Below are 57671 nucleotides of genomic sequence, written 5' to 3' on the forward strand. Positions count from 1 at the left end.
GCTAGAAGTAATAAGGCTTTTCAATATCGGGAATATTCCCATTCTGAGAAACACATTCAGAATAAGGAAGCCAAGCAAGAGATAGCAGAAAGGGCTGCCCAACTGATAGAAGATGGAGACACGGTATTTTTAGGTCCAGGAACAACAGTGGCCTTTCTGGCTGAGGCCATTAAAAATCCTCGCCTAACAGTTATCACAAACTGTATGCCTGTTTTTACCATCCTATCTCAAAAAAAGACCGAGGAGTTTCAAGTCTTTCTTCTGGGGGGAGAATATCGCCAAGTGACAGAATCTTTTGTAGGAGAAATTACCAATACAAGTTTAGAAAAAATGCGATTCAGCAAGATTTTCTTTTCAGGTAACGGACTTAAGGGAACTGATGTCATGACCTCTACCCTAGCTGAAGCCTATACGCAAAATATTGCCATTAAACATTCTTTAGAAAAATATCTACTGCTAGATGCCTCGAAAATTGGAAAAGATGATTTTACTTCCTTTTGTGATTTGAATGATGTAACTGCTCTAGTGACCGATATGAATGCAAAGGATGAAAATTACCAATTATTAAGTAAGCACATCGAAATTATCACTACAAAATCATAAAGTTATCAAAACCAACAGCGGAATGTTGGTTTTTTGTTTGCATACGAAAAAAACAAACAAAAATAAAACAAAATATGTTGACTTTGTGTTTGTTTGGTTGTATAATTTAAACATAAAAAAGCAAAAACGCTTTTCTAAGTTTTGCAAAACAAAGATTTTCTGCCAAATATGGCTACAACTTTCTATTTTTGTTAGGAGATAGGTTATGACAATCATTATCGGTGCTGATCCAGCGGGCTCAAAACTAAAAGACGTTATTAAAGATTATTTGCTAGAAAAATCATATGACTTTAAAGATGTCAGTGATGGAAGTGATTTTGTTGATACAACTTTGGCAGTAGTTGCAGAAGTTAATCAAGAGGAAGGAAATCTTGGCATTGTGATTGATGCTTATGGTGTTGGTCCATTTATGACCGCAACTAAAGTCAAAGGCATGATCGCTGCAGAAGTTTCAGACGAACGTTCTGCCTATATGACAAGAGGACACAACAATTCGCGTATTATTACAATCGGTAGTGAGATTGTAGGAGAGGGAATTGCTAAAAATATCGTTAAAGGATTTGTTGAAGGTGAGTATGATGGTGGCCGTCACCAAATTCGTGTCGATATGCTAAATAAAATGTGCTAATTGTTGTAAACAAAGGAGAATAAGAGATGAAAATTGCAATCGGTTGTGACCACATTGTAACCTATGAAAAAATCGCTGTGGTAGATTATTTGAAAAATCAAGGATATGAAGTATTGGACTTTGGGACTTATGACAATGTTCGTACTCATTACCCAATCTTTGGTAAAAAAGTTGGTGAAGCTGTTGCAAGCGGACAAGCAGATTTGGGAATTTGTATTTGTGGAACAGGTGTTGGAATCAACAATGCTGTAAACAAGGTACCTGGCGTTCGATCAGCCTTGGTTCGTGATATGACCTCTGCACTCTATGCAAAAGAAGAGTTAAATGCCAACGTCATTGGTTTTGGAGGAAAGATTACAGGTGAGTTGCTCATGTGCGACATCATTGAAGCCTTCATTAAAGCAGAATATAAACCAACTGAAGCAAACAAACGTTTGATTGAAAAGATTGCTGCAGTTGAAACGCTCAATCAAGAGCAGGCTAATCCAGAGTTCTTTACGGAATTTCTTGAAAAGTGGGATCGTGGAGAATACCACGACTAGGAGGCTCACATGATTTTGACAATCACTTTAAATCCGTCGGTTGATATTGCCTATCAATTGGATACCTTTCATTTGGATACGGTCAATCGAGTAGAAAAAGTTCAAAAAACAGCTGGTGGTAAGGGGCTCAATGTTACACGAGTTTTGAAACAAATCGGTGAAGATGTTGTAGCAACAGGCTTTATTGGCGGTGAGATTGGAAGCTATGTCAAGAAACAACTCACTCGAAATGATATTAAAAATTCCTTTGTGGAAATTGGAAATGAAACACGTAATTGCATTGCGGTCCTTCATGATGGCAAACAGACGGAGATTTTAGAACAAGGACCAACTATTCAAGAACATGAAGCCTTGAATTTTATTGAACACCTTGAAATCATTCTGAACAATGTAGATGTTGTTGTTATTTCAGGAAGTTTGCCTAAGGGACTTGCTAGCAATTATTATGTTGAGATTGTAGAACTTTGTAAAAAACGCGGTGTAGCTGTTGTTTTGGATTGTTCTGGTGAAGCGCTGAAAAACGTTTTAGAAAGCCAGCAGAAGCCGACAATTATTAAGCCGAATACAGAAGAGTTATCACAACTGATTGGTAAAGAAGTTACTGATGATATTCAAGAGTTGAAATCAGTTTTGTCCGGTCAACTTTTCCAAGGAATTGATTGGATAGTTGTCTCATTAGGGGCACAGGGGGCTTTTGCCAAGCACAATGACAAGTTCTATCGTGTCAGAATTCCAAAAATCAAAGTCGTCAATCCAGTAGGATCAGGAGATTCAACTGTTGCAGGTATTGCAGCAGGTTTGGTACATGCTTTACCTGAAGCAGAATTATTAAAAAATGCTAATGTTTTAGGCATGTTAAATGCCCAGGAAGAACAGACAGGTTACGTCAATTTAGAAAATGCAGAATCGTTGTATTCTCAAATCGAAGTCGAAGAGGTATAATATGGTAGTAACAGCAGACAAAAGAAAATACATGGAAAAAGTAAGCGATGAAGCAGGTATTATTTCAGCTTTAGCTTTTGACCAACGTGGAGCCCTGAAAAAAATGATGGCAAAACATCAGACAGAAGAACCTACTGTGGAGCAGATGGTAGAACTAAAGAAACTAGTTTCAGAGGAATTAACACAGTTTTCTTCCTCAATTCTGTTAGATCCTGAATTTGGTTTGCCAGCATCACGTGCCCGTGACGAACAGTGCAGTTTGCTTTTGGCTTATGAAAAAACTGGCTATGATACCAGCTCTACTAGTCGCTTACCAGATTGTCTAGTGGAGTGGTCTGTAAAACGACTAAAAGAAGAAGGGGCAGATGCTATCAAGTTCTTACTCTATTATGATGTCGATGGAGACCAATATGTCAACCTTCAAAAACATGCCTATATTGAACGCTTGGGTTCAGAATGTCAGGCTGAAGGTTTACCATTCTTCTTGGAAATTTTGAGCTATGATGAAACGATTGAAGACAATGCCAGTGTGGAATTTGCAAAAGTCAAACCTCGAAAAGTAAATGAAGCCATGAAAGTCTTTTCGGATGAACGCTTTGGAGTGGATGTTCTCAAGGTAGAAGTACCTGTGAATATGAATTTTGTAGAAGGCTTTGGAACAGGGGAAGTCGTTTATACAAAAGAAGAAGCAGCCGAATATTTCCGTCAACAAGAAGCATCAACTGACTTACCTTATATTTATCTAAGTGCAGGTGTTTCTGCAAAACTCTTCCAAGATACTCTAGTGTTTGCACATGAAGCAGGTGCTAAATTTAACGGTGTTCTCTGTGGTCGTGCAACATGGGCAGGTGTTGTGCCAGTTTACATCGAACAAGGTGAAGAAGCAGCACGTGAATGGTTACGAACTGTTGGTCGTGAAAATATTGAAGGACTGGATGCGATTTTGTCTCAAACTGCTACTTCTTGGCTAGAAAAATAATATAAAAAATAACCATTTTCTTAAAAGAAAGGGTTTACATTTTTTGAGAATATGCTATAATAATCTCATCAGTAAGAATAGAGTGGATTGTAACTAATTCGATTAGGCAAGACTACAAATGGATTTGAGAGTAGGATATTCTCGGTTTGTTTGTAGTCTTTTTTTGCTTAAAAATATAGGAGGAATATATGTTTAGGATTATACAGTCACTAAATAATAACGCTGCTCTGGTAAAAAATGAACATGGGGAACAGGCAGTCGTGATGGGCTTAGGTATAACCTTTCAAAAGAAAAAGGGAGATTTAATTGTTAAGGATAAGATAGAAAATATTTTTTCACTGAAAAATGATGAAGCCAAAGAAAATTTTCTAACCTTATTAAAAGATATTCCCTTAGATTTTATTTCGGCAACCTACACGGTTATTAATCATCTGGTAGAAACTTATCATTACCCTGTACAAGAATATCTATATGTGACACTGACAGATCATATCTATTGTGCATATCAGGCGGTTTTAAAGAATACTTATCAAGAAAGTAAGTTACCCAATATTTCAGCCGAATATCCATTAGAATATAAAATGGCGCGTGAAGCCTTAGCTATGTTTCGTGAAAAGTTGCTAAAAGATTTTCCGAATGATGAGATTGGTAGGATTGCACTTCACTTAATCAATGCAAAAGGTGAAACAATTCATCCCACTAGTGAAGAACATGACATCAGTAAGAAAATTATTGCTGAGGTTGAACAAATTTTGATAGAGAATGGGATTAAACGCACAAAAGAAAATAGCAATTTTTATGATCGCTTTATGATTCATTTGTCCTATTTTCTGAATTACTTAGATAGATCCCATCAGTCAAATGAATCGATTGCTAGTTTGGAACAGTACATCAAGCTCCAGAATCCAAGAGCCCATCAGGTTGGAAGTCAGATTTTTGAGATGATTACATCATTGGTTGATGAGCCAGTAAATGATAGTGAAAGGTTCTATATTGTACTACATATTCAACGGTTATTGTAAATCAATTCAATTTTAAAAGGAGGTTCATATTATGAACAGAGAAGAAATTACGTTATTAGGTTTTGAGATTGTTGCATTTGCTGGTGATGCACGTTCTCGGTTGATGGAGGCACTGGCTGCTGCTCAAAAAGGTGATTACGCAAAAGCAGAAGAACTAGTTGAAGCTGCCAATGCTTGTATTGTTGAAGCCCACCATGCTCAGACAAGTTTGTTGCAGAAAGAAGCGGCTGGTGAGGATTTAGCCTTTAGTGTGACGCTCATGCATGGTCAAGACCATCTCATGACGACATTGTTATTGAAAGATATGATGAGTCATATGATTGAACTTTACAAACGAGGTGATAAGTAATGAATAAATTGATTGAATTTATTGAGAAAGGGAAGCCTTTCTTTGAAAAGATTTCGAGAAACCCTTATTTAAGGGCTATCCGTGATGGTTTTATCGCAGCTATGCCAGTTATCTTATTCTCAAGTATCTTCCTATTGGTAGCTTTCGTGCCTAATATTTTTGGATTTACTTGGTCTGATGAAGCAGTTGCGGCTATCATGAAACCTTACGGTTACACAATGGGGATTGTAGCTGTCCTAGTTGCAGGAACGACCGCAAAATCTTTGACAGATGCTTTTAACCGTCAATTGCCAAAAACCAATCAGATTAACTTCATTTCAACCATGATTGCCTCAATTTCAGGTTTCTTATTACTAGCCTCTGATGGTATTGAAGGTGGATTTGCCAATGGTTACATGGGAACTAAGGGACTTTTGACAGCCTTTCTAGCTGCCTTCATTACGGTGAATATCTATAAGACCTGTGTGAAAAACAATGTCACCATTCGTATGCCAGACGAAGTTCCACCGAACGTATCACAGGCGTTTAAAGATGTGATTCCATATGCATTGTCTATCTTTGTCTTGTATGGAATTGATCTTGTGACACGTCAATTCCTTGGAACAAACGTTGCTGAGGCGATTCTGAAATTATTTGAGCCTCTATTTACAGCCGCAGATGGTTATGTTGGTATTACAATTATCTTTGGTGCCTATGCTTTGTTCTGGTTTGTAGGGATTCATGGTCCATCTATTGTGGAACCAGCAATTGCAGCCATTACTTATGCCAATATTGAAACCAACTTCCAGCTTCTACAAGTGGGTCAACATGCGGATAAAATCCTGACTTCAGGTACTCAAATGTTTATCGTGACAATGGGTGGTACAGGTGCTACCTTGGTTGTGCCATTCATGTTTATGTGGTTGACTAAGTCTAAACGAAATAAAGCAATTGGACGTGCTTCAGTTGTTCCAACTTTCTTTGGTGTAAACGAACCGATCTTGTTCGGTGCACCACTTGTACTCAACCCAGTATTCTTTGTTCCATTCATCTTAGCTCCAATTGCTAACGTATGGATTTTCAAATTCTTTGTTGATACGCTAAAAATGAACAGTTTCAGCGTTAACTTGCCATGGACAACTCCAGGACCATTGGGGATTGTAATGGGGACAAACTTTGCTCCACTTGCCTTTGCACTAGCTATCTTGTTGGTATTTGTCGATGTACTTATCTATTATCCATTCTTGAAAGTTTACGATGAGCAAATTCTCGCTGAAGAACAATCAGGGAAAGTTGAAAGTAGCTTGAAAGAGAAAGTGGCGGCTAACTTTAATACTGCCAAAGCGGATGCTATTCTTGAAAAAGTTGCAGTCGATACCGAAATTTCTGAACAAACCAACGTGCTGGTACTTTGTGCAGGGGGTGGTACAAGCGGATTGCTTGCCAACGCTCTAACTAAAGCTGCAAAAGAATATGGTGTTCCAGTTACAGCTACAGCAGGAAGTTATGGGGCGCACCGTGAGATTTTGCCAGAGTATCAATTAGTCATCCTTGCACCTCAAGTAGCATCAAACTACGATGATATGAAACAAGAAACCGATGCATTGGGTATTAAACTTGCCAAAACTGAAGGGGCTCAATACATTAAACTCACTCGTGATGGTCAAGGTGCTCTTGACTTTGTCAAACAACAGTTTTAATCAAAGGGGGTGGGAGTGAAATCTCCAACTCCTACCCCTATATTTATTTTTGATAGAAGAAGGTAGGCATATGGTTAAAACATTACCGAAAGATTTTGTATTTGGTGGAGCAACTGCTGCATATCAAGCCGAGGGTGCTACACAGACGGATGGAAAAGGTCGTGTTGCATGGGATAAGTATCTAGAAGATAATTACTGGTACACTGCGGAACCAGCTTCTGATTTTTATAATCGTTATCCAGTTGATTTAGAACTAAGTGAACAATTTGGGGTAAACGGCATTCGTATTTCAATTGCATGGTCTCGTATTTTCCCAACAGGCTTTGGAGAAGTGAATCCAAAGGGAGTAGAGTACTACCATAAATTATTTGCGGAATGCCATAAACGTCACGTAGAACCATTTGTAACGCTTCACCATTTTGATACACCAGAAACGCTACATTCTAATGGTGACTTTCTAAATCGAGATAACATTGAACACTTTGTCAATTACGCAGCGTTTTGTTTCAAAGAATTCCCTGAAGTTAATTACTGGACAACCTTTAATGAAATCGGCCCAATTGGTGACGGTCAGTATCTTGTTGGGAAGTTCCCACCAGGTATTCAGTATGATTTAGCTAAAGTATTCCAATCTCATCACAATATGATGGTTTCACATGCCAAGGCAGTTAAGCTCTACAAGGATGCTGGTTATAGTGGAGAAATTGGTGTTGTACATGCATTGCCAACGAAATATCCTTATGATCCAACCAATCCAGACGATGTCCGTGCAGCGGAACTTGAAGATATTATTCACAATAAATTTATCCTAGATGCAACATACTTGGGTTACTATTCTGAAAAAACACTTGAAGGTGTTCGCCATATTCTGAAAGTAAATGGTGGGGAATTAGACCTTCGTGATGAAGACTTCGCTGCCTTAGATGCTGCAAAAGATTTGAACGACTTCTTGGGCATCAATTACTATATGAGTGATTGGATGAAAGCTCATGATGGAGAAACTGAAATTATCCATAATGGCAAAGGTGAAAAGGGAAGTTCTAAGTATCAAATCAAAGGAGTTGGTCGTAGAGAGTCTCCAGTTGATATTCCAAAAACGGACTGGGATTGGATTATCTATCCGCAAGGTCTTTATGACCAAATTATGCGTGTGAAAAATGACTATCCAAACTATAAGAAAATCTACATCACTGAAAATGGTCTAGGTTATAAAGATGAATTTGTAGATGGTACAGTCTATGACGATGGTCGAATTGATTATGTGAAAAAGCATTTAGAAGTGATTTCAGATGCTATCTCAGATGGTGCCAATGTTAAAGGGTATTTCATCTGGTCCTTGATGGATGTATTTTCTTGGTCAAATGGATACGAGAAACGATATGGATTGTTCTATGTTGACTTTGAGACCCAAGAACGCTATCCAAAGAAAAGTGCTTATTGGTATAAAAAAGTAGCAGAAACACAGGTTATTGAATAAAAATAATACAAGGATGCCTAGCTCAAGTTAGCATCCTTGTTTTCATATAAGGGAGGCAACTTTTATGCTCGAATTAAAAAATGAGAACTTAACAGTACAATTTTCTGAATTAGGTGGGCAAATTATTTCTATTAAAGACAAGGATGGTATCGAATATCTTTGGCAAGGCGATCCGACCTATTGGAGCGGTCAAGCACCAGTTTTATTTCCGATTTGTGGAAGTTTACGAAATGATTGGGCTATCTATGAACCTGCAGAAAGGCCGACATTTACAGGCACAATTCCAAGGCATGGACTTGTGAGAAAAATGATGTTCAAAAATGTAAATAGTACTGAAAACTCTTTGGAATTTTCCATTTCATCAAATGAGGAAACTGTCAAAAATTACCCTTTTGAATTTGAACTGTCCATTAACTACTCACTACTTGGCAATACAATTCGAACTGAATATCGGGTGAAAAACCTTGAGGGACATAGAAAGCTACCTTACTTTATTGGGGGTCACCCAGGTTTTAATTGTCCCTTGTTGGACGGTGAGAGTTATGAAGACTATTATTTAGAATTTGAAAAAGTAGAATCTTGTACAGTACCTAGAAGTTTTCCAGAAACTGGCTTACTTGATCTGCGAGACCGCCGGCCATTCTTGGAAAATCAAAAGACCTTGGACTTGTCCTATAAACTGTTTGAGCACGATGCCATAACATTGGATCAATTAGTATCACGAAAGGTAACTTTGAAATCCAAAAACCATCAGAAAAAACTTTCGATTGCATTTGATGATTTTCCATATTTAGTGATTTGGTCAACTACAAATCAGAGTCCCTTTATCGCTTTAGAGCCATGGAGCGGACTCTCTACATCACTGGAAGAATCTGACATATTCAATGCCAAACGAAATATTAGTTACGTTGCTCCAAAAGAAGTTGATACAAAACATTTTGATATTATTATTGAGTAAATACCATAGTTAAGTAATTTAAATATTCTACGGAAAACACTCAAAAACCCCACTGGCTGAATAAGTCAGTGGGGTTTATTGCTTAATTTAATATTATGAAAAATTAAATTAAGTGTTGAAGGGGTTCAGCTGTATTTTGAGAAATCTTTATCAATGAATTAATTACAAGATGATAAAGCGATACAAAAATCGTAGTAGATGTATTCCTATGGGGTATGATATACTTAGTGAGAGAGGACATTACATATGCTTGTAATCTCGAAAATATTTTTGAGCAGAATGAATTATCAATTTGAGTAAAAGTAAGAAGATTTATTAAATAGGTGTTAGCTTATGAATGATTGTGATTTCAAAGATTTTGTAGGAAAGAATTTCGCTGATGAATTACCAGATGATGACTCTAAAATAATGATTCATTTTCATACTATGATACTTGAACTTGGATCAATAATTGCTGCACTTGAAATAGTAAAAATTGTAAACGATGAGTGGCATGATAGAGTAGTGCAATCATCTATTAGATATGATATAGTACGAAATGTAACATATGAATCTTTATTTTATAGAGTTGTCTTCGGTATAACTAAAATTTTTGATATCAGAGAAAAAAATGGTATTTTTAAGATTCTATCTAAGTTGAGACATAGTACCAAAGATAGATCTCTTTTATCAATTTTGAGTACCATTCAAGAGGGTATTGATAAAGAACAAAAAATATTGATGAAATCAAATTGCTTCGCGACAAACTCTTGGCTCACTTAGATAAAGAGATGGTCTTTTCAACAGAAAGATTAGGCATTGGTATTCTATACTATTATTTTGAGGCGATAGAAATTAAGTCCATATATACGGCTTGTATCGAGTTATATAATGCTTTATATGGAGATAATCAGCAACAAGTCGAACTTCCTAAAAGAGAAATAATTTTGAAAAGATTTTTTCTTGAAGAATAACTCGTATTGATTAGTTTTTTTGTCTTCTTATATCGATAAATTTATAAAATACTTGACCTATCATTTTGAATTTGATTAATAAATTATCCATCTATAAGATAAAGTAGGTCAAATTAGTTTGACCTACTGATGACTAGTCTATTTTATGGTATTAATTGGTGTCGATTTTATCCAAATCAGAGGATTTTAGTCCATTTTCATGGAAGTTTCATTTTCGTAAATGTTGATATAACGGGATTTGTAAGGGGTGAGAATTCTTCGTTTTCAATAGCGAAATTCTCAAAACGTTAAGAACCAGCTACATTACAGCATTTACAACACTTCATGGTTCACACCATGGAGTGTTTTTTGATGATTTTTTAGCAAAATTCACACCAAATTCACACCATTACTTTTTAAGATTACGGTAGGCGATTTCTCTAACTGCCATTGGAACAACATTTGAAGTGTTGACATAGGTCTTGGTTGTGAGGGTGTCGCTATGCGTGAGAGCCTCTGAAATGGCTTCTAGCGATGTTCCTGCTTGCTTATCAAGAGCAACACCGAAAAGGAGGACGTCCACGCCGTCTAAGTCTGGAAGAGCGGCTCATCATGACCTTGCGCTACTTACGCTATTATCCCACTCAATGCTTGTTGGCATTTGATTTTGATGTAGGCATGGCAACTGTCAATGAGACCATTACATGGGTAGAGGACACCCTTCGTTCTTCAGGTCTCTTTGATTTAGACCACTTGGAAGCACCTAGCGCTACTGTTGCCATTGATGTCACTGAAAGTCCTATTCAACGCCCTAAAAACCAAAGCAAGTATTATTCTGGTAAAAAGAAAAGACATACCATAAAAACTCAAATCATGCTTGATTTGACTAGCCATCATGCTTGTCAATTGGCTTTTTCAGATGGCCATACGCATGATTTTACCCTTTTTAAAGAGAGTATTGGCTATAGTTTGCCCCAAAGTACCCTTGTTTTCGTAGATTTAGGGTATTTAGGCATCTTGAAATTTCACGAAAATACCTTTATTCCTGCTAAGCGTTCTAAACATCCTCCCTTAACCCAAGAGGATAGACGGTTGAATCAAGAGATAGCTAAAATCCGTATTGAAGTTGAACACTTTAATGCCAAATTTAAAACCTTTCAAATCATGGTACAGCCTTATCGTAGAAAACGGTTTGAATTAAGAGCTGAGTTGATTTGTGGTATCATCAACCATGAGATGATGTAGTTACCGAACAAGTCTAATAACTGTTCAGCATAAGTCATTTTTTCTCGGAAGATGCAAGTTTGTATACTGGTGTTAAGTTCTTTTTGGAATAATTGTGTTAAATAAGAAGAACAGGGGATAGCTTGAGCGACTTCTTCTAATGTGATAGGCTGGTGTAGATTTTCTGTAATATAAGTTTGTGCTTTATTGACAAAAGGATGGATGAAAGCTGGTTCGGATGTATTTGATGGGCTTGTTTTCCTCTTTTTTCGCTATGACCATTTGGTTTTCGTTTTCATTTCCAATGGAGGACTTCCTTCTTGAAAATACCACGGTCAGCCAGTCGATAGAGAGTTCTCATAGAACAATAAATCCTATCTGGATAAGTTCCTTTAATGACATCAAGGCTCCAGCTTTGATCTAAATGAGTTTGAATAAAGTCTTTTCTGCTTGCGACAGACTTATTTTCCTTCGACCGTAGCGTTTCTTATTGGCTTTGTAGTGTTCATAATAGTCCGTCTTTGTAGTAAGCCTCTATCATTGCGAGTTCATTTGTGGTTCATGGGTATAGGTCATTTATGTTAGTTCCTTTCAGACAAATGTGGTAATTTATCTGAGCCTAACATAGATGACTTTTTCTGTCTAGTTTAGTGTAACCTATTCAATCTGCTGTGATGGATGCAATAGGATACAGACTGGTGAGATGCCTTACTGCATTATTAATGGTGTGGGACTGTTTGTCTTCTAGCTTAATGCCAGTGCATAGCGTGTCTGGCGTTCTACCAAGGTCAAAACAACTGCTTCAGCTTTGGTTTTCTTGCCAAGAACTAAATCAATCTCCCAATACCCAAATTCAGAACGGTCATTGATACACTCTGGACGTTCTTCGATAGACTTACCTAAAGTCTTCCGATTCGTCTTCGTGACTTTCTTAGAACGTTTTCTGATACTAACCATCTGAGGCAGATCGATTGGTTTAATAGCTAACAGCCCTTCTTTGATATAACGATAAATCGTTACGGATTTTAGCTTTCAAGGCATCTCCTAATTGTTTAATGAACCTAGCGGAGCAATCATTCAACTTGAGATAAGAACACTTTTGGCGATTGGTTTCATAGACACCTTGTCCACCATCAGCGAAATAGGCGTTGAAATAAGTTCGTTTCCCATTCTTATCCTGTACCTGATCTACTGAACCACGTTTGATTTCTCGACAGATTGTGGACCGGTGACGACCCAGAAGCCGAGCGATTTCAATTGGTTTCTTTCCCGTTTTAAGATAAGCAACAATTTCACCACGTTCTGTGGCTGAGAGATGAGAATAGGACGATTTTCTGGTAGAATGAGTGTTGGACATGTTCATCTGCTTTCTATACTGAGTTGGGGAATTCTAGTATATCAGACGAACATGTCTTTTTTTGTTGCACTTCACTTTACAACGCGGGGAACAAATAAAATGGCAAAAAATATTACAGATGCAACGTTTGAGTCAGAAACAAGTGAAGGTCTTGTTTTGGTGGACTTTTGGGCAACATGGTGTGGTGGTGTGGTCCATGTTTGATGCAAGCACCAATCTTGGAGCAATTATCAAATGAATTGAGTGAAGATGAGCTAAAAATCGTAAAAATTGATGTGGATGAAAATCCAGCAACAGCTCAAAAATTCGGCATCATGTCAATCCCAACCCTCCTCTTTAAAAAAGATGGACAAGTGGTCAAACAAGTGGCAGGTGTTCACAATAAACAACAACTTCTTGCTATCGTGGCAGAATTGAGCGCTTAATGTTTATAAGAAAAACCTTAGAAACTGTGAATTCTAAGGTTTTTTTGCTTAATCTAAATTGACTAATCTAGCATTTTCGATTCCCAAGAAGGTTAAAATGACCTTGGCAGCACCACCGTAGAGTGTAGCCATTTCACCTAATTCACTGTTTTCGATGCTAAGGTGCTGAGCAAAAGCACTCGGAACTTCAGCCTTTAGGACAGCAATCAGTTCAGGATTTTTTTGGAAGATGGAACTGTTGATAATGATTAAATCAGGGTCGTAAAGCATTGCTAAATCATTGACACCAATAGATAGTTCCCAGATTTTTTTGTGAACGATATTTCTTACGATAGAATTGTCATGTTTGAGTTCATGAGTGATTAAGTCAGAATCAACGTTTTGAATATCTGTTTCTGCTGAAAAAAGTTCATAAATAGCTTTATTAGAGGCGTATTTTTCTAAGCATCCGCGATTGCCACATGGGCAACGATGCCCGTTAGGATAAAGAATGGAGTGACCGATTTCACCAGCTTGACCATGAGATCCTGTCTGGAGTTCTCCTTTTTGGATAATACCTGCACCAATACCTGAGTGGATACTGATACTAACCATATTTTCTCGACTATTTTTTGAAAAGGTGTATTCACCCAGAGCCGCTAAGTTGGCTTCATTTTCTAAATAAATAGGATATGATATAAACTTCTCGAGTTCTTCCTTTAAATTAATCTTATCCAAATCATAGGATGGTGTGAATTGAATTGCATTCTCAAGAACGATTCCATGGATACCTAGGCAAAGGCCAATAATACCATGTGTAGTCTTTGGCAGGGATAGTGTTGTCAGTTTGTTGATGACATTTAATGTAGCAGAGATGACGTTTTCTGTGCTTATAGGCGCCTTTTCTTTGACCTGATGTATAGAATGCCCATTGAGATAGGAGAGCATGCCATGGACATAATTACTTCCAATGTCTACAGATAGGGCTAGTCCAGCTTCGGGGTTGAATGAAAGATTGATTGGTTTACGTCCGCCACTTGTTCCAGCATCTCCAATACTACTTTCAAAAATAAGCTGTCGCTCGATAAGTGCTGATGTAATAGAAGACACGGTGGCTTTATTTAAGCCAGAGTGGTTAGCAATATTGGCACGCGAAAGTGGTTGATGGTTGATAATGGTTTTTAAAACGAGAGCTTCATTTTGCTCTCGAATGAGGTATTTATCTGCGATCATAAGCAAAGATCTCCTTAATGTTACTATTAGTTTATACCAAAGCTAAAAAAAAAACAAGATTTTTCAATGAAAGCGCTTGACAAAAATAACATGAGGCGTTATACTGCTATTGTAAGTTAGTTCATCGAACAAACAAACTAAATTTAAATAATTTTAATAAAAAGGAGAAACTTTATGACTTATTTTCCAAATGTAGGAAAAGTTCAATTTGAAGGACCTAAAACTACAAATCCCTACGCTTTTCGTCACTACAATCCAGAAGAAGTAGTGGAAGGGAAAACCATGCGTGAGCATTTGCGCTTTGCCCTTGCTTATTGGCATACAATGACTCAAGACGGATCTGATCCATTCGGCTATCCAGTGAACCAGCGTACATGGTTTGGTGCTACTCCAATGGAAACTGCTCATAATCGTGTTGATGCTTTCTTTGAAATACTTGAAAAATTAGATGTTGATTATTTCTGTTTCCATGATATTGACATCGCACCAGCTGGTGACTCTTTGGAAGAATTCTTTGCTAACCTTGATGAAATCACTGATCACATCAAAGTAAAAATGGAGGAAACAGGCAAAAAATTGCTTTGGAACACTGCAAACATGTTCTCACACCCTCGTTTCAATAACGGTGCTGCTTCTTCAAATAACGCAGAAGTCTTTGCTTACGCAGCTGCTCAAGTTAAAAAAGGTCTTGACCTTTCTAAAAAACTTGGTGGCGAAAACTATGTCTTCTGGGGTGGACGGGAAGGTTATGAAACTCTTCTTAACACAGATATGAAATTTGAACAAGACAATATTGCTCGTCTTTTCAAAATGGCAGTTGCCTATGGTGAGAAAATTGGTCACAAACCACAATTCCTGATTGAGCCAAAACCAAAAGAACCATCAAAACATCAATACGACTTTGATGCTGCAACAACTATGGCTTTCATTCAAAAACATGGTCTTGAAGGTGACTTCAAACTTAACTTAGAAGCAAACCACGCAACACTTGCAGGTCATACATTTGAACATGAGCTTAACGTAGCGCGTGATTATGATGCACTTGGTTCAATTGATGCTAACCAAGGTGATGTTCTTCTTGGATGGGATACAGATGAATTCCCAACAAATATCTATGATACAACATTTGCAATGCTTCAAATCCTTGATAATGGTGGTCTAGCACCTGGTGGTATCAATTTTGATGCTAAGGTTCGTCGTTCTTCGCATGAAATGGATGACCTTCTCTTTGCCCACATTGCAGGTATGGATACTTTTGCACGTGGTTTGAAAGCAGCAGCTAAACTTCGTGAAGATCGTTTCTTTGAAGACCTTAAAGAAAAACGCTACGCTTCTTATAAAGAAGGTGTTGGTGCTCGTATTCTTGCTGATCAAGAAGATCTTGAAAGCTTAACTGCATACGCTCTTGAACATGACAATCCTGTTCTTGAATCTAGCCACATTGAATTAGTGAAATCTCAATTGAACGATTATCTTGTTTAATCTTAATTATTAATGCTGAAGGAGCATGTCGTTGTAAGGTCAGCGATATGCTCTTTTTATGAAAAAAGGAGGAACACATGTCTTACGTATTAGGAATTGATCTTGGCACAAGCTCCTTAAAGGGACTCTTGGTTAATCAATCAGGAAAAGTTGTGGCTTCAGCGTCTGCTGATTATGGCTTAATCCATTTACAACCTGGTTATAGCGAACAATATCCCAGTGATTGGGTAGTCGCTTGTGATAAGGTATTTGAAGAATTGGTTGAAACGGTCTCTGATTTTACGACTGGGCTCGAAGGAATTAGCTTTTCTGGTCAAATGCACAGTTTAGTGCTTTTAGATGAAAATAGTGAGGTTTTACGTCCAGCGATTCTTTGGAATGATACACGTACAACGGCTCAATGTCGTACGATTGAAGAAAAACTAGGTGATAAACTTCTTGGAATTACTCGTAACCTTGCATTAGAAGGTTTTACCCTTCCTAAAATTCTTTGGGTTCAAGAAAATGAGCCAGAGGTATGGTCTAAGGTGCGTCAGCTCATGTTGCCAAAAGATTATTTAGGATTTTACTTAACTGGAAATTATCATACCGATTTATCTGATGCTGCAGGTACTCTTCTTCTAGATGTTGAGAAGGCAGAATGGTCAGAAGAAGTGGCTAATACCTTTGATATCCCGCTCAGCTATTTGCCAAAAGCAGTGGGAGCTTCAGAACAGGTAGGTACTGTGCGTGCTGAGTTGAAAGAACGTTTTGGCTTGCAAAAAGAGGTTAAAGTTTTTGCTGGTGGGGCAGATAATGCTTGTGCAGCAGTCGGTGCTGGAATTCTCTCAAGTGAAGTCGGTATGGCAAGTATTGGAACTTCTGGTGTTTTCCTTTCTTATGAAGGGAAAGAGACGCCTGATTATGAAGGAAAATTGCATTTCTTTAATCATGCTCTCAGTGATAGTTACTACTCTATGGGGGTAACTTTGGCGGCTGGTCATAGTCTTAACTGGTTCCGCGATACCTTTGCAAAAGGGCAGAGCTTCTCAGACTTACTGGCACCAATTAGCCAAATCCCAGCAGGTAGTGATGGCTTGTTGTTTACACCATATATTGTTGGGGAACGTACTCCTCATGTTGACAGCAGCATTCGTGGCAGCTTTATTGGAATTGATACCAGTCATACCTTAGCGCATTTTTCTCGCAGTGTTCTTGAAGGCATTACCTTCTCATTGAAAGATTCTCAACGTCTTATGTCTGAGGTAGCAGGAAAAACATTTACACGAATCGTTTCTGTTGGTGGAGGCGCTAAAAACAAAGATTGGCTTCAAATGCAGGCAGATATTTTCAATGCTGAAATTGTCGCCTTGACAGCTGAACAAGGTCCGGGACTCGGTGCAGCCATGCTTGCAGCTCTTGGATGTGGATGGTTTAAAGACATTGAAAGCTGTGCAGAAACCTTTGTCGAGTACACAGAAGCAGTCAAACCAATTCCGGAAAATGTCGCTGTTTATGCTGACGTTTATGAAGATTACAAACGCATTTATCCAAATGTCAAAAAGATAAAATAGAGTATTTAGAAGGAGGAAGTAATAGAGACAGTAAAAGAAAACATGAGGAAAAATAGACTATAAGTAGCTATAGTGTAGAAATTAAATATGGAGAAAGGAGGGAAGTAGTGAGTAGGGACAAGGCATAGTTATCAAAAAAATAAAAACACTTAAAATATTTTTATATTTATCAGATAGCAAAATGATTATTATTTAATGTAGTTTTCATTTAAAGAGTATGAATAAAGTACGATTAAGTATTATGAAAGGGACAAATTAAAATTATGAAAATAAATTTAACAAAACAACCGGGACCAGTAGTTTCTAAATATATTTATGGTCATTTTGCGGAACATTTAGGCCGCTGTATCTATGATGGACTTTATGTCGGTGAAGATTCTTCCATTCCAAATATTAATGGAATGCGCACAGATGTCGTTGAAGCGCTAAAACAAATTCAAATTCCCGTACTTAGATGGCCGGGAGGTTGTTTTGCAGATGAATATCATTGGAAAGATGGTATTGGTCCAAAGGAAAATCGTAAAAAAATGGTGAATACCCATTGGGGCGGTGTAACAGAGAATAACCATTTTGGAACACATGAATTTTTTGAATTGACTCGTCAATTGGGTTGTGATGCTTACATCAATGGTAATGTAGGTAGTGGAACTGTTCAAGAGATGCAAGAGTGGGTCGAATATATGACTATGGATGGCGAATCTCCAATGGCTAACTTAAGACGTGAGAATGGTAGTCAGGACTCGTGGCGTGTTCCATTTTTTGGTGTAGGAAATGAAAGTTGGGGTTGCGGTGGTAATATGCGACCAGAGTACTATGCTGATGAATACCGTCGCTATCAAACATATGTTCGTCAATATGGAAAAGATAAAATTTATAAAATTGCTTGTGGCCCAGCTGTAGATGATTATTATTGGACAGAAGTATTAATGAAAAACGCGGGGCGTTTTATGGACGGTCTTAGTTTGCACCATTATGCAATGACGGGTGCGTGGGAAGATAAAGGTCCAGCAACTGGTTTTGAGGAAAAAGAATGGTGGTCATTAATTAAACATGCTCAATATATGGATGAATTAATTACACGTCATTCCGCAATTATGGACCAATATGATCCAGAAAAACGAGTAGGATTAATTGTGGATGAATGGGGAACTTGGTTAGCGGTTGAACCAGGGACAAATCCTGGATTCTTATATCAGCAAAATACGATTCGTGATGCAATGGTTGCAGCTATGACTTTGAATATTTTCCATAAGCATGCAGAACGTGTTTATATGGCAAATATTGCACAAACAGTAAACGTTCTTCAATCAATGATTTTGACTGAAGGAGATAAGATGGTAAAAACTCCAAGTTACCATGTGTTTGATCTTTATAAAATTCACCAAGATGCAGAATTAGTTTCTTCTTATGGTGAAGAAGACGCCACAGTTTCTTATACAGTGACTCGAAAAGATGGGAAACTTGCGATTTCATTGTGTAACTTCTCTTTGACTGAACAAAAAGCAGTAACATTTGAGGGGACATTTGCTTCAGAAATTTTATCAAGTCAGATTCTTACTGCTGAAAAAATGGATGATTGTAATGATTTTGAACATCCTAATAAAGTTGCACCAAAAGAATTCACGTCTTACCACTTAAGTAATGAGGCATTATCTGTAGAAATAGCACCGATGTCTGTTGTTACAATTGTCGTAGCAGAAGGATAGATTAATTTAGGAGAATATCCGAAACAGTATTATTTCCTTTGAACATGATTTATCAGTCTTTTTAATATGTTTATGGCGAATTTAAAGGAGAACTATATGAATTTATTGAAAGAAACTTTTACACTAAATAATGGTATTGGTATTCATAAAATTGGTTTAGGAACGTGGCAATCTGCACCTGAGGATGCTTATAATGCTACTCGTTATGCTTTAAAAAATGGTTATTTACATATTGATACGGCATATGTTTATGGTAATCAAAGAGAAATAGGACAAGCTATTAAAGATAGTGGTATAGATCGTGCAAAACTGTTTATCACTTCAAAGATCCCTGCTGAATGGAAAACTTATGAGGAATCTATAAAAGCGATAGACGAAAGTCTAGAGCAACTAGGTGTAGATTATATAGATTTAATGCTTATTCATGCTCCTCGTCCATGGTCAGAGATGTTTGAATATCCGATTGTCAATCGTTACTATGAAGAAAACGCCGAAATGTGGCGAGCTCTAGAGGATGCTTACAAGATTGGTAAATTAAAATCCATTGGTGTGTCTAATTTTGATGTAGATGATTTAGAACATCTTTTAGAAAAAGCTACTGTTACTCCAGCTGTTAACCAAATTATTTACCATATTGGTAATACCAATCCGGAAGTTTTAGAGTTCTGCCAGAAGAATGGGATTCTTGTTGAAGGTTATTCCCCAATTGCGACAGGGCGTCTTTTAGGTAATGAAAAAATTGAAGCTATTGCTCAAAAATATAATAAATCAATTCCTCAGATTTGTATCCGTTATTTGCTTGAAAAAAATATCTTGCCATTACCTAAATCTATTCATGAAAATTATATCATTCAGAATGCAGATGTATACTTTTCGATTGACAAGGATGATATGGACTATTTAGATAGTCTTTAATCTATGGTATAGGAGGTGATTGTATTGCGAATCTGTTATGGTTGTGATATTAAGGAAGAAATGACTAATCTTGATATAGAGAGCTCTATCGCCTTTCAATTAGCAATGGAAATTGACCGTGTTAATGAGAAGGAGTGGTTGCGCAGACGGCAGATTTGTGAACAATGTCCGTGGCGAATAGGAGCGACTTGTGGAAAATGTGGATGTTTTTATCAATTTCGAACAGCTTTAAATAACAAAAAATGTCCAGATGGAAAATGGTGAGACGGTCAATATAGAATAATGATAGAAATTGTAGGGGAAATAAAATGAATCCATATTTACCACTATCAGAATATGTTCCAGATGGTGAACCTCATGTTTTTGGTGACAGAGTTTATGTCTATGGAAGCCATGACAAATTTAATGGGTTTGCTTATTGTTTAAATGATTATGTCTGTTACTCCGCTAGCATAGATGATCTTACTTCTTGGCGCTATGAGGGAGTTATCTACAAAAAAACAGACGATCCAGAGAATCTATCTGGTGAAATGTGTCTTTATGCCCCTGATGTTGTTCGAGGTGAAGATGGACGTTACTACCTTTACTATGCTTTAGATAAACTACCGATAATATCTGTCGCAGTATGTGATAGTCCAGCTGGTCAGTATGAATTTTTAGGATATGTAAAATACAAAGATGGTATTCGTCTAGGAGAGAAAGGAATAGAAGACCCTCAATTTGATCCAGCAGTATTTATAGAAAATGGAAAGGTTTACCTGTATACAGGATTCGGAGGATTTAATGATCCTGGTCGTAAAGGCATGATGGTTACAGTTTTAGATAGTGATATGTTAACTATCATAGAAAATCCTACTTTTATCATGCCTTCAGAAGCTTACGCAAAAGGGACCGAATTTGAGGCTCATCCATTTTTTGAAGCGCCATCTATACGTAAAGTTGGAGATGATTATTATTTACTCTATTCATCTGTTGTGATGCATGAACTTTGTTATGCTAAAAGTAAGAGTCCAACGCAGGACTTTCATTTTGGAGGAGTAGTTGTTAGTAATAATGATATCGGAATAAGTTCCTATAAACCTGCTAATAAGCCTATGTATTATGGTGGCAATAATCATGGTGGTATTGAGAAAATTAAAGATCAGTACTATGTGTTTTATCACCGTCATACCAATGGGAGTAATTTTAGTCGTCAAGGAATGATTGAACCAATAAAAATACTAGAAAGTGGAGAAATTCCACAAGTAGAAATGACATCTCAGGGGGCTAGGGTAAAACCTTTTGAAGCTACAGGAGAATTTTCCACAGCAATTGCGTGTAATCTTTTTTGTAATGTGGAAGAAATGTATTCAGCACCATTTGATCTTTGGATGAATAACGATTTCCCTAAAATTACACAAGATGGGAGTGATTTGTATCCAGAAGAATCTTATATTGCTAATATGAGAAATGGAGCAACTGCTGGTTATAAATATTTTAAGTTCAATCAAAATCATACGATTTCGGTAAAAACTAGAGGATATGCCATAGGAAGTATGGAAATTCGATTATCCGTGGATGGTCCAGTACTGGGTGAAATTCCTGTTGGCTATACTAATGTGTGGGTTGAAAAATCTGTTGATATAGATTTCCCTAATGGTGTTTTTCCGCTTTATTTATCGTACAAAGGTTCAGGCAGCGTTAGTGTTTTATCATTTAAATTTTAGTTTGCTTTTGGGGCAAAAAAAATTTAAAATAAATTAAAGAAAGCGCTTTACAAAGTTCTTAAAAAGTTGTATACTTTATTTAGTAAGTTTAGCGAACAAACAAACATTAGAGATAATTTCTTATATTGGTTTATAATTGGTAATAAGTTTAACAATTATCGTAACGATGGTTAAGGATTTTGGGAAAGGGGGTATTGCCTAGGATTTAGGAAATCCTTACTCTGTAGTTACAAATATCATATATTTATTTTTTGAAAGGAAAATAGACATGAAAAAAACTTTAAAATTTTTAGCAGTTATTTTAGGTGTTCTATTGGTGCTTATTGGCTGTGGTGGAAAAAAAGATGCTGGGGAACAAGCTGTTAATAAAGATGGCACAAAACAGTTCACTGCATTCAATGCTGTTCCAGGTACAGAAGTTCCGGATAACTCTCGATTAAATGATGTTTTTGCAAAAGAGTTTGGTTGGCGTGTCAAAGTATCTTGGTTAACTGGTCAAACTGCTAAAGAACGTATTGGTGTTATGGTTGCTGGAGGCGAGTATCCTGACCTTGTAGATGCTTCTGATGGGCGTCAAGCAATGATTGATGCGGGTGCTTATGTGCCGCTAGAGGACTACCTTGATGATTACCCTAACTTGAAAGCGACATTGTCTGATGCACAGTGGGAGAAAATTAAAGCTGATAACGATGGTCATATTTATACTATCCCACAATTTGCACAAAGAGATGGTATGGTTGACCTTTCTACTCAAGTAAACGGAGAAGCTTTTTGGATTCAAAAACGTGTATTGAAATGGGCAAATTATCCTGAAATCAAAACTGTTGATGAATATTTTAAACTGATTAACGATTACATGGCAGAACATCCAACAACTGATGATGGTCAAAGTCATATTGGTTTTGAAATCATTTCTGATGACTGGCGTTCCTATGCATTGACAAACCCACCAATGTTCTTAGCTGGTTATCCAAATGATGGTACTGCAATTGTTGATTTGGAAACACGTGAAGCAAAACTTTATGATTTGATTCCAGAAGCGAAAACATACTATAAAATTTTGTCTGAACAATATGCTAAAGGTGTCATTGACCCTGAAACATTTACAGCAAAATACGATCAATACATTGCTAAATTATCTTCAGGTCGCGTTATTGGTTTTGTTGACCAAGGTTGGAATATTGATGCGGCTGAAAATTCATTGATTTCACAAGGTAAGGACGATTTGACTTGGGCACCACTTGATTTGACAATTGATCCTAAAGTACAGCCACAATATCGTGAAGGTCCAGTGTTGAATACTCAAGGTGGTATTGGTATTACTGTAAGTTGTAAAGATGTTAAAGGTGCTCTTCAGATGCTTGACGATATGACTTCAGAAAAAGGAATGATTCTTCGTAACTGGGGTGAAGAAGGTACTGACTATCATGTAGATGAAAACGGTATGTTCTATCGTACTGATGAACAATGGAAAAACTGGAAAGATACAGATTATGTAAATAAAAATAGTGTTGCTTTTGGTTACATGCCTGGATATAAAGGCTACCTTCCAGATGGTAAAAATGCTGTTTGGGCAGGTGAACAACAAGCTGAGTTTGAAAAAACATTATCAGATATTGATAAAGAGTTGTTAAAAGCTTACAATGTGCCTAATTTTAATCAAATGTTACGTCTTCAAGATCCAGTAGCACCATGGTTCCCTATTTATACTGCTTCTAACAAATGGACAACGGCTGACCCAGCGGGTCTTGCTAACCAAAGTTTGGGAGACATCCGTATGAAATGGCTTCCTAAAATCATTATTGATGGTCCAGATGCTTTTGAAGAAAACTGGAAATCTTATGCTGCGGAGTTTGAAAAAGTAGATTACAAAGCAATTGAAAAAGCGTTGACTGAAGAAGTAGATCGTCGTTATAAGTTGGAACAAGAGATCCAAAAGAAAGTTGACTAATTCCAAATAAAGAAAGCCGAATGTACTTCAATTTGGAAAGCATTCGGCTTATATTTTATAGAAAAGAATGAATAGGAGGTAAAAAATGGCAAAAAAACAAAAAACTTCAGGGAATAAAACTTTTTTTCAACGTATGATGTTGCAAAAGGATTTGTGTTTATTGGCTCTGCCATTTGTTATCTATGTAATATTTTTTAACTATACTCCACTTGTGGGGTGGGTAATGGCCTTTCAAAGATTCCGTCCAGGTCGTGGTTTCTTTGACCAAGAGTGGATAGGATTTGATAATTTTAAATTACTTTTTTCGGATGATAACTTTTTGAGAGTTGTACGAAATACTCTTTGTATGAGTTTGTTAAATTTAACTCTCGGATTCATTTTTTCAATTGGTTTTGCCATTTTGCTTAATGAAGTAAGAAATAAATGGGTAAAAAAAGCAATGCAGACCATTTCTTATATGCCTCACTTCTTATCTTGGATTATTGTAACAGGAATTGTAATGGATGTGCTGAGTACTGAGAGTGGTATTCTCAATCAGTTGTTAATGACTTTTAATATCATTGATAAACCAATCAGTTTTCTTTCAGAACCTAAATATTTCTGGTGGATTGTTGGCTTCTCTAATGTTTGGAAAAGTACTGGATGGGGCAGTATTATTTACTTAGCAGCGATGTCAGCTATCAATGAAGAACTTTACGAATCGGCAGAAATTGATGGCGCAAATCGTTTAAGAAAAATTTGGCATATCACACTTCCAGGTATTAAACCAACGATATTCATCTTGTTATTGATTAATATTGGTAATATTTTAAGTGCAGGATTTGAGGTTCAATATCTTTTGGGTAATGGTTTAGTTCAAGAAGTTTCTCAAACGATTGACATTTTTGTACTGAAATATGGAATCAGTCTCAATAACTATTCATTTGCGACTGCTGCAGGTATCTTTAACAGTTTAGTAAGTGTGATCTTAATTACTGTTGCGAATCGCCTAGCTAAAGCTGCCGGTGAAGAAACATTGTTCTAGGAGGGGAGTATGAAAAAAGTAGCTATTTCAGATAGATTATTTGATATTTTCAAATGGGTATTTTTAATAAGTTTTGTTCTTGCAACGTTATATCCAATTTTGAATACTCTGGCGGTTGCTTTCAATGATGGTATGGATACTTTACGTGGAGGGATTTATTTATTACCACGGAAGTTTACTTTTGATAATTTTAAGGCTGTCTTTGCGAAAGAAACGCTAATGAATGCAGCTGTCATTTCAGTGGCTAGAACAGTTATTGCGGTTTTCCTTCAGACTTTTTTGACAGCTCTTTTAGCCTATGTTTTAAGTCGAAAAGAATTTGTTTTTAGAACTCCTATTACTATTTTATTCCTGCTTACAATGTATTTGAATGCAGGTATGATTCCAAGCTATATTTGGTTACAAAAAATTGGATTGACTAATACTTTTTGGGTATATGTTTTGCCGGGATTGGTAAGTGCCTTTAATCTGTTAGTCATCCGTACCTACATTCATGGTTTACCTGAAAGTTTAATAGAGAGTGCTAAGATTGATGGTGCAGGTCATATTAGAATCTTTTTAAGCATTATTTTACCTTTATGTAAGCCAGTTTTAGCTACTGTAGCTCTTTTTGTAGCCGTTGGTCACTGGAACTCATGGTTCGATGCAATGTTATTTAATGGATTTAATGAAAGATTAAGTACACTGCAATATGAACTGATGAAATTGTTAGCTTCTGTTATGACTCAAGGTGCTAATGCAAATGATATGAAAAATGCAGCATCAGCAGGTAGTATGGTAACACCAGCTTCAGTACGGGCTGCCACTACAATTGTAACTGCATTTCCAATTGTATGTTTGTATCCATTTTTACAACGTTATTTTGTAAGCGGTTTAACCATTGGTGGAGTTAAAGAATAGATATTAAGAGGGATGGTTATGTACAAGAAAAATTGTTCACTTGAGAGATTAGAAAAAATTAGTGCCTTAGTAGATTATTTAACAATGATAGGGCTTTGTCTACTCACGTCACTACCGTTTGTGACGTTTGGAGCCTCTTTTAGTGCATTGTATAAAACGTACTATAACTACTCTATGAACCAAAATAAGGCAGTTTTTAGAAATTATTTTAATGCACTGAAATCTTCATGGAAACAAAGTACTGTGATTTGGTTTTTATTTCTAATAGAAGTGATTTCATTTATATTGAATTATCAACAACTTTTACAACACTCTACCTTATTGTCTAATGGGCTCCAAGTCTTTTTAGGCTTAGTGCTTTTATTAGCAATACCTGTCGTGTTTTTGTCATTAGCTTATAATGCTCGCTTTTCAGACAATTTAGCAACAGTTGTCAAAAATTCACTTGTTATGCTTGCCATGAATCTTTCTAAAGCGTTTGGACTTTTGATAATTGTTCTGGTTCTAGGAACGCTGACATGGTTGTTCCAATTTGCTGCTATTGTCTTTATAGTGATTGGATTGCGATTGATTGTCAGTACTTGCGAAACAATTTTTAGTGCCGTTAAAGCAACAATATCATAAGTTTAAAATGTGTCTTAATGATTTTTAGTATTATTTTTGATACTTAAAGTAAGGAATTTATTATGGAATTTACAAATTTATTTAAAGAATATGGTTATCCTGAAGTGGAGATTGACCAACGTGTAAAACAACTTTGGACTACAATTTTTGAAGATGAAGAATCAAAAGTATATTATGAAACAGAAGATGGCATGGGTTATGTTGTTGATACTGGAAATATAGATGTTCGTACCGAAGGAATGTCATATGCAATGCTTATGGCTGTTGAATATGATCGGAAGGATATATTTGATAAGCTATGGCGTTGGGTCATGACTTACATGTATATGGACGAAGGCGAAAACGCTCATTATTTTGCTTGGTCTGTTGATCCTTCGGGAACAAAAAACTCATATGGGCCTGCCCCAGATGGTGAAGAATTTTTTGCGATGGATCTCTTCTTTGCTTCAAATCGTTGGGGTGATGGTGAAGGAATTTTTAACTATTCTGAGCGTGCGCGTGAACTGCTTCACTATTGTTTGCATAAAGGTAGTAAATATTCGGGTGACCCAATGTGGGATCCTAACAATTATTTAATCAAGTTTATACCAAACTGTGATTTTACGGATCCTTCTTATCATTTACCACATTTTTATGAACAATTTGCGCTTTATGCAAATGAAGAAGATCGTCCGTTTTGGAAAAAAGCTGCTCAAGCAAGTCGTGAGTTTTTAAAAATAGCTTTACATCCAGAAACGGGATTGAACCCTGAGTATAGCTTGTATGACGGCTCACCTCAATATGATAGTGAACACCCATATTTTTATAGTGATGCTTATCGTACTGCTCTTAACGTTGCTAATGATATGGTTTGGTATGGTGAAGATGCGGTACTTAAAGATCGTTTGGCAAAACTTCAAGAATTTTTCATTGATGCAAATTCAGAACGTTATCGTTATGTTCTTACTGTTGAAGGGGAACCTACAGAAACACAGGTTTGGCATCCTGTTGGTCTTATTGCAACTTTGGCTGCAGCCTCTCTAGCAAATAAAGAGACAGATAATGCTAAAGTATTTGTGGAGCGCTTGTGGAATATGGAAATGCGTACTGGTAAGTATCGTTATTATGATAATTTCTTATATGCATTTTCATTTATGGCCTTAAGTGGTCGTTATCGGAGTTTCTAATAGAGAAAGGGTCTATTGATATGGGAAGCTATCGTAATCCAATTATTGAAGGTTTTTCACCAGATCCGTCGGTTTGTGCGGTTGGTGATGATTACTATTTAGTTACTTCTACGTTTGCCTATTTTCCTGGTGTTGCAATATATCACAGTAAAGATCTGGTTAATTGGGAACATATAGGGAATGTATTGGATCGTGAGGAACAATTGCCTTTAAAAGGTGCTGAGCATTCACAAGGAATTTTTGCGCCGTGTATTAGGTATCATAATGGGGTGTTTTATATGATCACTACCAATGTGACACATGGAGGAAATTTCTATGTTACTGCAACTGATCCCAAAGGACCGTGGTCTGAACCTCATTACCTTGATAATGCTCCCGGAATTGATCCAAGTCTATTCTTTGACGATGATGGTCGCTGCTATTATGTTGGAACACGTCCAAACCCTAAAGGAGTTACCTACAATGGGGATTGGGAAGTTTGGCTGCAAGAGTTAGATCTTTCAACCCATCAATTAATTGGTGTGAGCACTTTCTTATGGAAAGGCGCTCTTCGAGATGTTATTTGGCCAGAAGGTCCGCATATCTATAAGAAAGATGGTTATTACTATTTAATGATTGCAGAAGGAGGGACTAGTTTTAACCATTGTGTAACGATTGCCAGGTCTGAACAAGTTGGAGGTCCTTATATTGGTAATAAAAACAATCCGATTTTAACCCATCGTCACCTTGGGAAAAACTATCCAGTATGCAATGTAGGACATGGTGATTTAGTGGAGACACCAGATGGGCGTTGGTATATGACTTGTCTTGCTAGTAGGATTTTTGATGGCTATAGTAATCTAGGTCGAGAAACTTTCCTAGCGGAAGTGATATGGGAAGATGGCTGGCCAGTAGTCAATGTTGGAGAGGGAAGACTTTTAGTAGAATCAGAACATTATTTGAAATTAGTTGATGTTGAGGAGAAAACACATTTTTGCATGTCTAGTTATTCTCCAGAGTTTATGTATTTGCGAAATCCTGATACAAATAACTATCAATGGGGAGTAGATGGTAGAAAGTTACGTTTAATTCCAAGTACAATGACATTACGAGACTTAGCGAGCCCAACATATGTTGGCACTCGTCAAAAATCTATGTATTATCGATTTTCAGCACAGATAGAATCATATCTTGGTATAGGTTCGCGAGCCAGTATTGTGATTTTACAAAATAATGATTATTTTGTTGAGTTAACATTGGAACCAAATGGGAAAGGATATCGATCAAGGCTATTGATTACCTTAGCTGGTGAAGAAAGCTGTCTTGGTGAAGTAGACTTACCTTCAAATGTTAATGATTTAATATTTGAAGGTAATGGACAAGCTTTAAAAGCAATTGTTCGTAGTTGTGGTAAAGAAATTATAGTCGCAGAAAATATTGATGTACATTATTTAAGCACAGAAGTAGCTGGTGGATTTGTGGGATGTACTATAGGGATATTTACCACAAGCCCGTCTTCAGATGACTGTGGGTATATAGATGTCATTGAAGTTATACATGAACGGTTACCATCAATTTAATCGTAGAGGTAAAAATGAAAAAAATTGCATTAACATTTGATGATGGACCAAATTTAGAAGTAAGGGAAATCTTTGATATTTTACAACGTTATAATGCTAAAGCTACATTTTTTCTTTGGGGCGAAAAAATATCAGGATACGAGAATGTCTTAACAGACTTGATAGCTTCAGGTCACTGGTTAGCAAACCATACTTGGACCCATCCTAGCTTACTTGAGGTAGATGACACGAAAGTAGTGGAAGAAATTGTAAAAACAGATCAGGCAATTTTTAATATTACAGGTGTTGAAACAACTCTTTTTAGACCACCTTATGGACACATTGATAAACGTGTTGAAGAGCTTATTCAAAAGAAAATCGTACTATGGTCAGTAGATTCGAGAGATTGGTCTGGTATTTTAGCAGATGAGATTGTCGATAATGTAATTAAAGAAAGTAAAAATCAGGCAATCCTTCTCATGCACTGCTTTCCGGAGACTGTCAAAGCCTTACCTCGAATTTTAGAATTCTTACAAAGAGAAAATTATACTTTTGTATCTGTAGATGATGTTTTGAAATGAACACAGGAATATCGTTGTGATTGATAAATTGAGCATAATTAACTAGGGATGATTTGATGATGCTTGATAGTCAATCATCAATGTGAAATCGAATAGTCTTCAAAATATAGCATCATAATTTTGAAAATGGAGTGAAAAATGGTTAAAGATATGACAAAAGGGAATCCAATGAGATTAATCCTACTGTTTGCTATACCATTGTTTATTGGGAATATTTTTCAACAAGTATATAGCATGGCTGATACTTTTATTGTCGGCCGTACGGTTGGTATGAGTGCTTTAGCTGCTGTTGGAGCAACAGGAAGTATCACATTTTTAATTTTAGGATTTGCTCACGGATTAGCGTCAGGTCTAGCGATTCCTTTAGCACAAAAATACGGTGCTAAGGACTTTCAGTCTGTTTCTAAAAGTTTCGGTACTTCTATAATCATATCAATAGTTGTGGGAGTCATATTGACAATATTAAGTTTATTTTTTTGCCGTACCATTCTGGAAATGATGAATACTCCAAATGAAATTATAAACGAATCTGAAAGTTATTTACGAATCCTTTTTGGTGGAATGTTAGCTTCGATGTTGTACAATCTTATGTCAAACAGTCTACGTTCAATAGGTGATTCACGAACACCATTATATTTTTTAATTGCTGCATGTATTATTAATATTATTCTGGATTATATTTTTATCGTTTATGGAAATATGGGTGTTTCTGGCGCTGGAGTTGCCACTATTATAGCTCAAGTCTTCTCTTTTGTAAGTTGTATTATTTTTATTTGGTTAAAAGTACCAATTTTACATTTACACCAAGATTCATTTAAGATTGATAATGACTTTTTTTGGCTGCATGTTCGCATTGCCTTTCCGATGGCATTTCAAATGTCCATTATTGCGATTGGAGCTATCACTTTACAGGTAGCTCTAAATGGGTTGGGAGCGCCTTCTGTAGCTGCTTATACCGCATCTGGTCGTATTGACCAATTGGCAATTATGCCGATGATGTCTTTTGGAGTTGCAATGGCAACCTATGTTGCACAGAATTATGGTGCACGATTCTATGATCGTATTTGGATGGGTGTTAGAGAATGTCTAAAAGTGTCAATTACTTTTAGTGTAGTGATAGGATTGACTTTAGCGCTTTTTGGGGAACATTTTCTAAGATTGTTTGTAGGACAAAATCAAGAGGAAATTGTGCAGCTAGGGAAATGGTTTTTTGTGACAAATTCATCTATTTATTTCTTTTTAGCGATGCTCTTAATTTATCGCTATACGATACAAGGTGTTGGAAATTCGGTGACTCCAACAATAGCTGGTATTATAGAACTATTCATGAGAATGTTTGCTGCAGTAATATTAGCAAAACATTTTGGATTTGTAGGTGCCACAATTGCTAATCCTCTTGCATGGATTGGAGCCTTGATACCGATTGCTTATAGTTACTATAGATTTAAAAGACAATATACCTGTCATATAAAAAAGGAGACGTGAGATGAGCAAATTATTCAGATGGGGCTTTATTGGCTGTGGTGGTATTGCCGAAAGTGTCGCAAACGAGCTTGAACAGTCTGATAAACATCAAATCGTAGCACTTTGGAATAGAACCTTGTCAAGAGCTGAGCGTTTTTCAGAACGTTTTGGGGGCAAGGTATATGAGCATGTTACGGATCTTCTTGATGATCCTAATGTTGATGGGGTTTACATTGCAGTTACAGCTGATCGTCACGCTGAATTTATGAAGCTCTGTATTGCCCATAAAAAACCAGTGCTTTGCGAAAAGCCATTTACGGTAAATGTGAAAGAAGCTCAAGAAGTGATAGAATATGCTCGTCAAGAAGGAGTCTATGTTTCTGAAGCAATGTGGACTTGGCACAATGATGTGGCCAAACAAGTCAAGAATTGGATAAAGGAAGATCGTTTTGGACAAGTTCAAGATGTAGAGGTTTCTTATTCTCTTCCTATGATTTGGAATTATGGGAACCCGCGCTTAACTTCAATTGAATTAATTGGTGGAGCGGTTATGGATATTGGAGTTTATTCTCTTCGCTATTGTTATGAGTTATTTGGGTATCCTCAAAACATCACCTGTACAGGAGAGCTGAAAGACGGTGTTGATTTAAATGAGGAAATCATTCTTGATTATGGCGATTTCAAAGCTAGATTGTATGTTGGTATTAATGGTTCACGTGGAGAACATTTTCTACTTTTTGGAGAAAATGGAACACTTCATATCAAAGACTTTCACATGGCAAAAAGTGCCAGTGTCTTTGGAAATGAAAAGGAAATTTATCAAGCAGAACATCAGTTATTATTCCTAAGACAAGCTGATATCGTTGCTGATGAGATTTTATCTGGTCAGCTTGAGAGTGAAATTAGTCTTGAAAGTACACTAGATGTTATGAATATGTTAGATGATTGTCGCCGACAATTGGGTGTGGTCTATCTTTCTGAAACGGAATAGGAGACAAAATGAAATATTACGTTAATCAACAAGCGCCACGTAGTGGGCAAGGAACGAAGGAGTATCCCTTCAAATCAATTCAAGAGGCTGCTAATTTGGCTAAACCAGGTGACGAAGTCTTAGTCTATCCTGGGGTTTACCGTGAAAATGTTAATCCGGTTAATGGAGGTACAGCAGATGCACGGATTACCTATACGTCTGTTGAAAAAGAAGCAGCTATTATCACAGGAGCAGAATCCGTAAAAACTTGGGAACAGTATGATGGTAATGTGTGGGTAGCACGTATTTCTAACGGCCTTTTTGGTGATTTTAATCCTTATATCAAACATGTCTATGGTGACTGGTTTGTACAAACAATTTTAGCGCACTTAGGGGACGTTTTCTTAAATGATAAATCACTTTATGAAGTTGAAACTCTTGACGATGTTTTATCCCCAGTGATTAAGTTAGAATCATGGGATTCAGATTTTTCAATTTACACTTGGTATACGGAACAAGATGAAACTGCTGATGAGACTATTATCTATGCTAACTTCCAAGGACTGAATCCAAATGAAGAAAATGTGGAAATCAGTGTCCGTAAGAATTGTTTCTATCCAGTAGAAGAAGGTCGTGGTTATATTACTGTGTCAGGTTTTACCATCTGTAAGGCCGCTGTTCAATGGGCTCCACCGACTGCTCTTCAAGAAGGGATGATTGGTCCACACTGGTCTAAGGGTTGGATTATTGAAGATTGTGATATCTACGAAGCAAAATGTAGCGGAATCTCACTTGGTAAATATTATCAACCTGAAAATGATAATAAGTGGAGTAAGTGGAAATATAAAGATGGTACTCAGACAGAACGTGAAGTTATCTTACAAGCTCAACGTGAAGGATGGTCGAAAGAACGCATAGGTTCACATATTATCCGTCGTAATAACATCCATGACTGTGGACAAACAGGTATTGTAGGTCATCTAGGCTGTGCCTTCTCAATCATTGAAGACAATCATATTCACCATATTAATAACAAACAAAATCTTGCTGGTGCCGAAATTGGTGGGATTAAATTGCATGCGGCTATTGACACACAAATTCGTCGAAATCATATCCATCATTGTAGTCGAGGTCTTTGGTTAGACTGGCAAGCTCAAGGAACTCGTGTTAGTCAGAACCTTTTTTATGATAATACTATTCCAAAAGAATTTAAAGGAGACAGAGTAGCGTTATCGGTGTCGGTTGTTGTAGGTGAAGATGTTTTTCTGGAAGTTTCTCATGGACCAACACTTTTAGATAATAATCTGTTCCTATCTGAAAGGTCAATAAAAATGGCTACTCAAGGTGTTGCGTTAGTACATAATATTGTTGCAGGTGGTTTTGTAGCTGTTGGGGTTGGTACTAATAATGGTGCGAAAGGTATTAGTAGTCCGCGCTACACACCATATCATGTGCCCCACCAAACAGAAGTAGCTGGCTTCATGACTTTCCTGCATGGTGACGATCGTTTCTACAACAACATTTTCATTCAACAAGACCTTCGTCCTGAAATGGTTGAAATTATGAAAAAATCTAAGGCTGAAAAAAATGATTGGGACGATAATAATGTTGAGACTGGAACCTTCCCGTTTGATTCTTACCCAACCTTTGAAGAGTGGGATAAGGAATTTGAAGGCTATTGTGGAATGGGCTCTGCGCCAAGTGATCGTTATTACAATCCGCTTCCTGTATGGACAGGTGGTAACATCTTTATGAATGGCGCGAAACCATCAACTAAAGAAGTTAACTATGCAGAAAACACCACAGATAAAGTGTCTATTTCCGTTGTTGAAAAAGCAGATGGCTGGTACTTAGAAACCAATCTTTATGATGTTTTACCTGAACTTAAGACAGGAGTTATCAGCACAGAAACACTAGGTATGGCTTTTGAACCAGAACAAAAATTTGAAAATCCAGATGGTTCACCAATTGTCTTCGATACAGATTATTTTGATAATCGCCATAGTCTATTGCCGTTAGCTGGACCATTTGTAGATAAATTCAGTGGTCTACAAAAACTTATTTCTAAGATTAACTAATAGATAACATAGATATTCAACTATTTAAGCTTCTGTATGATTTATTATTGGTTGATAAAATGATCAAACGTTATAGATTCGCTCTAACCAATATTGTCAACATACTTAAAACTAGAGGTAGTAATATATGTTAATCAAAAAATTTAATTTAGATAATAAACGAGATAATGTGGATTTAACATCTTATATTTTAGAAGATTCACCAGAGCTCTTGAATGGGAAAAAAAGACCAGCAATCATTATTTGTCCTGGTGGGGCTTACATTAATTGTTCTGATCGAGAAGGAGAGATTGTCGCCCTTAGATTTGCAGCTATGGGCTACCACGTATTTGTATTAAGGTATCATGTTCTTTTAGATGATAAAGAAGACTATAATAGTATTTTTTCGGATTCTATTAATTTTAAGGATGATACTATTTTTCCTACTCCTATGTTGGATATCGCTAATGCCTTCTCTATTATTCATGAGCATGCTGACGATTGGCTAGTTGATACAGATAAATTAATTTTATGTGGATTCTCTGCAGGCGGAAATAATGTTACGAATTATGGTGTTTATTGGAATAAGCCAATCATAACTAATAGTTTTGATATAGAAAGAACACGTCCTGCTGCTATTATAGTTGGTTATCCCTTGACAGATTATTGTGTACATCAAGAATTTGTGAAAAGTCAGGGTAAATCAGGAACAAGATTTTTTGAAATCTCAAATCGTACATTTTTGGGAAATGAAAATCCGACTGAGGAGCAATTGCTGAGTGTTAGCAGTGCTAAATTAATTGATGACTCTACGCCTCCAATGTTTATTTGGACAACTACTAGTGATCAATTGGTTAATGTAAATCAATCTACAATTTTAGCGACGGCTTTAGCAAATAAGGGTATTCCGTTTGAATTACATGTATTTGAAGATGGTCCGCATGGTTTATCTCTTGCTACACAGGCGACAGCTCCAAGTATAGTCGAAGTAGATGATACCGTACGTATTTGGATCGATTTAGCTGAAAAATGGTTATCTAAGCGATTTATGCTACCACTGGAAAAGCAGAGTCCTTGGAATTAGTTTGGATGTGTTGATTTATTTAAACTGTAGGAGTGAGACAGAAAAGGTGTTTTCACATTCTTACTGTATAGACTAGCTTATTAGGATACTGAAATAATGGATCAGAAAATCATGGAAATTGTAAGAGAATTAAATTATGAATTCTTACAAAATGATATTTTAAATAAGATTGAAAATTTTTCAAAATTAAATAAATTTGCTGAAACAGGGCAAGTTGTCTTCTTAGGTGATTCAATTACAGAAGGATTTCCTATTGAAGAGATGCTTAAGAGTTCAAAAATTTTGTATAAACGTGGAATTAGTGGAATCAGATCTGATACAGTTTTAGAGCATTTTGATGAAATTATGGGCGGTTTTAAAGCAGGTGAGGTGTTTATATTATTAGGTACTAACGATTTGGCTCATAATCGTAGTACTGATAGTATTGTTGAGACACTTACTAATATTTGCGATAGACTTAAATTAGAGAATCCCGCAACAGAAATTCATATTATTAGTATCTATCCTGTTATTGAAGGATATACTGATATGGTTGATATTAGACAAAATAAAGATATTATTACTATTAATTCTCAACTAGAGGTATTGGCTGAGACGGATAGTAAAGTACATTATTATGATATTTATCCTCTGCTTTTAGATGGCAAAGGACAGCTGGAAAAAAATTATACAAAAGATGGTTTGCATTTAACTATAGAAGGTTATCAGAAAGTGTGTGAAGTATTGCAAGAGGCATTGGTGTAAGTGTAGTATATTTTTTAGATGTAGTTGGAAACCGAATTCTATTCAGAAAGACTAGAAGTAGCTAAAAGATATCATCAATAATGCTATTTTAATAATAACTCTAATATAGAGGAGACAAAATGAAATATTACGTTAATCAACAAGCGCCACGTAGTGGGCAAGGAACGAAGGAGTATCCCTTCAAATCTATTCAAGAAGCAGCTAATTTAGCTAAACCAGGTGACGAAGTCTTAGTCTATCCTGGGGTTTACCGTGAAAATGTTAATCCGGTTAATGGAGGTACAGCAGATGCACGGATTACCTATACATCTGTTGAAAAAGAAGCAGCTATTATCACAGGAGCAGAATCCGTAAAAACTTGGGAACAGTATGATGGTAATGTGTGGGTAGCACGTATTTCTAACGGCCTTTTTGGTGATTTTAATCCTTATATCGAACGTGTCTATGGTGACTGGTTTGTACAGACGATGGTCGCTCATCTAGGAGATGTCTTCCTTAATGATAAGTCACTTTATGAAGTGTTGAGTTTGGAAAAAGTTCTTAATCCTGAAGTTTACGAAGAATCATGGGATCCAGAATTTACAGTATATGCTTGGTATACGGAGCAAGATGAAACTGCTGATGAGACTATTATCTATGCAAATTTCCAAGGCTTGAATCCAAATGAAGAAAATGTGGAAATCAGTGTTCGTAAGAATTGCTTCTATCCAGTAGAAGAAGGTCGCGGTTATATTACCGTGTCAGGATTCACCATCTGTAAGGCTGCTGTTCAATGGGCTCCGCCAACAGCTCTTCAAGAAGGAATGATTGGTCCGCACTGGTCTAAAGGCTGGATTATTGAAGACTGTGATATCTACGAAGCAAAATGTAGCGGGATCTCACTTGGTAAATATTACCAACCTGAAAATGATAATAAGTGGAGCAAGTGGAAATATAAAGACGGTACTCAGACAGAACGTGATGCTATCTTACAAGCTCAACGTGAAGGCTGGACTAAAGAACGCATTGGTTCACATATTATCCGTCGTAATAATATTCACGACTGTGGACAAACAGGTATTGTAGGCCATTTGGGATGTGTCTTCTCTATTATTGAGGATAATCATATTCACCACATTAATAACAAGAAAAATCTTGATGGAGCTGAAATTGGTGGGATTAAATTGCATGCGGCTATTGACACACAAATTCGTCGAAACCATATCCATCACTGTACGCGTGGTCTTTGGCTAGACTGGCAAGTACAAGGGACTCGCGTTAGTCAGAATCTTTTCCACGATAATAGTATTCCTCGTGTTGTTGATGCGGAAGCTTTGAAATCATCAGCAGCCATTTCTATGGGTGAAGATGTCTTTATCGAAGTGTCTCACGGTCCATCATTGCTAGATAATAATATTTTCCTTACAGATCGTGCGGTTAAAATTGCAGGGCAAGGTGTTGCTATGGTACATAATATTGTGGCAGGTGGTCTCCTTGCGGTTGGTAAAGGAACTAACAATGGAGCTAAAACTTTGATGAGTCCTCGTTACACACCATATCATGTGCCTCATCAAACTGAAGTGGCTGGTTTCATGACCTTCCTGCATGGTGATGATCGTTTCTATAATAACATTTTCATCCAACAAGATCTTCGTCCTGAAATGGTTGAAATCATGGATTATCTTAAAGAAATTAATGATGATTGGGATGATAATAATCTTGAAGCAGGAACCTTCCCGTTCAGTTCATATCCAACATTTGAAGAGTGGGATAAGGAATTTGAAGGTTACTGTGGCATGGGATCTGCACCAAGTGATCGTTATTATAATCCGCTTCCAGTATGGACAGGTGGTAACATCTTTATGAATGGTGCGAAACCATCAGCTAAAGAAGTTAACTATGCGGAAAATACCACAGATAAAGTGTCTATTTCCGTTGTTGAAAAAGCAGATGGCTGGTACTTAGAAACCAATATCTATGATGTTTTACCTGAACTTAAAACAGGGGTCATCAGTACCGAAACACTAGGTATGGCTTTTGAACCAGAACAAAAATTTGAAAATCCAGACGGTTCTCCAATCGTTTTTGACACAGACTACTTCGACAATCGACATGGTTTAGTGCCTTTAGCAGGACCATTTGTCAATAAAGTAGCGTCATTGGAAAAATTAGCTAATAAGTAAAATTCCCTTAAACTAGGGAGGGTTGGCTGAAGCTTCAGCCAATTTCTTTAGAAAAACACGTGATAAAACTCACAAAAAATAAAAAGGAAGATAAACATGACAGATTTTAATTCAACAGAATACCTTTCAAAAGTTGATGCCTGGTGGCGTGCAGCCAACTACATCTCAGTAGCACAGATGTATATGAAAGACAATCCCTTACTTCGCCGTGAAGTAACAGCAGAAGATGTTAAGGTACACCCAATTGGACACTGGGGAACAATCTCAGGACAAAACTTTATCTATGCACACCTTAATCGTGTCATCAATAAATATGACCTTGATATGTTCTATATTGAGGGACCAGGACACGGTGGTCAGGTTATGGTGTCAAACTCATACATTGATGGTTCTTACACCGAGCGTTACCCACAAATCACTCAAGATGAAGAAGGATTGAAACAACTTTGTAAAATCTTCTCTTTCCCAGGAGGAATTGCTTCGCATGCTGCTCCTGAGACACCAGGCTCTATCCACGAAGGTGGTGAGTTGGGTTATGCCCTTTCGCATGCAACAGGTGCAATCTTAGATAACCCTGATGTCATTGCGGCAACAGTTATTGGTGACGGGGAAGCTGAAACAGGACCTTTAACGGCCGGCTGGTTCTCAAATACCTTTATCAACCCAGTAAATGATGGGGCTGTTCTCCCAATTCTTTACCTCAATGGTGGTAAAATCCATAATCCAACCATTATGGCTCGTAAGACGGATGAGGAGCTCACGTACCTTTTCAAAGGTTTTGGATGGAAACCTTACTTTGTTGAAGGAACAAAGCCAGATCTTGTCCACACTCAAATGGCAGAGACCCTTGATAAGGTGATTGAAGAAATCAAAGCCATTCAAACAGAAGCTCGCCAGCATCCAGCAAAAGAAGCTCGCCAACCAGCTTGGCCGGTTTTGATTGTTCGTATTCCAAAAGGTTGGACAGGTCCAAAAGAATGGAACGGTGAACCGATTGAAGGTGGCTTCCGTGCACACCAAGTACCAATTCCAGTCGAAGCAGGTCACATGGAACACATTAATCATTTAACTGATTGGCTTAATTCTTATCGCCCAGAAGAATTATTTGATGAAAAAGGCTATGTGAAAGAAGAGATTCGTGCTATTTCACCGAAAGGTGATCGTCGTATGTCCATGAACCCAATTACTAATGCGGGTGTTGTGAAAAAACTTGACTTAGCGGACTGGCGTAAACATGCCATCGATACCTCAACTCCAGGGGCTGTCATGAAACAAGACATGATTGAATTTAGTAATTATGTGGCTGACCTAGTAGAAGCTAACCCAGATAACTTCCGTGTTTTTGGTCCAGATGAAACCAAGTCAAATCGCCTCAATAATGTCTTTAAAGTGACGAATCGCCAATGGCTTGGTCGTCGTGATGAGTCTTACGATGAGTGGATTTCTCCAGTAGGACGCGTTATTGATTCACAACTTTCTGAGCACCAAGCCGAAGGTTTCCTAGAAGGCTATGTCTTGACAGGCCGCCATGGCTTCTTTGCGTCGTATGAATCCTTCCTACGTGTCGTTGATTCAATGATTACGCAACATTTTAAATGGTTACGTAAGTCTAAGACACACACCGACTGGCGTAAAAACTATCCAGCCCTTAACTTGATTGCGACTTCAACTGTTTTCCAACAAGACCACAATGGTTACACTCACCAAGATCCAGGTCTTTTGACACACTTGGCAGAGAAAACACCAGAGTATATCCGTGAATACTTGCCAGCAGACAGTAACTCACTTTTTGCGGTTATGGAAAAAGCTCTCGCAGCCGAAGATAAGATTAATGTGATTGTCACTTCTAAGCATCCGCGACCACAGTTCTACTCAATCGCAGAAGCAGAAGAATTAGTTCGTGAAGGTTATAAAGTCATTGACTGGGCTTCAACTGTTTCAGAAAACGAAGAGCCAGATATTGTCTTTGTGGCAGCAGGAACAGAACCAAACTTGGAAGTCTTGGCAGGTATTTCTATCCTTCATAAAGCCTTCCCAGAGCTTAAGATTCGCTTTATCAACGTGGTCGACATTCTCAAACTGCGTTCACCAAAAGTAGATCCACGAGGCTTGTCAGATGAAGTCTTTAACAAACTCTTTACGACTGATAAACCAGTTATCTTTGGCTTCCACGGTTATGAAGGGATGATTCGTGACCTCTTCTTTAATCGTACCAACCATAATGTCTATATCCATGGTTACCGTGAAAATGGTGATATCACAACCCCATTTGACATGCGAGTGATGTCAGAGATGGATCGCTTCCATATTGCCAAAGAGGCGGCACAAGCTGTACTAGGAGACAAAGCGTCAGCCTTTGCCCAAAAAATGGATGACAAGGTTGCTTACCATACCGCATATATCCGTGAAAATGGAGATGATATCCCAGAAGTCCGTGATTGGAAGTGGGAGAATATCGGTAACTAGTGAATTAGTGCTACTAGGCGAATGAGTTTATAATCTAATAAAGAGAGGCGAATGTTAGTCGTTAATATTATCGAGTCTCATCTTTCTTTATACTAGCATTTTCTGACAATCATTAAGGAGAAAATGTGATGAGAGAGGTTCTGTTAAAAAATGTAACTGTTGAATCTGAATTCTGGAAAAACTATTTAGAGCTCATTAAACAGGAAACCATTCCGTATCAATTAAGTGTATTAAAGGATACTATTGATGTGGATGTCCAAGCCGAACGAAAAGATGAAACATTACCATTTGGAAAGAGTCATGCCATTGAAAACTTCAAAATAGTAGCAGGAATATCACAAGGAGAACATTTTGGATGGTTTTTCAAGATAGCGATGTCTATAAATGGCTGGAGTCGGTAGGGCTATTGCTCCAGAACACAGAAGATTCTCAGCTAGAAGCTCAGGCTGATGATGTTATTGCTATTATGGAGAAAGCTCAAGAAAAAGATGGTTATCCTAACACTTATTTTCAGTTGAAATTTCCACAGCTAAAATATCGTCAGCTGTATTTTAGTCATGAATTGTATTGTGCAGGGCATCTAATAGAGGATGGGATAGCTTACGATAGGGAACTGGAAAATCTAAGCTGTTAGATATTGCCAAACGCTTTGTGAAGCATATTGAAGCTCACTTTGGTTATGAAAATGGAAAAATTCAAGGTGCAGACGGTCATCAAGAAATTGAGTTAGCACTGGTTAAATTATATGATTACACAGGTGATAATGCTTACCTTAGGTTAAGTCAATTTTTTATTAATGTACGTGGTGAAGATCCTGAGTTTTATCAGAAAGAAATTGAATCCAATCTTAAATTAGGTCTCTCTACAGACAGTTCTCGTGTAGATTTGACTTATTTACAGGCTTTTACACAGCCAAAATATCAAACAAAAGCAGTGGGGCATGCTGTTAGGTTGCTTTATATGGCTACTGGAATGGCGAAAATTGTGAATCGAGACTTTGATAATGAGCTTTACCAACCAAATATTTTTGAGTAAAATTTCACAAAACACCTAAAAATTTAGACTTTTGATATTTTCAAAACTTTTTCAATAAATGATTTTCTTCATGCGTTTGTCCTCGTTAATTTGTCATGCCCTTTTATAGCTAAATTAATGACAAAAATAAGGTGGTAGCCTCAGAATAGTTACTGTCTTGATTTATTTTTTGCTTAAAGCCTTGATAGACTTGACAAATGGTAGAAAAAGCACTCAAGAGTTTACCTCATGGGTGTTTTTTGATGAAAAAGTCAGGAGTTTCGCCCCAAAGTCACCTTATTGTTTCTGGAGATTTCTGTCAGTAATTTTATCAGCAATCATTAAAAAATATATTGACATATAAAAGATGTTATAATAAGATATAAGTGTAAAAACGCTTTCAAAGCGTTCGCATCTAACTTGGTCTCATTTTTAGAAAGGAAAATGTTAAATGAAAAAAGTATTGAAGTTCATGGGTGTGACGGCTGCAACTCTTCTTTTGACGGCTTGTTCTGGTGAGAAAAAAGAAACTGCCTCTGGTTCAGGATCTGGCGAGACCTATGATGTTGGTATTGCTATTTATAAATTTGATGATAATTTCATGACGCTTTATCGCGAAGAATTGCAAAAATATTTTGATGAATTATCAAAAGAAACAGGTAATACCTACGTCTTAGATATTCAAGATGGTAAACAGGATCAGGCTACCCAGACGGAGCAGATTAACAACTTTATTGCCCAAGGAAAAGATGTGATTCTGGCAAATCTCGTTGATCCAACGGCTGCTGGAACGATTATCAATTCTGCAAAATCAGCTAATATTCCGGTAGTGCTCATTAACCGTGAGCCTGAGGTTGCGGAATTGGAAGTGTGGCCTGGTAAGACAGCCTATGTCGGTGCAGATGCGACGCAATCAGGGACTTATCAAGGTGAAATGATTGCTGATACTTCAAATAAAGGAGACATCAATGGCGATGGTAAGGTAAGTTACATCACGCTATTTGGAGATCCAGCAAACGTTGATGCGCAACAACGGACGACTTATTCTGTTAAAGCATTGAAAGAGACCATTGAGGTTGATCCATTAGCAGAGCCTTATCTAGCTAACTGGGATACTGCTAAAGGTCAAGAGATGACAGCATCAGCTTTGGAGCAGTTTGGCGATAAGCTTGAAGTCATCTTTGCCAACAATGATGGTATGGCGGTAGGAGCTGTCACAGCTATTGAAGCAGCAGGGCGTACTGTCGGAAAAGACATTTATGTTGTCGGCGTTGATGCGATTCCAGATGCTATGGAACTTCTTGCTGATGGTAAATTGACAGGTACGGTATTGAACGATCACTTTAACCAATCACATACAGCAGCAGATGTCGCTGTCAAATTGATGAAAGGGGAAGAAGTGGCTTCCTACTACTGGGTTGACTATGTTAAAGTCACTAAGGCTTCTGATGCAGAACTGAAAAAAGCTGAAGCTCGTACAGAGACTACTAAAGAAGCAGCAGCACGTTATGCAGAGCGTGATAAATAAAATGACCAAGTAATTTTATCTGTAACCAAGTTAGAAAATCATACGGCGTCTTCACGATTGGTAATACTAGCCTATTAAAATTGTGAGGGCGCTTTTTTGAAGGGAAGTATGGGAGATGAGGGACGAATACATTTTACAAATGAAGCATATTACCAAAACATTTCCAGGGGTTAAGGCACTTGATAATGTTAGCTTTAACCTGAAACCAGGATCTGTGCATGCTCTTATGGGGGAGAATGGGGCAGGTAAATCAACCCTGATGAAATGTTTATTTGGTATCTATCATCATGATGATGGTAGCATCTTGTTTGATGGGAAAGAGGTGACCTTTAAAGACTCTAAAGAAGCCATTGATGCTGGAATTTCCATGATTCACCAAGAATTGCAACCAATTCGCATGATGTCTATCTCAGAAAATATTTTTCTAGGCAATTATCCTCTGGGGAAATTTAATCTGGTGGACCATGCCAAGATGAATGCTGATGCTAAAAGTTTGTTAGAAGAGGTTGGTTTGGCCATTGATCCTAGAACCCTCTTGAACGATTTGACGGTATCTCAGATGCAGTCTGTTGAAATTGCCAAAGCCATCTCACATCATGCTAAGATTGTGATTATGGATGAACCCACTTCTTCTTTGACTAGCCAAGAGGTTGAGAAATTATTTGATATTATTGCCAAATTAAAAGAACGCCAGATTGGTATCATTTACATCTCTCATAAAATGGATGAAATTCTCCGCATTTCAGATGAGATTACGGTGATGCGTGACGGGCAATATGTTGGAACTTGGCCAGCTTCGGAAATGACGACAGCTAAAATTATTCAGGCTATGGTAGGTCGTGAGCTAACCAGTCTTTTTCCTCCTAAGACCAATCAAGTCTCAGAAGACGTTATTTTAAAGGTTGAAAATATGACGTCACCAAATCCTTTGTCTTTTGTTAACGATAGTTTTGAGTTACGAAAGGGTGAAATTTTAGGGATAGGTGGTTTAGTTGGCGCCCAACGAACGGAGCTGATGGAGGCCCTCTATGGCATGCGTGCCTTGCAGTCTGGCAAAATTTTTATCAGAGGCAAGGAAGTTAAGATTAAGAACCCTCAAGTAGCTATCGCTAATAAAATTGCTTTGGTAACGGAAGATAGGCGATATAATGGCATTTTTGGAGTCCTATCTGTTAAAGACAATACCTCTATTGCAGGGCTAGGGCAATACTTAGGTATGTTAGGCCTTTTAGATGATCGGAAGATAAATAAGGTTGTTAGTGATCATATCGAACAATTAAGGGTCAAAACACCGACAGCTCAGACGCCGATAGGAAGTTTATCAGGTGGCAATCAACAAAAAGTTATTTTAGCTCGCTGGCTGGCTAATAATCCAGACATTTTGATTTTGGATGAGCCGACCAGAGGTATTGATGTTGGGGCCAAATATGAAATCTACCAGATTATCAATGACTTAGCCGCTGAAGGGCGTTCGATTATTATGATTAGTTCAGAAATGTCTGAATTACTAGGAGTTTCAGATCGGATTATGGTCATGTGTGAGGGTCGTATTTCTGGTTTCCTTAATAGAGAAGAGGCCACACAGGAAGCCGTGATGACATTAGCGACAAAATTTATGACAGGAAATAAAGGGGGGACAAACCATGACTAAATTAACAGCAAATGCTCAAAGAACCTTTAATCTAGGAGATTTTTTGACCAAATATTCCATGTATATCGTTGTGGCGGTAATGATTCTCTTTACAGGATTGACCAAAGACAACTTTTTTACCATTGGAAATGCCGGAAATATTATGGCAAACACTTCTGTCCGCTTTATTATCGCTCTAGGTATCTCAGGATGTTTGATTACCAGAGGGACAGATTTGTCTGCCGGTCGTGCCGTTGGTTTGACAGCGATTGTGACAGCAACTCTGGTGCAACGTCCAGACTTTGTTGGTAAATTTTTCCCAGATCTGCCAGACATGCCGATTGTAGTGGCCTTGTTAGCGGCTCTTTTGGTGGGGGCTCTTATTGGTCTTTTTAACGGCTGCATCATCTCGTTTTTCAATGTGCCACCTTTCCTAGCGACTCTAGGAACACAAATTATGACTTACGGACTTGTGTTGATTTATTCACAATCAAAACCAATTGGTACTTTTAAGCCTGAGTTTGTTCAGATTGGGCAAGGCAAACTCTTTGGAGTCATTCCCTATATTGCCATCATCGCAGCTTTAGTTGGTGTTGGCATGTGGATTCTTTATAATAAGACACGTTATGGGAAATACATGTATGCTATCGGTGGTAACGAACATGCTGCTGAAGTATCAGGGGTTAATGTTCGGGCGTCTAAGATTAAAATATTCCTTTTAGCAGGGCTATTGTATGGTCTAGCAGGATTTCTCTTATCTGCTAAAACAGGTTCAGCTGGTGCGGGTGCAGGTATGGGCTATGAGCTTGATGCGATTGCTTCTGCGACAATCGGTGGTGTATCAACCGCAGGTGGGCAAGGAACAGTGCCAGGAATTCTTCTAGGGGTATTTGTCTTTGAGCTTCTTAAGGTTTGTTTGACTTATTTGGGTGTAACACCAGACATGACCAATGTTATTCAGGGAATTGTTATTATTGTAGCTGTGGCTTTAGATATTCGAAAAACCATGGTTAGACGTTAAGAGTTTGGGATATTTGCCGATTGCTTGAGAGTGTCAATGTCTAACTGTTGTAAGATGTTGAGGACTCTCTTAGCTGATGTAGCAATCGCAGAGTAACTCCTTAAAAACTTGCCAAAAGTTGAGACACTATGCTATAATAACTACGGAGCAATATTCGTGCGTGAAGCGGGTCAGGGGAGGAATCCAGCAGCCCTAAGCGATTTCGAGTATGTGCTCTTTTTGCGTATAGCCTAAAATCCCTCTGAAATCAAGCTTTCAGAGGGTTTTCTTTGACTTCTTTTTAGAAATAGGGGTAAAATAAGGGCAACTTTAAAAGACTTTTAGGAAGTAGCTGCCGCCTCAGAAAAGTATCCAAAAGGACTTTTTATTCACTCTGAAATCTCTTATGAGATTATTTCAAGGTCTAAAGGATCATTGCCTGTCAATGCCTAAGCGATTGATGCTATCAGGGTAAAATAGCATTCGTTTTGAGGAACTCTCTTGAGGTATATTATAAAACCCCCACGAAATCAGATTTTCAGTGGGGGTACGATTGAAGAAGCCTTAACGTTCAATATTCATGGCATTTGCGATGTTGTATTTTTTCTGGAAGTAATAACGCGCTCCAAAAGCGATAGCTCCGATAATGGCTAAATTAGTCACCGATAAAACAGGGTTAATCGATGGAGCAATAAAGAGACTTGATAGGGTGAAAATGACAATCCAGAGAGTGGTAATGCCAAGTAAAATGCCTAAACTTTTGGCCCAGTGAGGTCGGTTGCCTTTGGCAATATGACGGTAGACAAAGTAATAAATAGCGTACATGGCTGCACCACCTGTCAGCGTTAGAATCAACAAGGTTAAGATACCATATCCAGCTGCATTGGGGTTGATTGATTTTGTGACTGCATTTAGGAGTGAGAAAGCCCCTAAGAATAGAAGACTTGTATCCATCCACATGAGCCAAGGGTTGGTATTTTTCTCTGCAGGGGCAGTTTTTTGCCCTTCTTTGACGGTGAAGGTTGCCGCCCAAACGGTAGGTGCACCTAAAAAGGTTCTAGCAGGGATCCCTTTCTTTTGATTGGCTTCAATTTGAGGGAGAACGTCTTCTAAGATGTTCTTGATTTCATCATCTGTTTTGCCGTCTTGGATAAGTTGGTGAGTCGCAATTTTGATAAATTCTTGATTTTTTTTGGTGAGATTTTCCAGTTGCATAATAAAACTTTCTAATAATAAGGAGGATAATAACTAGGAGAGAAAATGGTTGCCTGAGATTTCTCTGGCATTAGAACCATTTTTTTCTAAAGAAGTAGAGAACAACACAGGAGGAACCCAGTGCAGCTAACATGACAATGAGCCAGAAGGCATTTGGAAGACCGTTAAAGGGCATGGTGTTATCTTTAAAGTTCATGCCATAGGCTGAAAAGATAACTGTAGGAATGTCCAGAGCCATGGTCATGAGAGCCAGTGTCTTCATAATGGTGTTCTGATTATTATTGATGATGGAGGCAGAAGTTTCTGTCATGACATTTAGGACATTTTCATAGATGCTCGCCATCTCAATGGCCTGCTGGGTCTCGATTAAGGTATCTTCTAATAAATCCTCGTCCTCTGCGTATTTTTTGAGGCTGGAGGCATTGCCAGTCAATTTTTTGACGATTCGCTCGTTAATTTTCAGGGATGCCTTTAGGTAGATGATAGATTTTTCAAGTTCCATCATGTTGATCAGTTCTTCGTTTTTGGTCGCTTTTTCGAGTTCAGCCTCGATCTTATCGCTTTGTCGGTCGATAGACCGCAGGGCTGTTAGGAAAATTTCAGCATTACGATAAAGGAGCTGAAAGACAAAGCGTGTCTTCATGAAGGTATAAAAGTTTCGGACACGACCAAATTTGAATTGATCAAAGAGGGGAACTTCTTCCAAGCAGGTAGTGATGACCACATTTTGAGCAACGATAATACCTAGGGGAATGGTGACATAGTAGCTGCGACCATTGCGCTCTTCTTGCATGGGAACGTCTACAATAATAAGTGTGTAGCTATCCTCAACTGCGATACGAGATGATTCTTCCGCATCAAGTGGAGCTCGCAGATCTGCGATATCAATCTTATAATGCTCGGCTATTTCCATTGATTCGCTCTGGGAGGGGTTAACCAGGTTAATCCAAGCTCCGGGTTCAAAGGTTTGGATTTCTTCTAAATCTGTCACGGTAGATCGAAAAATCTGTTTCATGTGATGCCCTCCTTTTGATATTGTCTGCATAAGCGCACCCTCTATTATACCAAAAACTGTTTGCGAATGAAATATTTTTTCTGGATTTATGATATAATATGGAGTATTTGAAGGGCGGGGACAGGCCTCGTTCTAGTTAGATTAAAGGGGATTAAAGAGGGGCCTAAGTTGATCGGTCTAATAAGGAAAACATTGTTGTCCTCATTTTCCGATAAGAACAGTCTACAAGATTGCTCTAAGGCCCAATATATCTTAGATTATGCAAGATAAATTAGTGATTCATGGGGCGCGTGCCCATAATTTAAAAAACATCGATGTGGAGATTCCGCGTGACAAGTTGGTGGTGGTGACGGGATTGTCTGGTTCAGGGAAGTCTAGTCTGGCTTTTGATACCATCTACGCAGAAGGGCAGCGCCGCTATGTGGAGTCTTTGTCTGCCTATGCGCGTCAATTTTTGGGTAATATGGAAAAGCCGGATGTGGATTCCATTGATGGTCTTAGCCCTGCTATTTCCATTGATCAAAAAACGACTAGTAAAAACCCTCGCTCGACGGTTGGGACAGCCACCGAGATTAATGATTACCTACGCTTACTCTATGCGCGTGTGGGTGTGCCTTACTGTGTCAATGGTCATGGAGCTATTTCAGCTTCCTCTGTAGAGCAAATTGTTGATGAGGTTTTGGGCTTGCCTGAGCGGACACGGATGCAGATTTTAGCCCCTGTTGTTCGTCGCAAAAAAGGGCAACACAAGTCTATTTTTGAGAAGGTGCAAAAAGATGGCTATGTCCGTGTTCGTGTGGATGGAGACATCTATGATGTGACGGAAGTACCAGAGTTATCTAAGAGCAAGATGCATGATATTGAAGTGGTGGTTGACCGTTTGGTCAACAAAGAAGGGATTCGCTCCCGTCTTTTTGACTCTATCGAGTCTGCCCTTCGCTTAGCAGACGGCTATCTGATTATTGATACCATGGACGGCAATGAATTGCTGTACTCAGAGCATTATTCATGCCCAGCTTGTGGTTTTACAGTTCCTGAGCTTGAACCAAGACTCTTCTCGTTTAATGCTCCATTTGGCTCCTGTGAGACCTGTGATGGTCTAGGAATGAAGCTTGAGGTTGATATTGATCTGGTTGTTCCAGATAGCAGTTTAACCCTGAGAGAAGGGGCACTTGCGCCTTGGAATCCGATTTCGTCAAACTATTATCCCATGATGCTTGAGCAGGCTATGGAACAGTTTGGGATTTCGATGGATACCCCTTGGGAAGAAATGACAGACGCAGATAAGTCGATTATCCTCTACGGTTCTGGCGAGCGTGAGTTTCATTTTCATTATGAAAATGATTTTGGTGGTATTAGGGATATCGATATTGTGTTTGAAGGGCTTGTGACAAACATTAACCGTCGCTACCATGAAACCAATAGCGACTACACAAGGACGGTGATGCGTGCCTACATGAATGAGCTCAAGTGTCATAGTTGTCATGGTTATCGTCTCAATGAAGCAGCGCTTTCTGTCCGTGTTGGTGGTGAAAAAGGGCTCAATATCGCAGAGATTTCTGACCTTTCTATTGAGGATCACCTGTCTGTTGTTAGTCACTTGGATTTGACCGGCAATGATGTTCAGATTGCGCGTCCGATTTTAAAAGAAATCAAAGACCGATTGACTTTCCTTAATAATGTAGGGCTTAACTATTTGACCCTGTCTCGCGCTGCAGGGACATTATCAGGTGGAGAAAGTCAGCGTATTCGTTTGGCTACGCAAATTGGGTCTAACTTGAGTGGTGTGCTTTATGTCCTTGACGAGCCCTCTATTGGCCTTCATCAACGTGATAACGACCGATTGATTTCAAGCTTGAAAAAAATGCGCGATTTAGGCAATACGCTGATTGTGGTTGAGCATGATGAAGATACCATGATGGAGGCGGATTGGCTGATTGATATTGGTCCAGGGGCTGGTCAATTCGGTGGGGAAGTCATCGCCTCAGGAACGCCACAAGAAGTGGCTAAAAATCCTAAGTCCATCACAGGTCAGTATTTATCTGGTCAAAAAAGTATCCCCGTTCCTTTGGAACGGCGCGCTGGCAATGGTCGATTTATTGAGGTCAAAGGTGCTAGCGAAAATAACCTGAAACATGTTGATGCTAAGTTCCCTCTTGGGAAATTTGTAGCCGTAACTGGGGTGTCAGGTTCAGGAAAATCCACCCTTGTCAACAGCATTCTGAAAAAGGTTATTGCTCAAAAAATCAATCGCAATTCTGAAAAACCAGGGAAGCACAAGTCTGTCACGGGTATTGAGCACATTGAGCGCTTGATTGATATTGATCAGAGCCCAATCGGGCGTACGCCACGGTCGAATCCAGCCACTTATACAGGTGTTTTTGATGATATTCGTGACCTTTTTGCCCAGACCAATGAAGCTAAGATTCGTGGCTACAAGAAGGGGCGTTTCTCTTTCAACGTAAAAGGGGGACGTTGTGAGGCTTGCTCAGGTGATGGCATTATCAAAATTGAGATGCACTTTTTGCCAGACGTTTATGTGCCGTGCGAGGTTTGTCATGGGACACGCTATAATTCTGAAACCTTAGAGGTTCGTTACAAGGATAAAAATATTGCAGAAATTCTTGACATGACGGTGGATGATGCGGTTGACTTTTTTGCGGCGATTCCAAAGATTGCTCGTAAGGTGCAGACAATCAAGGACGTCGGCCTTGGTTATGTGACTTTGGGGCAACCAGCAACGACCCTTTCTGGAGGAGAAGCTCAGCGGATGAAACTGGCTAGCGAACTTCACAAACGCTCGACCGGCAAGTCTTTCTATATCCTAGATGAGCCAACGACAGGTCTTCACACAGATGATATTGCTCGTCTGATTAAGGTCTTGGATCGTTTTGTTGATGAGGGCAATACAGTGCTGGTCATTGAGCACAATCTAGATGTTATCAAAACAGCAGATCACATCATTGACCTTGGGCCAGAAGGTGGTGTTGGTGGCGGTACGATTGTGGCTACTGGTACTCCTGAAGAAGTGGCGCAAGTCGCTGAAAGTTATACAGGTCAGTATTTGAAACATAAACTCGGCTAAAAACCTATTTTACTAAAGTCTAGCAAAATGCTATAATAAGGAAGTTATAGGAAGATAGCTCTGCTATTTTTAAAAGAAAAACAAAAAAACGAAAGAGGAGATTACCCATGGGACGTAAATGGGCAAATATTGTTGCTAAAAAAACAGCTAAAGACGGCGCAACGTCTAAAGTTTATGCGAAATTCGGTGTTGAAATTTATGTAGCTGCTAAACAAGGTGATCCAGATCCAGAGACCAACTCTGCTCTAAAATTTGTCATCGACCGTGCAAAGCAAGCGCAGGTGCCAAAGCATGTCATTGACAAAGCTATCGACAAGGCTAAAGGAAACACGGACGAGACCTTCGTTGAAGGGCGTTATGAAGGTTTTGGACCAAATGGTTCAATGATTATCGTAGATACCTTGACATCAAATGTCAACCGTACAGCAGCAAATGTTCGTACGGCTTATGGTAAAAATGGTGGTAACATGGGTGCTGCTGGTTCAGTATCTTACCTTTTTGATAAGAAAGGTGTCATCGTTTTTGCAGGCGATGATGCAGACAGCATCTTTGAGTTGCTTCTTGAAGCAGACGTTGAAGTAGATGATGTTGAAGCAGAAGACGGTTCAATCACCGTTTACACGGCACCAACTGATTTGCACAAGGCGCTGGTCGCTTTGCGTGACAACGGTATTTCAGAGTTTCAAGTGACAGAGCTTGAGATGATTCCACAGTCTGAAGTCGAATTATCTGGCGAAGATTTGGTGATTTTTGAAAAACTTATCGATGCACTAGAAGCAGACGATGATGTGCAAAAAGTTTACCATAACGTGGCTGATTTTTAATGATTTGGTCTGTTTAGGAAGTTAATGTAAAGAAAGAAGGTCAAAATGAATCCAACTATTTTAATTATGCTTGTGATGATGGTGGGCATGATGTTTTTTACCAGCCGTCAGCAAAGAAAGCAAGCTCAAAACCGTCAAAATCAGCTTGATCAACTCAAAAAAGGTGATGAAGTAGTTACTATTGGTGGCATGTACGCTACTGTTGATGAAGTGGATAGAGATGCAAAAACCATTGTTTTGGATGTGGATGGTGTTTACTTGACATTTGAATTGTCAGCGATTAAACGCGTAATCACACCGACGGCATCTGATTTAACCCCTGTCGTTGCTGAGGGTGATGATTCGGCAGTTGAAGAGGTAGAATAAGAAAACCAGCCTAATTAGGCTGGTTTTTGTGTTAAAGCGTCTTATTCTCATCTCGGACGATAAGGATATCAACCTTAGCATGACGCATAATATATTCAGAAGAAGAACCAAGGAGCAGTCGTTCAAAAGTATTTAGTCCTGTAGCCCCTAGGAGAATCAAGTCAATGTTTTCTTGCTCAGGGATATCTATCGCCAAGAGGTTTTTAGGGCTACCAAACTCTAGGACAACTTTAACTTCTTTGACCCCTTTGTCTATAGCCTCTCGTTTATAAGCCTCTAGCATTTCTCGGGCATCTTTTTCAAGCGTTTCAAAGACAAAGGTATCAAGTGCAGCAACGTTTTGTAAGGTGCGGATGTCAATAATGTGAGCTAAAACGAGTACAGCTTCATTACGCATCGCAACAGCGCAGCCTTTTTCAAAGGCACGTTCTGCTTGAGAGGAACCATCGATACCAACTAAAATATGGTGATAAGCCTGTTTGGTCATAAAGACACCTCCTTTTGCTTCATTATAGCATAAATCGTCTTAAATTGGAAGCGCTTTAAAAATCGAGTAAAACCAACTTAACTGAAATTTTCTGACTTGGAGAGGGAAAATGAGATTATCAGCTTAAATTATGGTAGAATAGAAGGGAAAGTATAAAATGATAGGGACTTTTATGTTTAGATTCATCAAAAAAGAGAAAGCTAACGCTGTTCCACTAGAAAAAATTCCAAAGCATATCGGGATTATCATGGATGGTAATGGGCGTTGGGCTAAAAAAAGAATGCAACCTCGTGTCATGGGGCACAAAGCAGGTATGGATGCTTTACAGGCCGTGACGATTAAAGCTTCAGAATTAGGGGTTAAGGTGTTGACTGTTTATGCCTTTTCGACGGAAAACTGGACTCGCCCAGAGGATGAAGTAAAATTCATCATGAATTTACCCGTTGAATTCTTTGACAAGTATGTGCCGGAACTCCATCGAAACAATGTCAAAATTCAAATGATAGGAGATACGAATCGTCTGCCTAAGGAGACATTAGATGCTTTGGAGAAAGCTCGGGAGCTGACTAGACGCAATTCGGGGTTGATTCTCAATTTTGCCCTCAATTATGGTGGACGCGCTGAGATTGTGAGTGCGGTTAGACAAGTAGCACAGGATGTTTTGGATGCCCGCTTTAATACAGGCGACATTACAGAGGATTTACTAGCCAACTACCTAAGCACTGCTAAATTGCCGTACCTTTATCGCGATCCTGATTTGATTATTCGGACCAGTGGGGAATTGCGCCTCAGTAATTTTCTGCCTTGGCAGGCGGCTTATAGTGAGTTTTATTTTACCGATGTGCTTTGGCCAGATTTTAAAGAGGATGGCCTAGTGGCTGCTATTGCAGAATATAATCGTCGCAACCGTCGCTTTGGTGGTGTTTAGGAGGAGAGTAGAGATGGATAAACGTGTTATTTTTGGAGGCATAGCCTTGGCTATTTTCCTGCCTTTTCTTTGGGTAGGCGGTCTTCCTTTTCAGCTCTTTGTAGGTGTCTTAGCGATGATTGGTGTTGCTGAAATTGTTAAAATGAAGGGATTTGAAGTGTATTCTTTTGAAGGGCTGATGGCAATGTTGGGAACTTTTGTTCTAGCAGTGCCGATGGATCATTATTTGCCCTTTTTGCCTACGGATGCAAGCATTAGTGCCTATACCATTTTAGTCTTCTTTATCTTATCCGGTACAGTGCTCAATTTCGGTAAATATAGTTTTGATGATGCCATTTTTCCGATAGCAGCTAGCTTTTACGTGGGCATTGGTTTTCAAAATTTAATCAATGCTCGCATTGCTGGTATTGACAAGGTACTCTTAGCTCTCTTTATCGTTTGGGCAACGGATACAGGAGCTTATCTGATTGGAAAATCCTATGGGAAACGTAAGCTTCTTCCACGTGTCTCTCCTAATAAGACTATCGAAGGCAGTATTGGAGGCATTTTATCTGCGGTTGTCGTTGCTTTTGTGTTTATGTTGATTAAACCGGCGGTCTATGCTCCACAAAATTTCTTTGTCATGTTGATTTTTGTTGCCATTTTCAGTGTTTTTGCCCAATTGGGTGATTTGGTCGAAAGTGCTTTAAAACGGTATTTTGGTGTGAAAGACTCTGGAAAGCTCATTCCTGGACATGGTGGTGTTCTTGATCGCTTTGATAGCATGATTTTTGTCTTTCCTATCATGCACTTCTTTGGTTTGTTTTAGGGAGGATTTATGTTAGGAATTCTATCGTTTATTATTATTTTTGGTATTATCGTCACCGTTCATGAATTCGGCCATTTCTATTTTGCCAAAAAATCAGGCATTCTAGTTCGTGAATTTGCCATTGGTATGGGACCTAAGATTTTTGCCCATATCGGGAAAGATGGCACCGCTTATACCATTAGGATGTTACCGCTAGGTGGCTATGTTCGTATGGCTGGCTGGGGCGATGACGATGTCGATATAAAAACGGGCACACCTGCGAGTCTGAGTTTTAATTCTGAGGGTGTTGTCACACGAATCAATCTGTCAGATAAGGTCGTTGATAAGACAGCTCTGCCTATAAATATTACCCAGTATGATTTGGAAAAGGAATTGACTTTGACGGGAATTGTCCTTGATGAGACAAAGACTTTCTCTGTTGATCACGACGCCACGATTGTTGAGGAAGATGGCACAGAGGTGCGCATAGCTCCTTTAGATGTTCAGTATCAAAATGCCAGCATCTGGGGACGGCTAATCACGAATTTTGCAGGTCCGTTGAACAACTTCATTCTTGGAATCGTAACCTTTATTGTTTTGGTATTCCTCCAAGGAGGCGTACCCAATACAGAGACGGCCCAGGTTCGAGTGGTTGATAATAGCCCTGCCCAGAAAGCGGGTTTGCAATCTGGTGATACAATTCTTGAGGTAGATGGGGCAAAGGTCTCTAACTGGCAGGAGCTGGTTGATGCTATCGGTGCAGAAACAGCAGATTTCACAGAGGGAGACCAACTAGCCTTGACGATTGAACGCAGGGGTAATACAAAAGATATTAGTGTGACTCCCGAGAAAAAAGAAGGTCAGTACCTCATTGGGGTTCAATATAGTCTGAAAACGGGTATTGGAGATAAAATCCTGGGTGGTTTTCAAATGGCTTGGCGTGGTGCGACAGCTATCGTAACTGCACTTAGAGGTCTCATTACTAACTTTAGCCTCAATAAATTGGGTGGCCCTGTTGCCATGTACCAGATGTCCAGTCAAGCTGCTGCAAATGGTTTAGAGGATCTTCTAAGCTTGATGGCTATGATTTCGATCAATTTAGGGATTTTTAACCTGATTCCTATCCCTGCTTTGGATGGCGGAAAAATCGTTATCAATATCCTCGAAGCGATTCGTCGGAAACCGCTCAAGCAGGAGACAGAATCATACATCACGCTAGCAGGTGTTGCAATCATGGTTTTATTGATGATTGCAGTGACTTGGAATGATATTATGCGTGCTTTTTTCTAAAGCCATACATGTTAATTATTGGAAAGGAATGAAACATGGGCTCAGGTCCTGTGTGAGAAGAGAAATCTATCCACGAGTCTACAAACGACTCAAATTTCTTTTTTTGCCTAGTGACGGATGCCCTTTGTATATTACTATTTATGAAACAGTCTAAAATGCTTATTCCAACGCTTCGCGAAATGCCAAGCGATGCTCAGGTTATCAGTCATGCCCTTATGTTGCGTGCTGGTTATGTTCGTCAGGTGTCTGCAGGTATTTATGCTTACTTGCCACTTGCAAACCGTGTTATTGAAAAATTCAAGACCATTATGCGTCAGGAATTTGACAAGATTGGTGCTGTAGAAATGCTAGCGCCGGCTCTTTTGACAGCAGACTTATGGCGTGAGTCTGGTCGTTACGAGACTTACGGTGAAGACCTTTACAAACTCAAAAATCGCGACAAATCAGATTTCATTTTGGGGCCAACTCATGAAGAGACGTTCACAACACTAGTGCGCGATGCGGTTAGTTCTTATAAACAACTACCTCTTAGCCTTTATCAGATTCAGTCTAAATATCGTGATGAAAAACGCCCTCGTAATGGTCTTCTTCGGACACGTGAATTCATCATGAAAGATGCGTATAGTTTCCATAAGGATTACGAAGATCTTGATCTTGTTTACGAAGATTACCGTAAGGCCTATGAAGCGATTTTCACTCGTGCTGGGCTTGATTTTAAAGCTATTATTGGTGATGGCGGAGCTATGGGAGGCAAGGACTCACAAGAGTTTATGGCTGTTACTCCAGATCGTACAGACCTTGATCGCTGGTTGGTCTTAGATAAGTCAATTGCTTCTCTTGAAGAAATCCCAGCAGAGGTTCTTGAGCAGATTAAATCGGAATTGAGTTCATGGTTGGTGTCGGGTGAGGATACGATTGCTTACTCTTCTGAATCAAGTTACGCTGCAAACCTTGAAATGGCGACAAACTACTATAAGCCAGCTGTTAAAAATGTAGTTGCAGAAGAGCTTGCAAAAGTAGCAACGCCGGACTGCAAATCAATTGATGACGTGGCGAACTTTTTGAATATTTCAGAGGAAAACACCATCAAAACACTTCTGTTTATTGCGGACGAAAAACCCGTGGTTGCGCTTCTTGTTGGTAATGATCAGGTCAATGATGTGAAATTGAAAAACTACCTTGCAGCAGATTTCCTCGAACCAGCAAGTGAGACAGAGGCTTTGAAGGTCTTTGGAGCAAGCTTTGGTTCACTTGGACCAGTTGGTTTGGGTGAAGAGGTTCGTATTGTTGCAGATCGCAAAGTGCAGGATTTGGCAAATGCTGTTGCTGGTGCCAACCAAGATGGATACCACTTGATAGGTGTCAATCCTAATCGTGATTTCACTGCAGAGTATGTTGATGTCCGTGAGGTTAAAGAAGGAGAGCAGTCCCCTGACGGTCAAGGTGTGCTCCAATTTGCTCGCGGTATCGAGATTGGTCACATCTTTAAGTTAGGAACCCGCTATACAGATAGTATGAACGGTACGATTTTGGATGAAAATGGCAAAGCAGTTCCAATTGTCATGGGCTGTTATGGTATCGGTGTCAGCCGTATCTTGTCAGCCGTGATTGAGCAGCATGCCAGACTCTTTGTCAATAAGACGCCAAAAGGTGAGTATAAGTTTGCTTGGGGGATCAACTTCCCTAAAGAATTAGCTCCTTACGACGTGCATTTAATCACAGTCAATACGAAAGATGAACAAGCACAAGCTCTGACACAAAGTATTGAGAACAACCTAATGACGGCTGGCTATGATGTCTTGACTGACGATCGTAACGAGCGTGTAGGTTCAAAATTCTCAGATAGCGATTTGATTGGTCTGCCAATTCGTATTACGGTTGGTAAGAAAGCAGCAGATGGTATTGTTGAGGTTAAGATTAAAGCAACGGGAGATACTATTGAGATTCATGCCGATAGCTTGCTTGAGACCCTAGCTATTTTGGCGAAATAAGAGCGATTGACTTTATTTGCAATATTTCAGAAGCCTTGCAAAGACTCGTTGAAAAAGATGAGATAGCTAATCAAATCCGCCTTTTACTC

Annotated in this window: 47 protein-coding genes, 1 other RNA gene and 6 pseudogenes; 47 read left to right on the plus strand and 7 right to left on the minus strand. The window is 38.5% G+C overall.

The features are described 5' to 3' along the window. The 11 genes and pseudogenes from G575_RS0104080 to G575_RS11110 all read left to right on the plus strand — a co-directional run. Positions 1-603: DeoR/GlpR family DNA-binding transcription regulator (locus tag G575_RS0104080; protein WP_027971584.1), on the plus strand; the 603-nt coding region annotated here is incomplete at its 5' end. A gap of 205 nt (positions 604-808) precedes the next feature. Further along, positions 809-1231 carry a galactose-6-phosphate isomerase subunit LacA gene (gene lacA / locus G575_RS0104085; RefSeq protein ID WP_002941127.1) on the plus strand — a complete coding sequence of 141 codons (423 nt, stop codon included), beginning with the start codon at positions 809-811 and terminating at the stop codon, positions 1229-1231. Between the two features lie 26 nt (positions 1232-1257). Continuing rightward, on the plus strand, positions 1258-1773 hold the full coding sequence (lacB, locus tag G575_RS0104090; RefSeq protein ID WP_002941130.1) for a galactose-6-phosphate isomerase subunit LacB: 516 nt from the start codon (positions 1258-1260) through the stop codon (positions 1771-1773). A 9-nt stretch (positions 1774-1782) separates the two neighbouring features. Further along, positions 1783-2715 (plus strand): tagatose-6-phosphate kinase, encoded by a 933-nt coding sequence (locus G575_RS0104095; RefSeq protein WP_027971585.1) that lies wholly within the window; start codon positions 1783-1785, stop codon positions 2713-2715. A gap of 1 nt (position 2716) precedes the next feature. After that, positions 2717-3694, plus strand: coding sequence for a tagatose-bisphosphate aldolase (gene lacD, locus G575_RS0104100; RefSeq protein ID WP_027971586.1), 978 nt, complete (start codon positions 2717-2719; stop codon positions 3692-3694). 188 nt (positions 3695-3882) lie between these two features. Then, positions 3883-4716, plus strand: coding sequence for a PRD domain-containing protein (locus tag G575_RS0104105; protein ID WP_027971587.1), 834 nt, complete (start codon positions 3883-3885; stop codon positions 4714-4716). Positions 4717-4747: 31 nt separating this feature from the next. Next, positions 4748-5065 (plus strand): PTS lactose/cellobiose transporter subunit IIA, encoded by a 318-nt coding sequence (locus G575_RS0104110; RefSeq protein ID WP_003048451.1) that lies wholly within the window; start codon positions 4748-4750, stop codon positions 5063-5065. Continuing rightward, entirely contained in the window at positions 5065-6744 is a 1680-nt protein-coding gene (locus tag G575_RS0104115) for a lactose-specific PTS transporter subunit EIIC (RefSeq protein WP_027971588.1), read from the plus strand. The genes G575_RS0104110 and G575_RS0104115 overlap by 1 nt, the downstream gene beginning before the upstream one ends. A gap of 70 nt (positions 6745-6814) precedes the next feature. Further along, complete coding sequence (gene lacG, locus G575_RS0104120; RefSeq protein WP_027971589.1) at positions 6815-8221, plus strand: 6-phospho-beta-galactosidase; 1407 nt, start codon at positions 6815-6817, stop codon at positions 8219-8221. 64 nt (positions 8222-8285) lie between these two features. After that, positions 8286-9179, plus strand: a complete 894-nt coding sequence (locus tag G575_RS0104125) for an aldose 1-epimerase family protein (RefSeq protein ID WP_027971590.1) — start codon at positions 8286-8288, stop codon at positions 9177-9179. A 333-nt stretch (positions 9180-9512) separates the two neighbouring features. Continuing rightward, positions 9513-10132, plus strand: a pseudogene (locus G575_RS11110) (AbiU2 domain-containing protein). Between the two features lie 388 nt (positions 10133-10520). On the opposite strand, the pseudogene G575_RS12145 reads toward G575_RS11110, so the two are convergent. Continuing rightward, positions 10521-10676: pseudogene (locus tag G575_RS12145) on the minus strand (site-specific integrase); the annotation flags it as partial. Between G575_RS12145 and G575_RS11885 the strand changes: the two are divergent. Then, positions 10655-11356 (plus strand): annotated as a pseudogene (locus tag G575_RS11885) (IS5 family transposase); the annotation flags it as partial. The pseudogenes G575_RS12145 and G575_RS11885 overlap by 22 nt on opposite strands. Before the next feature lie 277 nt (positions 11357-11633). On the opposite strand, the pseudogene G575_RS12645 reads toward G575_RS11885, so the two are convergent. Both G575_RS12645 and G575_RS11120 read right to left on the minus strand, forming a co-directional pair. After that, positions 11634-11911, minus strand: a pseudogene (locus tag G575_RS12645) (IS30 family transposase); the annotation flags it as partial. A gap of 88 nt (positions 11912-11999) precedes the next feature. Then, positions 12000-12692, minus strand: a pseudogene (locus tag G575_RS11120) (IS30 family transposase); the annotation flags it as partial. A 99-nt stretch (positions 12693-12791) separates the two neighbouring features. Here G575_RS11120 and trxA point away from each other — a divergent pair. Next, positions 12792-13117 (plus strand): annotated as a pseudogene (gene trxA / locus G575_RS11125) (thioredoxin). 48 nt (positions 13118-13165) lie between these two features. Here the strand turns inward: trxA and G575_RS0104165 are convergent. Next, complete coding sequence (locus G575_RS0104165; protein WP_027971594.1) at positions 13166-14329, minus strand: ROK family protein; 1164 nt, start codon at positions 14327-14329, stop codon at positions 13166-13168. Positions 14330-14503: 174 nt separating this feature from the next. Here G575_RS0104165 and xylA point away from each other — a divergent pair, with 174 nt between their 5' ends. From xylA to ffs, 27 genes are all read left to right on the plus strand, one after another. Continuing rightward, entirely contained in the window at positions 14504-15811 is a 1308-nt protein-coding gene (xylA, locus tag G575_RS0104170) for a xylose isomerase (RefSeq protein WP_027971595.1), read from the plus strand. A 77-nt stretch (positions 15812-15888) separates the two neighbouring features. Further along, positions 15889-17364 (plus strand): xylulokinase, encoded by a 1476-nt coding sequence (xylB, locus tag G575_RS0104175; protein ID WP_027971596.1) that lies wholly within the window; start codon positions 15889-15891, stop codon positions 17362-17364. Between the two features lie 263 nt (positions 17365-17627). Further along, positions 17628-19070 (plus strand): alpha-N-arabinofuranosidase, encoded by a 1443-nt coding sequence (locus G575_RS0104180; RefSeq protein ID WP_027971597.1) that lies wholly within the window; start codon positions 17628-17630, stop codon positions 19068-19070. Between the two features lie 96 nt (positions 19071-19166). Further along, entirely contained in the window at positions 19167-19985 is an 819-nt protein-coding gene (locus tag G575_RS0104185) for an aldo/keto reductase (protein WP_027971598.1), read from the plus strand. 15 nt (positions 19986-20000) lie between these two features. Then, on the plus strand, positions 20001-20249 hold the full coding sequence (locus G575_RS12435; RefSeq protein ID WP_281168248.1) for a DUF6171 family protein: 249 nt from the start codon (positions 20001-20003) through the stop codon (positions 20247-20249). 44 nt (positions 20250-20293) lie between these two features. Beyond that, positions 20294-21691, plus strand: coding sequence for a family 43 glycosylhydrolase (locus G575_RS0104195; protein WP_027971600.1), 1398 nt, complete (start codon positions 20294-20296; stop codon positions 21689-21691). A gap of 268 nt (positions 21692-21959) precedes the next feature. After that, positions 21960-23642, plus strand: a complete 1683-nt coding sequence (locus G575_RS0104200) for a type 2 periplasmic-binding domain-containing protein (protein WP_027971601.1) — start codon at positions 21960-21962, stop codon at positions 23640-23642. Between the two features lie 85 nt (positions 23643-23727). Further along, on the plus strand, positions 23728-24666 hold the full coding sequence (locus G575_RS0104205) for an ABC transporter permease (RefSeq protein ID WP_027971602.1): 939 nt from the start codon (positions 23728-23730) through the stop codon (positions 24664-24666). A gap of 9 nt (positions 24667-24675) precedes the next feature. Then, positions 24676-25566: a carbohydrate ABC transporter permease gene (locus tag G575_RS0104210; RefSeq protein ID WP_027971603.1), complete on the plus strand. Its 891-nt coding sequence runs from the start codon at positions 24676-24678 to the stop codon at positions 25564-25566. Between the two features lie 18 nt (positions 25567-25584). After that, complete coding sequence (locus tag G575_RS0104215; RefSeq protein WP_027971604.1) at positions 25585-26190, plus strand: DUF624 domain-containing protein; 606 nt, start codon at positions 25585-25587, stop codon at positions 26188-26190. 62 nt (positions 26191-26252) lie between these two features. Then, a complete protein-coding gene (locus tag G575_RS0104220; RefSeq protein WP_027971605.1) occupies positions 26253-27356 on the plus strand; it encodes a family 8 glycosyl hydrolase in 1104 nt (367 codons plus the stop codon). Positions 27357-27376: 20 nt separating this feature from the next. After that, positions 27377-28915 carry a glycoside hydrolase family 43 protein gene (locus G575_RS11130; RefSeq protein ID WP_037622665.1) on the plus strand — a complete coding sequence of 513 codons (1539 nt, stop codon included), beginning with the start codon at positions 27377-27379 and terminating at the stop codon, positions 28913-28915. 14 nt (positions 28916-28929) lie between these two features. Further along, positions 28930-29475, plus strand: coding sequence for a polysaccharide deacetylase family protein (locus G575_RS0104230; RefSeq protein ID WP_037622668.1), 546 nt, complete (start codon positions 28930-28932; stop codon positions 29473-29475). Positions 29476-29613: 138 nt separating this feature from the next. Continuing rightward, the gene (locus tag G575_RS0104235; protein WP_027971607.1) at positions 29614-30960 is read left to right on the plus strand and encodes an MATE family efflux transporter; all 1347 of its coding nucleotides are present in this window, start codon (positions 29614-29616) and stop codon (positions 30958-30960) included. Position 30961: 1 nt separating this feature from the next. Beyond that, positions 30962-31930, plus strand: a complete 969-nt coding sequence (locus G575_RS0104240) for a Gfo/Idh/MocA family protein (protein WP_027971608.1) — start codon at positions 30962-30964, stop codon at positions 31928-31930. 8 nt (positions 31931-31938) lie between these two features. Then, entirely contained in the window at positions 31939-33987 is a 2049-nt protein-coding gene (locus G575_RS0104245) for a right-handed parallel beta-helix repeat-containing protein (protein WP_027971609.1), read from the plus strand. Between the two features lie 127 nt (positions 33988-34114). After that, a complete protein-coding gene (locus G575_RS0104250) occupies positions 34115-35050 on the plus strand; it encodes an alpha/beta hydrolase (protein ID WP_027971610.1) in 936 nt (311 codons plus the stop codon). A 96-nt stretch (positions 35051-35146) separates the two neighbouring features. Further along, on the plus strand, positions 35147-35794 hold the full coding sequence (locus G575_RS0104255) for a GDSL-type esterase/lipase family protein (RefSeq protein WP_051176914.1): 648 nt from the start codon (positions 35147-35149) through the stop codon (positions 35792-35794). Positions 35795-35913: 119 nt separating this feature from the next. Next, positions 35914-37956, plus strand: coding sequence for a right-handed parallel beta-helix repeat-containing protein (locus G575_RS0104260; protein WP_027971612.1), 2043 nt, complete (start codon positions 35914-35916; stop codon positions 37954-37956). A 96-nt stretch (positions 37957-38052) separates the two neighbouring features. Then, positions 38053-40422, plus strand: coding sequence for a phosphoketolase family protein (locus G575_RS0104265; RefSeq protein ID WP_027971613.1), 2370 nt, complete (start codon positions 38053-38055; stop codon positions 40420-40422). A 125-nt stretch (positions 40423-40547) separates the two neighbouring features. Then, positions 40548-40823: a hypothetical protein gene (locus G575_RS12620; protein ID WP_342664496.1), complete on the plus strand. Its 276-nt coding sequence runs from the start codon at positions 40548-40550 to the stop codon at positions 40821-40823. Beyond that, complete coding sequence (locus G575_RS12625) at positions 40778-41056, plus strand: beta-L-arabinofuranosidase domain-containing protein (RefSeq protein WP_027971615.1); 279 nt, start codon at positions 40778-40780, stop codon at positions 41054-41056. The genes G575_RS12620 and G575_RS12625 overlap by 46 nt, the downstream gene beginning before the upstream one ends. A 17-nt stretch (positions 41057-41073) precedes the next feature. Further along, positions 41074-41457 (plus strand): beta-L-arabinofuranosidase domain-containing protein, encoded by a 384-nt coding sequence (locus G575_RS12630; RefSeq protein WP_027971616.1) that lies wholly within the window; start codon positions 41074-41076, stop codon positions 41455-41457. A 430-nt stretch (positions 41458-41887) separates the two neighbouring features. Then, the gene (locus tag G575_RS0104285) at positions 41888-42964 is read left to right on the plus strand and encodes a galactose ABC transporter substrate-binding protein (RefSeq protein WP_027971617.1); all 1077 of its coding nucleotides are present in this window, start codon (positions 41888-41890) and stop codon (positions 42962-42964) included. Between the two features lie 115 nt (positions 42965-43079). Continuing rightward, complete coding sequence (locus tag G575_RS0104290; RefSeq protein WP_027971618.1) at positions 43080-44615, plus strand: sugar ABC transporter ATP-binding protein; 1536 nt, start codon at positions 43080-43082, stop codon at positions 44613-44615. Then, positions 44608-45615, plus strand: coding sequence for an ABC transporter permease subunit (locus tag G575_RS0104295; protein ID WP_027971619.1), 1008 nt, complete (start codon positions 44608-44610; stop codon positions 45613-45615). Before G575_RS0104290 ends, G575_RS0104295 begins: the two co-directional genes overlap by 8 nt. Before the next feature lie 134 nt (positions 45616-45749). Next, positions 45750-45847, plus strand: an RNA gene (ffs, locus tag G575_RS11900) — signal recognition particle sRNA small type. Between the two features lie 311 nt (positions 45848-46158). Here ffs and G575_RS0104300 read toward each other — a convergent pair. Together G575_RS0104300 and G575_RS0104305 are read right to left on the minus strand one after the other, a co-directional pair. Then, positions 46159-46809, minus strand: coding sequence for a DUF1129 domain-containing protein (locus G575_RS0104300; RefSeq protein ID WP_027971620.1), 651 nt, complete (start codon positions 46807-46809; stop codon positions 46159-46161). Positions 46810-46879: 70 nt separating this feature from the next. Further along, positions 46880-47824 (minus strand): magnesium transporter CorA family protein, encoded by a 945-nt coding sequence (locus G575_RS0104305; RefSeq protein WP_027971621.1) that lies wholly within the window; start codon positions 47822-47824, stop codon positions 46880-46882. Between the two features lie 259 nt (positions 47825-48083). Here G575_RS0104305 and uvrA point away from each other — a divergent pair, with 259 nt between their 5' ends. The 3 genes from uvrA to yajC all read left to right on the plus strand — a co-directional run bounded on the left by uvrA (position 48084) and on the right by yajC (position 52099). After that, the gene (gene uvrA / locus G575_RS0104310; protein ID WP_027971622.1) at positions 48084-50909 is read left to right on the plus strand and encodes an excinuclease ABC subunit UvrA; all 2826 of its coding nucleotides are present in this window, start codon (positions 48084-48086) and stop codon (positions 50907-50909) included. A 107-nt stretch (positions 50910-51016) separates the two neighbouring features. Beyond that, on the plus strand, positions 51017-51733 hold the full coding sequence (locus tag G575_RS0104315; protein ID WP_027971623.1) for a YebC/PmpR family DNA-binding transcriptional regulator: 717 nt from the start codon (positions 51017-51019) through the stop codon (positions 51731-51733). A 45-nt stretch (positions 51734-51778) separates the two neighbouring features. Further along, positions 51779-52099, plus strand: a complete 321-nt coding sequence (gene yajC, locus G575_RS0104320; RefSeq protein WP_027971624.1) for a preprotein translocase subunit YajC — start codon at positions 51779-51781, stop codon at positions 52097-52099. A gap of 31 nt (positions 52100-52130) precedes the next feature. Here yajC and G575_RS0104325 read toward each other — a convergent pair whose 3' ends face one another. Continuing rightward, positions 52131-52586, minus strand: coding sequence for a universal stress protein (locus tag G575_RS0104325; protein ID WP_027971625.1), 456 nt, complete (start codon positions 52584-52586; stop codon positions 52131-52133). Between the two features lie 172 nt (positions 52587-52758). On the opposite strand from G575_RS0104325, the gene G575_RS0104330 reads away from it, so the two are divergent. The 4 genes from G575_RS0104330 to G575_RS0104345 all read left to right on the plus strand — a co-directional run bounded on the left by G575_RS0104330 (position 52759) and on the right by G575_RS0104345 (position 57582). Then, entirely contained in the window at positions 52759-53514 is a 756-nt protein-coding gene (locus G575_RS0104330) for an undecaprenyl pyrophosphate synthase (RefSeq protein ID WP_027971626.1), read from the plus strand. A gap of 13 nt (positions 53515-53527) precedes the next feature. Continuing rightward, complete coding sequence (locus tag G575_RS0104335; protein WP_027971627.1) at positions 53528-54322, plus strand: phosphatidate cytidylyltransferase; 795 nt, start codon at positions 53528-53530, stop codon at positions 54320-54322. A 9-nt stretch (positions 54323-54331) separates the two neighbouring features. Continuing rightward, the gene (rseP, locus tag G575_RS0104340; protein ID WP_027971628.1) at positions 54332-55591 is read left to right on the plus strand and encodes an RIP metalloprotease RseP; all 1260 of its coding nucleotides are present in this window, start codon (positions 54332-54334) and stop codon (positions 55589-55591) included. Positions 55592-55731: 140 nt separating this feature from the next. Next, positions 55732-57582: a proline--tRNA ligase gene (locus G575_RS0104345; RefSeq protein ID WP_027971629.1), complete on the plus strand. Its 1851-nt coding sequence runs from the start codon at positions 55732-55734 to the stop codon at positions 57580-57582. The last annotated feature ends 89 nt before the right edge of the window (positions 57583-57671 follow it).

Origin of the sequence: Streptococcus plurextorum DSM 22810 (assembly GCF_000423745.1) — a bacterium.
Classification (GTDB): Bacteria; Bacillota; Bacilli; order Lactobacillales; family Streptococcaceae; genus Streptococcus; species Streptococcus plurextorum.

Coding starts and splice junctions, on each gene's coding strand:
- lacA (WP_002941127.1), top strand. CDS start 809: ATGACAATCATTATCGGTGCTGATCCAGCGGGCTCAAAACTAAAAGAC.
- lacB (WP_002941130.1), top strand. CDS start 1,258: ATGAAAATTGCAATCGGTTGTGACCACATTGTAACCTATGAAAAAATC.
- G575_RS0104095 (WP_027971585.1), top strand. CDS start 1,783: ATGATTTTGACAATCACTTTAAATCCGTCGGTTGATATTGCCTATCAA.
- lacD (WP_027971586.1), top strand. CDS start 2,717: ATGGTAGTAACAGCAGACAAAAGAAAATACATGGAAAAAGTAAGCGAT.
- G575_RS0104105 (WP_027971587.1), top strand. CDS start 3,883: ATGTTTAGGATTATACAGTCACTAAATAATAACGCTGCTCTGGTAAAA.
- G575_RS0104110 (WP_003048451.1), top strand. CDS start 4,748: ATGAACAGAGAAGAAATTACGTTATTAGGTTTTGAGATTGTTGCATTT.
- G575_RS0104115 (WP_027971588.1), top strand. CDS start 5,065: ATGAATAAATTGATTGAATTTATTGAGAAAGGGAAGCCTTTCTTTGAA.
- lacG (WP_027971589.1), top strand. CDS start 6,815: ATGGTTAAAACATTACCGAAAGATTTTGTATTTGGTGGAGCAACTGCT.
- G575_RS0104125 (WP_027971590.1), top strand. CDS start 8,286: ATGCTCGAATTAAAAAATGAGAACTTAACAGTACAATTTTCTGAATTA.
- G575_RS0104165 (WP_027971594.1), bottom strand. CDS start 14,329: ATGATCGCAGATAAATACCTCATTCGAGAGCAAAATGAAGCTCTCGTT.
- xylA (WP_027971595.1), top strand. CDS start 14,504: ATGACTTATTTTCCAAATGTAGGAAAAGTTCAATTTGAAGGACCTAAA.
- xylB (WP_027971596.1), top strand. CDS start 15,889: ATGTCTTACGTATTAGGAATTGATCTTGGCACAAGCTCCTTAAAGGGA.
- G575_RS0104180 (WP_027971597.1), top strand. CDS start 17,628: ATGAAAATAAATTTAACAAAACAACCGGGACCAGTAGTTTCTAAATAT.
- G575_RS0104185 (WP_027971598.1), top strand. CDS start 19,167: ATGAATTTATTGAAAGAAACTTTTACACTAAATAATGGTATTGGTATT.
- G575_RS0104195 (WP_027971600.1), top strand. CDS start 20,294: ATGAATCCATATTTACCACTATCAGAATATGTTCCAGATGGTGAACCT.
- G575_RS0104200 (WP_027971601.1), top strand. CDS start 21,960: ATGAAAAAAACTTTAAAATTTTTAGCAGTTATTTTAGGTGTTCTATTG.
- G575_RS0104205 (WP_027971602.1), top strand. CDS start 23,728: ATGGCAAAAAAACAAAAAACTTCAGGGAATAAAACTTTTTTTCAACGT.
- G575_RS0104210 (WP_027971603.1), top strand. CDS start 24,676: ATGAAAAAAGTAGCTATTTCAGATAGATTATTTGATATTTTCAAATGG.
- G575_RS0104215 (WP_027971604.1), top strand. CDS start 25,585: ATGTACAAGAAAAATTGTTCACTTGAGAGATTAGAAAAAATTAGTGCC.
- G575_RS0104220 (WP_027971605.1), top strand. CDS start 26,253: ATGGAATTTACAAATTTATTTAAAGAATATGGTTATCCTGAAGTGGAG.
- G575_RS11130 (WP_037622665.1), top strand. CDS start 27,377: ATGGGAAGCTATCGTAATCCAATTATTGAAGGTTTTTCACCAGATCCG.
- G575_RS0104230 (WP_037622668.1), top strand. CDS start 28,930: ATGAAAAAAATTGCATTAACATTTGATGATGGACCAAATTTAGAAGTA.
- G575_RS0104235 (WP_027971607.1), top strand. CDS start 29,614: ATGGTTAAAGATATGACAAAAGGGAATCCAATGAGATTAATCCTACTG.
- G575_RS0104240 (WP_027971608.1), top strand. CDS start 30,962: ATGAGCAAATTATTCAGATGGGGCTTTATTGGCTGTGGTGGTATTGCC.
- G575_RS0104245 (WP_027971609.1), top strand. CDS start 31,939: ATGAAATATTACGTTAATCAACAAGCGCCACGTAGTGGGCAAGGAACG.
- G575_RS0104250 (WP_027971610.1), top strand. CDS start 34,115: ATGTTAATCAAAAAATTTAATTTAGATAATAAACGAGATAATGTGGAT.
- G575_RS0104255 (WP_051176914.1), top strand. CDS start 35,147: ATGGATCAGAAAATCATGGAAATTGTAAGAGAATTAAATTATGAATTC.
- G575_RS0104260 (WP_027971612.1), top strand. CDS start 35,914: ATGAAATATTACGTTAATCAACAAGCGCCACGTAGTGGGCAAGGAACG.
- G575_RS0104265 (WP_027971613.1), top strand. CDS start 38,053: ATGACAGATTTTAATTCAACAGAATACCTTTCAAAAGTTGATGCCTGG.
- G575_RS12625 (WP_027971615.1), top strand. CDS start 40,778: ATGGTTTTTCAAGATAGCGATGTCTATAAATGGCTGGAGTCGGTAGGG.
- G575_RS0104285 (WP_027971617.1), top strand. CDS start 41,888: ATGAAAAAAGTATTGAAGTTCATGGGTGTGACGGCTGCAACTCTTCTT.
- G575_RS0104290 (WP_027971618.1), top strand. CDS start 43,080: ATGAGGGACGAATACATTTTACAAATGAAGCATATTACCAAAACATTT.
- G575_RS0104295 (WP_027971619.1), top strand. CDS start 44,608: ATGACTAAATTAACAGCAAATGCTCAAAGAACCTTTAATCTAGGAGAT.
- G575_RS0104300 (WP_027971620.1), bottom strand. CDS start 46,809: ATGCAACTGGAAAATCTCACCAAAAAAAATCAAGAATTTATCAAAATT.
- G575_RS0104305 (WP_027971621.1), bottom strand. CDS start 47,824: ATGAAACAGATTTTTCGATCTACCGTGACAGATTTAGAAGAAATCCAA.
- uvrA (WP_027971622.1), top strand. CDS start 48,084: ATGCAAGATAAATTAGTGATTCATGGGGCGCGTGCCCATAATTTAAAA.
- G575_RS0104315 (WP_027971623.1), top strand. CDS start 51,017: ATGGGACGTAAATGGGCAAATATTGTTGCTAAAAAAACAGCTAAAGAC.
- yajC (WP_027971624.1), top strand. CDS start 51,779: ATGAATCCAACTATTTTAATTATGCTTGTGATGATGGTGGGCATGATG.
- G575_RS0104325 (WP_027971625.1), bottom strand. CDS start 52,586: ATGACCAAACAGGCTTATCACCATATTTTAGTTGGTATCGATGGTTCC.
- G575_RS0104330 (WP_027971626.1), top strand. CDS start 52,759: ATGTTTAGATTCATCAAAAAAGAGAAAGCTAACGCTGTTCCACTAGAA.
- G575_RS0104335 (WP_027971627.1), top strand. CDS start 53,528: ATGGATAAACGTGTTATTTTTGGAGGCATAGCCTTGGCTATTTTCCTG.
- rseP (WP_027971628.1), top strand. CDS start 54,332: ATGTTAGGAATTCTATCGTTTATTATTATTTTTGGTATTATCGTCACC.
- G575_RS0104345 (WP_027971629.1), top strand. CDS start 55,732: ATGAAACAGTCTAAAATGCTTATTCCAACGCTTCGCGAAATGCCAAGC.